The 57,392-nt window shown below is 70.1% G+C and carries 54 protein-coding genes (1 of these 54 only partly in view); 15 read left to right on the top strand and 39 right to left on the bottom strand.

Features of this window, described 5'->3' with window-relative positions; genetic code table 11:
• The 10 genes from HJ588_RS18485 to HJ588_RS18530 form a co-directional block, all read right to left on the bottom strand.
• Positions 1–29: the start of an iron-sulfur cluster-binding protein gene (locus HJ588_RS18485; protein ID WP_171158394.1), read on the bottom strand. It extends 808 nt beyond the left edge of the window; the window shows 29 of its 837 coding nt (coding positions 1–29); it begins with the start codon at positions 27–29; its stop codon lies beyond the left edge, outside the window.
• Positions 30–36: 7 nt separating this feature from the next.
• Positions 37–3,342 carry a carbamoyl-phosphate synthase large subunit gene (gene carB / locus HJ588_RS18490; RefSeq protein ID WP_171158396.1) on the bottom strand — a complete coding sequence of 1,102 codons (3,306 nt, stop codon included), beginning with the start codon at positions 3,340–3,342 and terminating at the stop codon, positions 37–39.
• Position 3,343: 1 nt separating this feature from the next.
• Positions 3,344–4,513, bottom strand: a complete 1,170-nt coding sequence (carA, locus tag HJ588_RS18495) for a glutamine-hydrolyzing carbamoyl-phosphate synthase small subunit (RefSeq protein ID WP_171158399.1) — start codon at positions 4,511–4,513, stop codon at positions 3,344–3,346.
• Positions 4,510–5,811: a dihydroorotase gene (locus tag HJ588_RS18500; RefSeq protein ID WP_246242758.1), complete on the bottom strand. Its 1,302-nt coding sequence runs from the start codon at positions 5,809–5,811 to the stop codon at positions 4,510–4,512. Before HJ588_RS18500 ends, carA begins: the two co-directional genes overlap by 4 nt.
• Positions 5,812–5,825: 14 nt before the next feature.
• On the bottom strand, positions 5,826–6,752 hold the full coding sequence (locus tag HJ588_RS18505; protein ID WP_171158403.1) for an aspartate carbamoyltransferase catalytic subunit: 927 nt from the start codon (positions 6,750–6,752) through the stop codon (positions 5,826–5,828).
• Positions 6,749–7,345, bottom strand: coding sequence for a bifunctional pyr operon transcriptional regulator/uracil phosphoribosyltransferase PyrR (gene pyrR / locus HJ588_RS18510; protein ID WP_171158405.1), 597 nt, complete (start codon positions 7,343–7,345; stop codon positions 6,749–6,751). Before pyrR ends, HJ588_RS18505 begins: the two co-directional genes overlap by 4 nt.
• A gap of 67 nt (positions 7,346–7,412) precedes the next feature.
• Positions 7,413–8,180 (bottom strand): heparan-alpha-glucosaminide N-acetyltransferase domain-containing protein, encoded by a 768-nt coding sequence (locus tag HJ588_RS18515; RefSeq protein WP_171158407.1) that lies wholly within the window; start codon positions 8,178–8,180, stop codon positions 7,413–7,415.
• A gap of 4 nt (positions 8,181–8,184) precedes the next feature.
• Positions 8,185–8,667, bottom strand: a complete 483-nt coding sequence (gene nusB / locus HJ588_RS18520) for a transcription antitermination factor NusB (protein ID WP_343036796.1) — start codon at positions 8,665–8,667, stop codon at positions 8,185–8,187.
• 2 nt (positions 8,668–8,669) lie between these two features.
• Positions 8,670–9,230, bottom strand: a complete 561-nt coding sequence (efp, locus tag HJ588_RS18525) for an elongation factor P (protein ID WP_171158409.1) — start codon at positions 9,228–9,230, stop codon at positions 8,670–8,672.
• A 109-nt stretch (positions 9,231–9,339) separates the two neighbouring features.
• Positions 9,340–9,870, bottom strand: coding sequence for an O-acetyl-ADP-ribose deacetylase (locus HJ588_RS18530; protein WP_171158412.1), 531 nt, complete (start codon positions 9,868–9,870; stop codon positions 9,340–9,342).
• A 38-nt stretch (positions 9,871–9,908) separates the two neighbouring features.
• Here HJ588_RS18530 and HJ588_RS18535 point away from each other — a divergent pair, with 38 nt between their 5' ends.
• Entirely contained in the window at positions 9,909–10,976 is a 1,068-nt protein-coding gene (locus HJ588_RS18535; RefSeq protein ID WP_171158414.1) for a heparan-alpha-glucosaminide N-acetyltransferase domain-containing protein, read from the top strand.
• Positions 10,977–10,991: 15 nt separating this feature from the next.
• The gene (locus HJ588_RS18540; protein WP_343036797.1) at positions 10,992–12,548 is read left to right on the top strand and encodes an FMN-binding glutamate synthase family protein; all 1,557 of its coding nucleotides are present in this window, start codon (positions 10,992–10,994) and stop codon (positions 12,546–12,548) included.
• Here HJ588_RS18540 and HJ588_RS18545 read toward each other — a convergent pair.
• From HJ588_RS18545 to HJ588_RS18625, 17 genes are all read right to left on the bottom strand, one after another.
• Positions 12,443–13,450, bottom strand: coding sequence for a class I SAM-dependent methyltransferase (locus HJ588_RS18545; protein ID WP_171158416.1), 1,008 nt, complete (start codon positions 13,448–13,450; stop codon positions 12,443–12,445). The genes HJ588_RS18540 and HJ588_RS18545 overlap by 106 nt on opposite strands.
• 297 nt (positions 13,451–13,747) lie before the next feature.
• A complete protein-coding gene (gene aroB, locus HJ588_RS18550; RefSeq protein ID WP_171158418.1) occupies positions 13,748–14,848 on the bottom strand; it encodes a 3-dehydroquinate synthase in 1,101 nt (366 codons plus the stop codon).
• Positions 14,841–15,371: a shikimate kinase gene (locus HJ588_RS18555; RefSeq protein WP_171158420.1), complete on the bottom strand. Its 531-nt coding sequence runs from the start codon at positions 15,369–15,371 to the stop codon at positions 14,841–14,843. The genes aroB and HJ588_RS18555 overlap by 8 nt, the downstream gene beginning before the upstream one ends.
• Positions 15,368–16,639: a chorismate synthase gene (gene aroC / locus HJ588_RS18560; protein ID WP_171158422.1), complete on the bottom strand. Its 1,272-nt coding sequence runs from the start codon at positions 16,637–16,639 to the stop codon at positions 15,368–15,370. The genes HJ588_RS18555 and aroC overlap by 4 nt, the downstream gene beginning before the upstream one ends.
• 21 nt (positions 16,640–16,660) lie before the next feature.
• Entirely contained in the window at positions 16,661–17,515 is an 855-nt protein-coding gene (locus HJ588_RS18565) for a shikimate dehydrogenase (protein ID WP_343036798.1), read from the bottom strand.
• Positions 17,509–18,780, bottom strand: coding sequence for an endolytic transglycosylase MltG (gene mltG, locus HJ588_RS18570; protein WP_171158424.1), 1,272 nt, complete (start codon positions 18,778–18,780; stop codon positions 17,509–17,511). Before mltG ends, HJ588_RS18565 begins: the two co-directional genes overlap by 7 nt.
• A gap of 95 nt (positions 18,781–18,875) precedes the next feature.
• On the bottom strand, positions 18,876–19,394 hold the full coding sequence (ruvX, locus tag HJ588_RS18575) for a Holliday junction resolvase RuvX (protein ID WP_343036799.1): 519 nt from the start codon (positions 19,392–19,394) through the stop codon (positions 18,876–18,878).
• Between the two features lie 4 nt (positions 19,395–19,398).
• A complete protein-coding gene (alaS, locus tag HJ588_RS18580) occupies positions 19,399–22,101 on the bottom strand; it encodes an alanine--tRNA ligase (RefSeq protein WP_171158426.1) in 2,703 nt (900 codons plus the stop codon).
• Between the two features lie 139 nt (positions 22,102–22,240).
• On the bottom strand, positions 22,241–22,474 hold the full coding sequence (locus HJ588_RS18585; protein WP_171158428.1) for a hypothetical protein: 234 nt from the start codon (positions 22,472–22,474) through the stop codon (positions 22,241–22,243).
• A complete protein-coding gene (locus HJ588_RS18590) occupies positions 22,471–22,860 on the bottom strand; it encodes a DUF948 domain-containing protein (RefSeq protein ID WP_171158431.1) in 390 nt (129 codons plus the stop codon). The genes HJ588_RS18585 and HJ588_RS18590 overlap by 4 nt, the downstream gene beginning before the upstream one ends.
• 37 nt (positions 22,861–22,897) lie before the next feature.
• Positions 22,898–24,055: an ABC transporter ATP-binding protein gene (locus HJ588_RS19660; RefSeq protein ID WP_171158433.1), complete on the bottom strand. Its 1,158-nt coding sequence runs from the start codon at positions 24,053–24,055 to the stop codon at positions 22,898–22,900.
• A gap of 3 nt (positions 24,056–24,058) precedes the next feature.
• A complete protein-coding gene (locus tag HJ588_RS19665; RefSeq protein ID WP_171158434.1) occupies positions 24,059–25,156 on the bottom strand; it encodes an ABC transporter ATP-binding protein in 1,098 nt (365 codons plus the stop codon).
• Positions 25,153–26,151, bottom strand: a complete 999-nt coding sequence (locus HJ588_RS18605; protein ID WP_171158437.1) for an ABC transporter permease — start codon at positions 26,149–26,151, stop codon at positions 25,153–25,155. The genes HJ588_RS19665 and HJ588_RS18605 overlap by 4 nt, the downstream gene beginning before the upstream one ends.
• 107 nt (positions 26,152–26,258) lie before the next feature.
• On the bottom strand, positions 26,259–28,037 hold the full coding sequence (locus HJ588_RS18610; protein ID WP_171158440.1) for an ABC transporter substrate-binding protein: 1,779 nt from the start codon (positions 28,035–28,037) through the stop codon (positions 26,259–26,261).
• Positions 28,038–28,090: 53 nt separating this feature from the next.
• Positions 28,091–29,128 carry an ABC transporter permease gene (locus HJ588_RS18615; RefSeq protein WP_212756139.1) on the bottom strand — a complete coding sequence of 346 codons (1,038 nt, stop codon included), beginning with the start codon at positions 29,126–29,128 and terminating at the stop codon, positions 28,091–28,093.
• 223 nt (positions 29,129–29,351) lie between these two features.
• Positions 29,352–31,088 carry an ABC transporter substrate-binding protein gene (locus tag HJ588_RS18620; protein ID WP_171158442.1) on the bottom strand — a complete coding sequence of 579 codons (1,737 nt, stop codon included), beginning with the start codon at positions 31,086–31,088 and terminating at the stop codon, positions 29,352–29,354.
• A gap of 145 nt (positions 31,089–31,233) precedes the next feature.
• A complete protein-coding gene (locus tag HJ588_RS18625) occupies positions 31,234–32,610 on the bottom strand; it encodes a replication-associated recombination protein A (protein WP_343036800.1) in 1,377 nt (458 codons plus the stop codon).
• A 19-nt stretch (positions 32,611–32,629) separates the two neighbouring features.
• Between HJ588_RS18625 and HJ588_RS20090 the strand changes: the two genes are divergently transcribed.
• From HJ588_RS20090 to HJ588_RS18640, 3 genes are all read left to right on the top strand, one after another.
• Positions 32,630–33,388, top strand: coding sequence for a GNAT family N-acetyltransferase (locus HJ588_RS20090; protein ID WP_171158444.1), 759 nt, complete (start codon positions 32,630–32,632; stop codon positions 33,386–33,388).
• Positions 33,389–33,497: 109 nt separating this feature from the next.
• Positions 33,498–34,172: a hypothetical protein gene (locus tag HJ588_RS18635; RefSeq protein ID WP_171158446.1), complete on the top strand. Its 675-nt coding sequence runs from the start codon at positions 33,498–33,500 to the stop codon at positions 34,170–34,172.
• The gene (locus tag HJ588_RS18640) at positions 34,148–34,867 is read left to right on the top strand and encodes a DUF222 domain-containing protein (RefSeq protein ID WP_171158448.1); all 720 of its coding nucleotides are present in this window, start codon (positions 34,148–34,150) and stop codon (positions 34,865–34,867) included. The genes HJ588_RS18635 and HJ588_RS18640 overlap by 25 nt, the downstream gene beginning before the upstream one ends.
• A gap of 189 nt (positions 34,868–35,056) precedes the next feature.
• On the opposite strand, the gene HJ588_RS18645 is transcribed toward HJ588_RS18640, so the two are convergent.
• Genes HJ588_RS18645 through HJ588_RS18655 form a run of 3 tightly spaced genes read right to left on the bottom strand, consistent with a single transcriptional unit; the run spans position 35,057 to position 38,792 of the window.
• On the bottom strand, positions 35,057–36,109 hold the full coding sequence (locus HJ588_RS18645) for an ABC transporter ATP-binding protein (RefSeq protein ID WP_343036801.1): 1,053 nt from the start codon (positions 36,107–36,109) through the stop codon (positions 35,057–35,059).
• A complete protein-coding gene (locus HJ588_RS18650) occupies positions 36,106–37,605 on the bottom strand; it encodes an ABC transporter permease (protein WP_343036802.1) in 1,500 nt (499 codons plus the stop codon). Before HJ588_RS18650 ends, HJ588_RS18645 begins: the two co-directional genes overlap by 4 nt.
• A 56-nt stretch (positions 37,606–37,661) precedes the next feature.
• Positions 37,662–38,792, bottom strand: a complete 1,131-nt coding sequence (locus HJ588_RS18655; RefSeq protein ID WP_171158450.1) for an iron ABC transporter substrate-binding protein — start codon at positions 38,790–38,792, stop codon at positions 37,662–37,664.
• A 90-nt stretch (positions 38,793–38,882) separates the two neighbouring features.
• Here HJ588_RS18655 and HJ588_RS18660 point away from each other — a divergent pair, with 90 nt between their 5' ends.
• Positions 38,883–39,707 carry a thioesterase family protein gene (locus HJ588_RS18660; RefSeq protein WP_171158452.1) on the top strand — a complete coding sequence of 275 codons (825 nt, stop codon included), beginning with the start codon at positions 38,883–38,885 and terminating at the stop codon, positions 39,705–39,707.
• Positions 39,708–39,812: 105 nt separating this feature from the next.
• On the opposite strand, the gene aspS is transcribed toward HJ588_RS18660, so the two are convergent.
• Positions 39,813–41,681, bottom strand: coding sequence for an aspartate--tRNA ligase (aspS, locus tag HJ588_RS18665; RefSeq protein ID WP_171158454.1), 1,869 nt, complete (start codon positions 41,679–41,681; stop codon positions 39,813–39,815).
• Between the two features lie 207 nt (positions 41,682–41,888).
• On the opposite strand from aspS, the gene HJ588_RS18670 reads away from it, so the two are divergent.
• The 4 genes from HJ588_RS18670 to HJ588_RS18685 are packed head-to-tail and all read left to right on the top strand — an operon-like array spanning position 41,889 to position 44,816.
• Entirely contained in the window at positions 41,889–42,665 is a 777-nt protein-coding gene (locus HJ588_RS18670; protein ID WP_171158456.1) for a GNAT family N-acetyltransferase, read from the top strand.
• Between the two features lie 24 nt (positions 42,666–42,689).
• Positions 42,690–43,481, top strand: a complete 792-nt coding sequence (locus HJ588_RS18675) for a GNAT family N-acetyltransferase (RefSeq protein WP_171158458.1) — start codon at positions 42,690–42,692, stop codon at positions 43,479–43,481.
• A complete protein-coding gene (locus HJ588_RS18680; protein WP_171158460.1) occupies positions 43,478–44,089 on the top strand; it encodes a hypothetical protein in 612 nt (203 codons plus the stop codon). Before HJ588_RS18675 ends, HJ588_RS18680 begins: the two co-directional genes overlap by 4 nt.
• 37 nt (positions 44,090–44,126) lie before the next feature.
• Positions 44,127–44,816: a phosphotransferase gene (locus tag HJ588_RS18685; protein WP_171158462.1), complete on the top strand. Its 690-nt coding sequence runs from the start codon at positions 44,127–44,129 to the stop codon at positions 44,814–44,816.
• On the opposite strand, the gene HJ588_RS18690 is transcribed toward HJ588_RS18685, so the two are convergent.
• Complete coding sequence (locus tag HJ588_RS18690) at positions 44,801–45,238, bottom strand: YchJ family protein (RefSeq protein ID WP_171158464.1); 438 nt, start codon at positions 45,236–45,238, stop codon at positions 44,801–44,803. The genes HJ588_RS18685 and HJ588_RS18690 overlap by 16 nt on opposite strands.
• Before the next feature lie 24 nt (positions 45,239–45,262).
• Between HJ588_RS18690 and argG the strand changes: the two genes are divergently transcribed.
• The 4 genes from argG to HJ588_RS18710 all read left to right on the top strand — a co-directional run bounded on the left by argG (position 45,263) and on the right by HJ588_RS18710 (position 49,455).
• Positions 45,263–46,681, top strand: coding sequence for an argininosuccinate synthase (gene argG, locus HJ588_RS18695; RefSeq protein WP_171158466.1), 1,419 nt, complete (start codon positions 45,263–45,265; stop codon positions 46,679–46,681).
• Positions 46,671–47,555 carry a patatin-like phospholipase family protein gene (locus HJ588_RS18700; RefSeq protein ID WP_343036803.1) on the top strand — a complete coding sequence of 295 codons (885 nt, stop codon included), beginning with the start codon at positions 46,671–46,673 and terminating at the stop codon, positions 47,553–47,555. Before argG ends, HJ588_RS18700 begins: the two co-directional genes overlap by 11 nt.
• 105 nt (positions 47,556–47,660) lie before the next feature.
• Positions 47,661–48,608, top strand: a complete 948-nt coding sequence (locus HJ588_RS18705) for an aldo/keto reductase (RefSeq protein WP_343036804.1) — start codon at positions 47,661–47,663, stop codon at positions 48,606–48,608.
• The gene (locus tag HJ588_RS18710) at positions 48,595–49,455 is read left to right on the top strand and encodes an aminoglycoside phosphotransferase family protein (RefSeq protein ID WP_171158469.1); all 861 of its coding nucleotides are present in this window, start codon (positions 48,595–48,597) and stop codon (positions 49,453–49,455) included. The genes HJ588_RS18705 and HJ588_RS18710 overlap by 14 nt, the downstream gene beginning before the upstream one ends.
• Positions 49,456–49,470: 15 nt before the next feature.
• Here the strand turns inward: HJ588_RS18710 and HJ588_RS18715 are convergent, their stop codons facing one another.
• The 7 genes from HJ588_RS18715 to HJ588_RS18745 all read right to left on the bottom strand — a co-directional run bounded on the left by HJ588_RS18715 (position 49,471) and on the right by HJ588_RS18745 (position 56,883).
• Positions 49,471–50,634, bottom strand: a complete 1,164-nt coding sequence (locus tag HJ588_RS18715) for an aminotransferase class I/II-fold pyridoxal phosphate-dependent enzyme (RefSeq protein WP_171158472.1) — start codon at positions 50,632–50,634, stop codon at positions 49,471–49,473.
• The gene (locus HJ588_RS18720) at positions 50,631–51,299 is read right to left on the bottom strand and encodes an NUDIX domain-containing protein (protein WP_171158474.1); all 669 of its coding nucleotides are present in this window, start codon (positions 51,297–51,299) and stop codon (positions 50,631–50,633) included. The genes HJ588_RS18715 and HJ588_RS18720 overlap by 4 nt, the downstream gene beginning before the upstream one ends.
• On the bottom strand, positions 51,296–52,981 hold the full coding sequence (gene pyrG / locus HJ588_RS18725; protein WP_171158476.1) for a CTP synthase: 1,686 nt from the start codon (positions 52,979–52,981) through the stop codon (positions 51,296–51,298). The genes HJ588_RS18720 and pyrG overlap by 4 nt, the downstream gene beginning before the upstream one ends.
• 149 nt (positions 52,982–53,130) lie before the next feature.
• Positions 53,131–54,828 (bottom strand): DNA repair protein RecN, encoded by a 1,698-nt coding sequence (recN, locus tag HJ588_RS18730; RefSeq protein ID WP_171158478.1) that lies wholly within the window; start codon positions 54,826–54,828, stop codon positions 53,131–53,133.
• Between the two features lie 38 nt (positions 54,829–54,866).
• Positions 54,867–55,778 (bottom strand): NAD kinase, encoded by a 912-nt coding sequence (locus HJ588_RS18735; RefSeq protein WP_171158480.1) that lies wholly within the window; start codon positions 55,776–55,778, stop codon positions 54,867–54,869.
• The gene (locus HJ588_RS18740; protein ID WP_343036805.1) at positions 55,775–56,578 is read right to left on the bottom strand and encodes a TlyA family RNA methyltransferase; all 804 of its coding nucleotides are present in this window, start codon (positions 56,576–56,578) and stop codon (positions 55,775–55,777) included. The genes HJ588_RS18735 and HJ588_RS18740 overlap by 4 nt, the downstream gene beginning before the upstream one ends.
• A 2-nt stretch (positions 56,579–56,580) precedes the next feature.
• On the bottom strand, positions 56,581–56,883 hold the full coding sequence (locus tag HJ588_RS18745; protein ID WP_171158482.1) for a hypothetical protein: 303 nt from the start codon (positions 56,881–56,883) through the stop codon (positions 56,581–56,583).
• A 236-nt stretch (positions 56,884–57,119) separates the two neighbouring features.
• Here HJ588_RS18745 and HJ588_RS18750 point away from each other — a divergent pair, with 236 nt between their 5' ends.
• Positions 57,120–57,329, top strand: coding sequence for a hypothetical protein (locus HJ588_RS18750; RefSeq protein ID WP_171158484.1), 210 nt, complete (start codon positions 57,120–57,122; stop codon positions 57,327–57,329).
• Positions 57,330–57,392 lie beyond the last annotated feature (63 nt).

Here is a 57,392-nt window from a genome sequence, read left to right on the forward strand (position 1 = left end):
AGCTCACCGCGCGCCTCGACCACCGTCATCGCCGGCTCAGACGCGGTCGAACAGGCCGAGGTCGCGCGCGTGGTGCTGCAACGGCTTGACCCGCACCGGACCGGCCAGCTGCGCCTCGATGCCCTGCACCGCGGCGGCCAGCTGCTGCACGGTGGTGATGATCGGCCGGTCCATGCTGGTGGTCGCCGCGCGGATCGCGTAGCCGTCGGCGCGCGCGCCCTGCCCGGACGGGGTGTTGACCACCATAGCGACCTCACCGGCGAGGATGCGGTCGACGATCGTCGGCTCACCCTCCGGGCCCCTGCCGTCGCTGTGCTTGCGCACGACTTCGGCATGAATCCCGTTGCGGCGCAGCACATCCGCGGTGCCAGAGGTCGCGAGGATGTCGAACCCGAGGTCGGCCAGTCGCTTCATCGGGAAGATCATCGCGCGCTTGTCGCGATTGGCGACCGACACGAAGATCGCGCCCTTGCGAGGCAGGCCGGTCACGGACCCGAGCTGGCTCTTGGCGAACGCCGCGCCGAAGTCGTCGTCGATGCCCATGACCTCACCGGTCGAGCGCATCTCCGGGCCGAGCAGGCTGTCGACGACCTGACCCTGCTTGGTGAGGAACCGCTTGAACGGCAGCACCGCCTCCTTGACCGCAATCGCCGCGTCGGGCGGCAGCATCCCGCCGTCGACGTGAGCCGGCAGCATGCCCTCGTCGCGCAGCTGCTGGATCGAGTCGCCGAGCATCACCCGCGCGGCAGCCTTGGCGAGCGGCACCCCGGTCGCCTTCGCGACGAACGGAATCGTCCGGCTGGCACGGGGATTGGCCTCGAGCACGTAGAGAGTGTCGTGCGCCAGCGCGAACTGCACGTTGATCAGACCGCGCACACCGACGCCCTCGGCGAGCGCGCGAGTGGAGCTGCGCACGCGCTCGATCTCCTCCGCTCCGAGAGTGACCGGGGGTAGCGTGCACGCCGAGTCGCCGGAGTGGATGCCGGCCTCCTCGATGTGCTCCATGATGCCGCCGAGATACATGTCCGTGCCGTCGAAGAGAGCGTCGACATCGATCTCGATCGCGTCGTCGAGGAACCGGTCGACCAGCACCGGGTGCTCGCTCGATGCCTGCGTCGCGCGAGTCACGTAGTCGCTGAGCGTCGCGTCGTCATACACGATCTCCATGCCGCGGCCGCCGAGCACGTATGACGGGCGCACCAGCACCGGGTAGCCGATCTCGCGCGCCACCTCCAGCGCCTCCTCGACGCTGTATGCCGTGCCGTGCTTCGGGGCCGGCAGGCCCGCCTCGGCGAGCACCCGCCCGAATGCGCCGCGGTCCTCGGCCAGGTCGATCGCCTCCGGCGTGGTGCCGACGATCGGGACGCCCTCGTCCTTGAGCGCCTGCGCCAGACCGAGCGGCGTCTGACCGCCGAGCTGCACGATGACGCCCGCGATCGGACCGGCCTCCTGCTCGGCGTGCACCACCTCGAGCACGTCCTCCAGGGTGAGCGGCTCGAAGTAGAGCCGGCTGGAGGTGTCGTAGTCGGTGGACACGGTCTCCGGGTTGCAGTTGACCATGATCGTGTCGAATCCCTTGTCCTGCAGGGCAAACGACGCGTGCACGCAGGAGTAGTCGAACTCGACACCCTGGCCGATGCGGTTGGGGCCCGAGCCGAGGATGATCACCGCGGGACGCTCGCGCGGCTCGACCTCCGACTCCTGGTCGTAGCTGGAGTAGTAGTAGGGCGTCTTGGCCGCGAACTCCGCGGCGCAGGTGTCGACGGTCTTGTAGACCGGGCGCACGCCGAGCGCGTGCCGCACGCCGCGGACGACCGCCTCCGGCATGCCGGTCAGCTGCGCGATCTGCGCGTCGGAGAAGCCGTGGTGCTTGGCGAGCTTGAGCAGCTCCGGGGTCAGCTGGTCAGCCTCCCCGATGAGCTCGGCCACCTTGTTGATCAGCTCGATCTGGTCGAGGAACCACGGGTCGATCTTGGTCGCCTCGTGCACCTCCTCGACGCTCAGGCCGGAGCGAAGCGCCTGCTGCACCAGCACGATACGGCCGTCGGTCGGGGTGGTCGCCTGCTGCAGGAGAGCCCGACCCATCTCGGGCGTCGGCTTGTCATCGGGCCGCCAGTGGAAGCTCGCGCCGGACCGCTCCATCGACCGCAACGCCTTCTGCAGCGCCTCGGTGAAGTTGCGGCCAATCGACATCGCCTCACCGACCGACTTCATGGTCGTGGTGAGGGTGGGGTCGGCGGCCGGGAACTTCTCGAAGGCGAAACGCGGCACCTTGACCACGACGTAGTCCAGGGTCGGCTCGAAGCTCGCCGGAGTCTCCCGGGTGATGTCGTTGGGCACCTCGTCGAGGGTGTAGCCGATCGCCATCTTCGCGGCGATCTTGGCGATCGGGAATCCCGTTGCCTTGGAGGCCAATGCCGACGAACGCGACACCCGCGGGTTCATCTCGATCACGATGATCCGGCCGTTCTCGGGGTTGACCGCAAACTGGATGTTGCAGCCGCCGGTCTCGACACCGACCTCGCGGATCACCTTGATGCCGATGTCACGCAGCCGCTGGTATTCGCGGTCGGTCAGGGTCAGCGCCGGCGCGACCGTGATCGAGTCTCCGGTGTGCACCCCCATCGGGTCGAGGTTCTCGATGGAGCAGACCACGACCACATTGTCGGCGTGGTCGCGCATGACCTCGAGTTCGTATTCCTTCCAGCCGAGGATCGACTCCTCCAGGAGCACCTCGGTGGTCGGGCTCGCCTGCAGGCCGGCGCCGGCGATGCGGCGCAGGTCTTCCTCGTCATACGCGAATCCGGAGCCGAGGCCGCCCATGGTGAACGACGGGCGGACGACCATCGGGTAGCCGAGTTCCTCTGCGGCAGCGAGACATTCGTCCATCGTGTGACAGATGATCGACTTCGCCGACTCTGCACCGCAGCGCTCGACCACGCCCTTGAACCGTTCGCGGTCCTCGCCGAGCTCGATCGCCTCGACGTTGGCGCCGATCAACGGGCAGTCGTACTTCTCCAGCACCCCCGCGTCGTGCAGCGCGATGGCAGTGTTGAGCGCCGTCTGGCCGCCCAGGGTCGCCAGCACCGCGTCCGGGCGTTCCTTGGCGATGATCGCCTCGACCACCTCGGGGGTGATGGGCTCCACGTAGGTCGCGTCGGCGAACTCCGGGTCGGTCATGATCGTCGCCGGGTTGGAGTTGACCAGCACCACGCGGATGCCCTCGGCACGCAGCACCCGGCACGCCTGGGTGCCGGAATAGTCGAATTCGCAGGCCTGCCCGATGACGATCGGCCCGGAGCCGATGACGAGCACGCTCTTGATGTCGTCCCGTTTGGGCATGTCAGTTCTTCTCCATCAGTTCCACGAAACGATCGAACAGGTATGCCGCGTCGTGCGGACCGGCCGCGGCCTCCGGGTGGTACTGCACCGAGAACGCCGGCAGGTCAAGGCATTCCAGCCCCTCCACGACGTCGTCGTTGAGGCCGATGTGCGACACGCGCACGCGTCCGAAGGAGGCATCCGCCGGCGCCGTGACCGGCTCGCCGTCGCGCGGCGCGTCGACTGCGAAGCCATGGTTGTGCGCGGTGATCTCGACCTTGCCGGTCTTGCGGTCCAGCACCGGCTGGTTGATGCCGCGGTGGCCGTACTTCAGCTTGTAGGTGCCGAAACCCAGTGCGCGGCCCAGCAATTGGTTGCCGAAGCAGATGCCGAAGAACGGCACCTTCGCCGCGAGCACCTCCCGCAACACCTCCACCTGGGGCGCGGTCGCCGGGTCGCCGGGACCGTTGGAGAAGAAGACGCCGTCCGGCTGCACCGCGCGGATCGTCTCGAAGCTGCTGTCGGCGGGCAGCACGTGCACCTCGATGCCGTGCTGCGCCATCAGGTGCGGGGTCATGCCCTTGATCCCGAGGTCGAGCGCAGCCACGGTGAAGCGCTTCTCCCCTTGCGCCGGTATGACGTAGGCCTCGCTCGTGCTCACCTGCGAGGCGAGCTCAGAGCCGGCCATCACCGGCTGGTCCTGCACCCGCTGCACGAGATCGGTTGCGGCGGCTGCGGATCCGGAGAAGATGCCGACGCGCATCGCCCCGCGTTCGCGCAGGTGCCGGGTGAGCGCCCGGGTGTCGATGCCACTGATCCCGACGACGCCCTGCTCGACCAGGTCGTCCTCGAGGGTGCGGGTGGCGCGCCAGTTGGACGGGCGCAGCGCAGGGTCGCGCACGACATACCCACTGACCCAGATCTTGCGGGACTCCCGGTCCTCGTCGTTGACGCCGGTGTTGCCGACGTGCGGCGCGGTCATCACCACGACCTGGCGGTGGTAGCTGGGGTCGGTGAGGGTCTCCTGATAGCCGGTCATCCCGGTGGAGAACACCGCCTCGCCGAAGGTCTCGCCGGTCGCGCCGTAGGACTGGCCTCGGAAGGTCGTGCCGTCCTCCAGCACCAGCGTCGCGGGCTCACGCCCCGTGAGCGGGTCGGTGGCCAGAGTGGCGTCGCGAGTGGGGGTTGTCATGCGGTGATTACCTCCTGGTCGAGCAGGGTGGCGCGTCCGCGCAGGAAGGTCGCCTGCACCTGGCCGATGAGCTTCTCGCCGTGCCACGGGTTGTTACGGGACAGCGAATGTGACTGTGCTGCATCGACTTCCACCGTCGCACTGGGGTCGATGAGCGTGAGGTTTGCCGGTTCGCCGACGGCGAGCGGCCGGCCGTGCCCGGCGAGGCCGGCGATCTCCGCCGGGCGGACGGACATCGCATCGGCCACCTGCTGCCAGGTCATCAGACCGGGCTGCACCATGACGGTATTGACGACCTGCAGCGCCTGCTCCAGCCCGAGCATCCCGAACGCCGCCTCGGCGAAGGCGTGCTCCTTGTCGTGCCGGGCGTGCGGTGCGTGATCGGTGGCGACCGCGTCGATCGTGCCGTCCGCCAACGCCGTGCGCAGCTGTTCAATGTCCTCGTCGGGACGCAGCGGCGGGTTGACCTTGTAGGTCGGGTCGTAGTCCTCGAGGCGGGACGTCGAGAGCATCAGGTGGTGCGGGGTGACCTCGGCGGTGACCGCGGTGCCCTGCGCCTTCGCCCAGCGGATCACCTCGACCGAGCCTGCGGTGGAGACGTGCGCGATGTGCACGCGCGATCCGGTGTGCCGGGCGAGCATGATGTCGCGGGCGACGATCACGTCCTCCGCGACGCCCGGCCACCCGGGCAGTCCGAGCCGTCCGGACAACTCGCCCTCGTGGCAGCAGGCCGCGCCGTCGGCCAGCCGCGGCTCCTGCGCGTGCTGCGAGACGACCCCGCCGAACGCCTTGACGTATTCCAGCGCCCGGCGCATCAGCCGCGCGTCGTGCACGCACTTGCCGTCGTCGGAGAAGACCCGCACCCCGGCACGGCTCCGCGCCATCAGGCCGAGCTCGGCCAGCGACTCACCGGCCAGGCCCTTGGACACCGCGCCGACCGGCTGCACGTCGACCAGCCCGCAGGCGCGCCCCAGATCGAAGACCCGCTCGGCGGCCTCGGCGGTGTCGGTGACCGGACTGGTGTTGGCCATCGCCAGCACCGCGGTGAAACCGCCCGCCGCTGCGGCGGCCGAGCCGGTCGACACCGTCTCGGCGTCCTCCCGTCCCGGCTCGCGCAGATGGGTGTGCAGGTCCACCAGGCCCGGCAGCGCGACCAGCCCGTCGGCGTCGACGACCGTCGCACCCTTCGGGGCGGCCTTGCCGACCGCGGCGAGCACGCCGTCCTTGATCAGCAGGTCCTGCCGTCCGCCGCCGACCAGATCGGCGCCCTTGATCAGGAATGTGTTGTGGTTGCTCATGCTCATGCTCATGCTCATGCTTCGGCCCCTCCCAGCAGGTGATACAGCACGCTCATCCGCACCGCGACCCCGGCAGACACCTGGTCGAGGATGAGCGACCGGGCCTCGTCGGCCGCGTCGGCGGTGATCTCCAGGCCGCGGTTCATCGGGCCGGGGTGGCAGATCACCGCGTGGTCGGGCAGCGCGCGCAGGCGGTCCCGGGTGAGTCCGTAACCCACGGTGTACTCACGCGGCGTCGGGAAGTAGCCCCCCGACATACGCTCCTTCTGCACCCGCAGCATCATCACCGCGTCGAGATCGGGCAGCACCTCGTCGAAGTCGTAGCCGTAGGAAAACCCTTCTGCCGCAGACCAGTTCGCGATGCCGCTCGGCATCAGCGTCGGCGGCGCGACAAGGGTCACGTCGGCGCCGAGCGTGCGCAGCAGGATCAGGTTGCTGCGCACCACCCGCGAGTGGGTCAGGTCGCCGACGATCGCGACGCGCTTGCCGGCAAGATCGCCGAGTCGCTGCTGCATCGTGTAGGCGTCGAGCAGCGCCTGCGTCGGGTGCTCGTGGGTGCCGTCGCCGGCGTTGACCACCATGGCGTCGACCCACTGGGTCACCTGGAGCGGCGCACCACTCGCGTGATGCCGTATGACGAGACCGTCGACCCCCATGGCCGCGACGGTCATCGCGGTGTCCCGCAGCGACTCCCCCTTGCTCACCGACGAGCCCTTCGCGGACACGTTGATCACGTCGGCGGACAGCCACTTACCGGCGATCTCGAAGGACGACCGGGTGCGGGTGGAGTCCTCGAAGAAAAGGTTGACGATCGTGCGGCCGCGCAGCACCGGCAGCTTCTTGACCTCACGCCGCTGCACGTCGTGCATCTGCGCGGCGGTGTCGAGGATCTGCAGAGCGTCGTCGCGGCTCAGGTTGGCCGCGGACAGCAGGTGTTTCATGACTCCCCTCCGACGATGCGCACTTCGTCGACACCGTCGTTCTCGTCGAGCCGCACCCGCACCCGTTCCGAGCGCGCGGTGGGCAGGTTCTTGCCGACGTGGTCGGCCCGGATCGGCAGCTCGCGGTGACCGCGGTCGACCAGGACCGCGAGGCGCACCGCGCGCGGCCGGCCGAGGTCGCCGAGGGCGTCGAGCGCAGCGCGCACGGTGCGGCCGGAGAAGAGCACGTCGTCGACCAGCACCACGACCTTGTCGTCGATGCCGGTGTCCGGGATCGACGTCGTGCCGACCGCGCGGGTGGGCTGGCTGCGCAGGTCGTCGCGGTACATCGTCACGTCGAGCGACCCCACCGGCACCTGCGCTTCCTCGATCTCGGCGAGCAGCCGGACCAGTCGTTGCGCGAGCGCCTCGCCGCGGGTCGGGATGCCGAGCAGCACCAGGTCGTCGGCGCCCTTGTTGTGCTCGACGATCTCGTGGGCGATGCGGCGCAGCGCGCGGGAGATGTCGCCGGCGGAGAGGACCGTGCGGCCCGGAGCGGCCTGCGCGGAGGCAGGGTCCGCAGAACCTGCATCTGAAAAGTCGGGACGCTGCATGTGCGTCACTGACCTCCTTCGCCGCCTCACGGGACGGATCGTTAAAGGATGTCGAACGCGAGCAAGGCTACCCCAGCGAGAGCAGTCCGTAGAGCACGGGCTGGTGCAGCAGATAGATCGACAGCGTGTGCCGCCCGGTCACCGCGAGCGCCCGCGTGACCGGGTCACCCGGATGCCAGATGCGCAGCCGGTGCGCCCACCCCTCCGGCTCGTATGACGCAGCAACCACCTGCCGCGTTAGCCCGATTGCCAGCAGTGTCAACGCAATCCACGGCAGCAACGGCTGCCAGTCCAATGACGGGCGGCTCCCCTCGGCGAGGCCGGTCCACGACACCCACGGTGACCGGCCGGGCAGGTGCACCACCCACGGGAGAGCGAGCGCGACGAGTGCTGCGGCATACGCGAAGACCGGCCGGAGCGTGACGAACCCGACAGTGAGCACCGACACCACGGCGATCGCGTGCAGGATGCCGAAGGTGACCAGTTCGTCGCGCTGGTAGAACCAGCTGAACGCGGTAACTGCGAGCGCGAGCACGACCAATTGCGCCTCGCGCCGCCAGAACCGGCGCCACCGGATGCCGCGGCCGTGAGCGAGCACCAAGGAGACACCGACGAGGGCGAGGAAGCTGCCGGCGATGACCCGGCCGGCGACCTTGCCCGACCGGTGGGCGTTGATCTGCCAGTCGAGGTAGCCGAGATCGCCGAGGTCCCAGATCAGGTGGAACGCCACGACCGCGAGGATCGCCACGCCGCGCGCGACGTCGACGACGGCCCAGCGGGTCGCGACGGCGGGCGGCGCGACGGCACCGGTCGGCACGGCGGCTGCCCCGGTCACCCGGTCAGACGAGGGTCTGCTTGACCGCCGCGAGCTTGTTGAGCAGTCCGCCGACGAACTTCGGCGACTGCTCGGTCGACAGCGCACCGGCCAGGCGCACCGCCTCGCTGATCACCACGGGATCGTCGATCTCGTCGTTGTAGATCAGCTCCCAGGCGGCGCCGCGCAGCAACGCGCGGTCGACCGACGGCATCCGGTCCAGCGGCCAGTCGCGGCTGTAGGTGGTGAGCGCCTCGTTGATCGCCACCCAGTTGCCGACCACGCCGCGCACGATCTGCACGGTGTAGTCGGGCAGCGGGGTCTGCGTCGTCGGCGCGGCGATGCGCTGCTCGAGCAGCGCGACGGCGTTGTCGCCGCGCTGCTCGGCCTCGAAGAGGATGTCGAGCGCCTTCTTGCGCGCCTTGCCGCGCGCCGACAGCTTCGACAGGTCGGCGCTGGTGCTGCTGACCAGCTCGTGCTGCTCGCCGCCGTCAGGGGCTGCGGGCATGGTCAGCTGACCCGCCCGAGGTAGGAGCCGTCACGGGTGTCGACCTTGACCTTGGTGCCCTGCTCCAGGAAGAGCGGCACCTGGATCTCGGCGCCGGTCTCGAGGGTCGCGGGCTTCGTGCCGCCCGAGGAGCGGTCGCCCTGCAGGCCCGGCTCGGTGTGGCTGATCTCGAGGACGACCGAGGCCGGCAGCTCGACATAGAGGACCGTGCCGTCGTGCTGGGCGACGATCGCCTCCTGGTTCTCCAGCAGGAAGTTGGCGGCCTTGCCGACCGTGTCGGCCGGGATCGGCAGCTGGTCGTAGGTCTTGGTGTCCATGAAGACGAAGTCGTTGCCGTCCTTGTAGAGGTACTGCATGTCCGACCGGTCCACGTTGGCCGTCTCGACCTTGACGCCGGCGTTGAAGGTCTTGTCGACGACCTTGCCGGACAGCACGTTCTTCAGCTTGGTGCGCACGAACGCCGGGCCCTTGCCGGGCTTGACGTGCTGGAACTCCACCACGGACCACAACTGGCCGTCGATGTTGAGCACCATGCCGTTCTTCAGGTCGTTCGTGCTTGCCACGTTCGCTCTTCTCTTTCGTGTCGTTGCCGGTGGTGCGCGGGCACAGGCGACCCGCGGAAATCAAAGGGGTATGACGGCACAGTCTAGCGGCCCGGCGCGCCGGCCCTGATCACGCCGCCGCGAGCGCAGCCTCGAAGGCCTGCAGCGCGTCGCGGGAGAACAGCGCGAACGTCACCTCGGACACCTCCGACCCCGCCGGCGAGCCGGCCGCGGTGGCCCGGACGGTCCGGGCGGCGATGCGCGCCGCGTCGTCCATCGGCCAGCCGTAGATGCCGGCGGAGATCGCCGGGAAGGCGACGCTGCGAGCGCCCAGCTCATCGGCGACCGCCAGTGAGTTGCGGTAGCAGTCGGCGAGCAGCGCCGACCGGTCCTGCCGCTTGGACCACACCGGCCCGACCGTGTGAATCACCCAGCGCGCGGGCAGCTTTCCGGCCGTGGTCGCGACCGCCTGCCCGGTCGGCAGTCCGTCGGGGAAGCGGTCGGCCCGCACCTGCTTGCACGCGGCGAGGATCTCCGGGCCACCCGCGCGGTGGATCGCGCCATCCACTCCCCCGCCGCCCATCAGCGACGAATTCGCAGCATTGACAATCGCATCCACATCGAGGGTGGTGATGTCGGCCTGAATCGCGGTCAGTCGCATCTGCTCCACGCTACGCCGCTCCGGCACAATTGCCGCTTGTGAGCGCCGCCAGCCGATCCGACGCACCGTCGCCGACGCGCGACCTCGGGCTCGACGCGGCGCGCGGCATCGCGATCGTCGCGATGGTCGTCGCGCACGCGGTGCCGTGGTTCGTCGCGCCGCAGCCGCTCCGGGCGATCATCGGTCAGGTCAACGACCTGGCCTCGCCGCTGTTCGCGCTGGTGATGGGCGTCTCGGCGGGCCTGGTGGCGCGCAGGGTCGTCGCCGCGCGGGCGCCGAGATGGCCGACCGTGGCGCAGTTCGCGGTGCGCGCGGTGCTCCTGGTCGTCATCGGTGAACTGCTCGGCAAGATCAACATCTGGATCGCGGTCGTGCTGCAGCCGCTCGGCCTGACCGCGCTGATCGGTGCGTTCGTGATGTTCCTGCGGGTGCGCTACGTCGCGGTCCTCGCGGTCGTCCTCTGGCTGCTGCAGCTGCTCAACACCTACCCGGGCAACGAGCCGAACGACGCGAGCTGGCGGCATCCGGCGCACTGGCTGCACGTCTACGTCCTCAGTGACTCCCACTACCGGGTGACCGGTCTGCTCCCGGTTTTCCTGCTCGGGCTGATCCTCGGCCGCGTCGGGCACTGCCGTCCACGCGTCCTGCGTGCGACCCTCGCGCTGGGGGTGGCCGCCGCGGCGGCCTGGGTGATCGGTCGCGCCCTGGGCTGGTCGACCTATCCCGGCCGCTTCGTCGACAACACCCACGACCTCGCGCTCAGTGCGATCGTCTTCGCGCTGGTCGGTATGGCGACAGCCGCCGCGCCACGCGCGGGCACCGTCATACGGGCTCTCATACGGACTCTGCTGCGGCCGGTCGCCACCATCGGCACCGTCGCGCTGTCGCTCTATGCCCTGCAGTTCGTGCTGATCAAGCTGCTGGTCCAGCACCCGGTCGGCTGGCTGCCCTACGGCTGGAAACCGGCCGTCGTCTTCATCGTGACGTGCCTGCTGATCGCATGGCTCTGGGCGCGGCTGATCGGCACCGGCCCGGTCGAGTGGGTGGTCAATCTGCTGAGCGGCCGGCGGCTCGTGCGTCGGCTCGGACAACGGGCCGCCGGGTAGGGCATGCTGCGAGACGTGAAGTCCTCGCGCATGGTGTCCCTGCTGCCGGTCCTCGCCGCCGGTGGTGTCGCAGCCCACGACCTGCTGCAGAAGAAGCACTCGCTGCTGCGCAACTTCCCGGTGCTCGGGCACGCGCGCTACGCGATCGAACGCCTCGGCCCGGAGCTGCGGCAGTACATCGTCGCGGGCAACGACGAGGAGCGGCCGTTCAGCCGCGACCAGCGCACCTGGATCTACGCCTCCTGCAAGGGCGAGAACAACTACGTCGGGTTCGGCACCGACAACGACGTGGAGAACTGCGAGGGCTACCCGATCATCAAGCACCGCACGTTCAGCGCGTCACCGCCGACGACCGCCCCGCACGGCGGCGAGGACGTGCGGCTGCCCAGCCCGAAGGTGCTCGGCGGCCCGCGCGGGCGGCGGCACGCGTTCCGGCCGTCGTCGGTGGTGAACGTCTCGGCGATGAGCTTCGGCTCGTTGTCGTCGCAGGCGATCGTGTCGATCAACAAGGGCGTCGCGCTCGCCGGTGCGTTGCACAACACCGGCGAAGGGGGACTCTCGCCATACCACTGCAGCGGGGGTGACCTCATCTGGCAGATCGGCACCGGCTACTTCGGCTGCCGCGACGAGCACGGGCGCTTCGACCTGGCCCGGCTGAAGGCGACGATCGAGCGAGCACCCGTGCGGGCGTTGGAGATCAAGCTGTCGCAGGGCGCCAAACCCGGGCTCGGCGGGGTGCTCCCGGAGGCGAAGGTGACCGAGGAGATCGCGCAGATCCGCGGCGTGCCGCCCGGGCAGGACGTCATCTCGCCGTCGCGGCACTCGGCGTTCCACGACGTCGACAGCATGCTCGACTTCGTCGAGCTGCTCGCCGACGAGACCGGCCTGCCGGTCGGCATCAAGTCGGCGGTCGGCGACCTCGGCTTCTGGGAGGAGCTCGCCGACGCGATGGTGTCCGGTGACCGGGCCCCCGACTTCATCACGATCGACGGCGGCGAGGGCGGCACCGGCGCAGCTCCGCTCGTGTTCAGCGACGCGGTCGCGCTGCCGTTCTACGTCGGATTCACCCGCGTCTACTCGGTCTTCGCCCGCCGCGGACTCACCGACCGGGTCACCTTTATCGGCTCGGGCAAGCTCGGCCTGCCGCGGTCGGCGACGACCGCGTTTGCGCTCGGCGCCGACATGGTCAATGTCGCGCGCGAGGCGATGCTCGCGATCGGCTGCCTGCAGACCCAGAAGTGCCACACCGACCGCTGCCCCACCGGTGTCGCGACCCAGAACCGTTGGCTGACAAGGGGTTTGGACCCATCGCTGAAGTCAGTGCGACTCGCGCAATACCTCCAGGCGCTGCGCCGTGACCTTCTCAAAGTCAGCGAGGCCGTCGGCGTGCAGCACCCCGCGCTGATCGACCCCGACGACCTCGAACTCCTCTACGGACAACGCGTCGGTCGCCCGCTGCGCGAGGTCTACGGGTATGACGCCGAATGGGGCCGCCTCGGCGAGCCACTGCGCCGCGAGGTCGCCGCACTCATGAGCGACGCACCCACCGGCGGCTCCACGCCGGTCGAGTAGAGCGAGTCCGCAGGCATGCTGGTCGAGTAGGGCGAGCCCGTCCCATGCTGGTCGAGTAGGGCGAGCCCGTCCCATGCTGGTCGAGTAGGGCGAGCCCGTCCCATGCCGGTCGAGTAGGGCGAGCCCCCTAGGGCGAGCCGCCCCACGCCGGTCGAGTAGGGCGAGCCTGTATCGAGACCCGCGCGCCTCGCCACAAACACCAGCTCCTTGCCCGGCCGGTCCGGCGCATCCCGCACCTGCTCCACCTCGAAACCATGCCGGGCCAGGTCGGCCTCGACCTCATCGCGGGTCCGGAAGCGCAGCGTCGACTCCGAGCGCAGGTGCTCGCCGTCGATCACCGTGCACCCCTCGAAGGTCACCAGCGGCAATTCGACGGCGGTCACTCGCATGCACGAGCTGTATGCCGAACCGTTCGGCAGGGTGCCCGCACTCGACTGCCCGTCCCACTCCTCCCAGGCCCGCGCTTCGGGGCGCCGGGTCTCCAGGACCAGCCAGCCGCCCGGCGCCAGGGCATCGTGCACCGCGTCGAGGGTCAGCGCCCAGTCCGCGTCGTCGACGAACACCTGGGCAACGTTGCCGGTCATCACCGCGAGGTCGGCAGCAACGTCGCGACCATGCAGCACGGTGGCGTCCCCGTGCAGCCAGATCACCCGGTCGGCGTGAGGCTTCGCCCGAGCCAGGTCGAGGGACGCGCCCGCCGGGTCCACCCCGACCACCTCGACACCGGCCGCGGCGAGCCGCACCGCGAAAGTCCCTGTGCCGCAACCGATGTCGACAACTCGTCGCGCGCCGAGTTCGGCCACGATCGCGGCGTAGACGTCGAGGTCGCTGCGATCGGGGTCCCAGAAGTCGTACCAGCGGGCCAGCCGCGGATCGGCGAAGCCGGCATCGGGTGGGCGCATGGGCGCGACGCTAGCCCGGCGCCGCCGGCGACCCCAACCGATTTATCCCAGCGCACCCGAGGACTTATCCCGCCGCATCCGACCGGGCGACGCGGACCGCACGCGGCATCGGCCGGCGGAACGGCATGCTCCCCGCCGCGATCCGCAACCTGGTTGCGCCCGCCGCAACCAGGTTGCGGATCGCGGCGAGCGAAGTCTCACTCCGACGACCCGGCGGCAGTCCGAGCGAGCGGCCATCCGAGTGGGCGGACATCCGAGCGAGCGGCCATCCGCTCGAGCCGCTATCGCAGCGAGCTCCTACCCCACGACCGCGTCGTAGGACGCGCGCAACAACTCCTCCGATGGCCCCTCGAGACGCGTCGGCTCCCCCACCTCGGTCAGCACGACGAAGCGCAGCGTGGCACCGCGGGTCTTCTTGTCGCGGCCCATCGCCGTGCGCAACGCTTCCCAACGCGCCTGCGCCGCGGCAGCGTCGCCGGCGGAGTCATCGTCATACGCGGTCGGAAGACCCAATGTTTGCAACGCTTTTCGGTGCTCCTCAACCACCGACGGCTCGAGCATGCCGGCCCGCGACGCCAGCTCGGCCGCATAGACCATGCCGACCGCAACCGCGTCGCCGTGCCGCCAGGCGAAGCCGGAGACCTGCTCGATCGCGTGCGCGAGGGTGTGCCCGTAGTTGAGGATCTCGCGCAGCGACGACTCCTTGAGGTCGGCGGCGACGACGTCGGCCTTGACCTGCACGGCCCGCGCGATCAGTTCGGGCAGCATGTCGCCGTCGACATCGGTCGCGGCGTCCGGATCGGCGGCGAGGCGCAGGATCTCCGGGTCACCGATGAAGCCGCACTTGACCACTTCGGCCAGCCCGGCGATCAGGTCGGCGCGCGGCAGGGTGCGCAGCAGGTCGAGATCGCAGACGACGGCGGCGGGCGGGTGGAACGCGCCGACCAGGTTCTTGCCCTCGGGGATGTTGATCCCCGTCTTGCCACCCACTGCTGCATCGACCATGCCGAGCACCGTGGTCGGCACCTGCACCACCGGCACCCCACGCAGCCAGGATGCCGCGACGAAGCCGCCGAGGTCGGTGGTCGCTCCGCCGCCGAGCGCGATCACCGCGTCGCTGCGGGTGAAGCCCTGCTCTCCCAGCAGCGACCAGAGCTCCGCTGCGACCGCGGAGGTCTTGGCGGCCTCGGCGTCCGGCAGCGCGGCGAGCGTCGGCTGCAAACCGCGCGCGGTGAGTTGCTCGGCAAGTGACTCGGCGACCGCGGTCATCACCGGCGCGTGTGCGATGAGCACTCGCAACGCCCCGTCGGGCACGAGCGAGGGCACCTGCTCGAGCACGCCGTGCCCGATGACCACGTCATAGTCGTCGCCAACCCGAATCACCTTGGCATCAGCCATGATTGACCAACCCGACAACCTCGGCGGAGATGTCCTCGGGCACGCGTCCGGCCGTGTCGACGACCCAGGTCGCGAGCCGCTCGTAGGTCGGCCGCCGCTGGTCCATCAGCTTGGTCCAGGTCGCGCGCGGGTTGACCGCGAGCAGCGGCCGCGCACCGGAGAAACCGATCCGGCCTGCCGCGTCGGCGATCGCGACAGAGAGGAAGATCACGGGCGCATCCTCCAGCAGCCGCGCGGTCGAGTCGGTCATCGGTGCTCCCCCGCCGACCGCTACCACGCCGGGAGCGGCGAGCGCCCGCGCGACCGCGTCGGCCTCCAGCCTGCGGAACTCCGCCTCGCCCCGCTCGACGAACAGGTCCGAGATCGTGGTCTGCTGCTCGTCCTCGACCATCCGGTCGGTATCGGTGAACGGCACCCCGAGCGCCGCGGCCACCAGCTCCCCGACGGTGGTCTTGCCCGCACCCGGCGGACCGATCAGCACAACCGTGGGCCCGGCGCTCGCCCCGGGAACACCGGCGCTCACCGGGGCCCCCGCGAAGTATCGGAGCGAGGCACGAGCGGAGAACTTCGCGGGGTGGATCGCATGAGCTCCGGGATAGCGGCCAGGTAGGCCTGCAGGTTGCGCGCGCTCTCCGGCACGCTGTCTCCGCCGAACTTCTCCAGCGCCTCCTCCGCCAGCACCAGTGCGACCATCGCCTCGGCGACCACACCGGCCGCCGGCACGGCACACACGTCCGACCGCTGATGTATGGCGGTGGCCTCGTCCCCGGTGGCCACGTCGACCGTCCGCAGCGCTCGCGGCACGGTCGAGATCGGCTTCATCGCCGCCCGCACCCGCAGCACCTCACCGGTGGACATCCCGCCCTCGGTGCCGCCGGCCCGGTTGGTCTCGCGCCGCAGCCGGCCGTCCTCGCGGACGATCTCGTCGTGCGCGGCCGAGCCGCGACGGGCCGCGGTGCGGAAACCGTCGCCGACCTCGACGCCCTTGATCGCCTGGATGCCCATCAGCGCGCCGGCGAGCCGGCCGTCGAGGCGCCGGTCGCCCTGCACATGCGATCCCAGGCCGGGCGGCACGTCATACGCCAGCACCTCGACGACCCCGCCGAGCGTGTCGCCGTCCTTCTTGGCGGCGTCGATCTCGGCGACCATCGCCGCCGAGGAGGCCGCGTCGAAGGTGCGCACCGGGTCCGCGTCGAGCGCCGCGACGTCGTCCGGTCCGGGCAGCGGCGCGTCGTGCGGCACCCCGGCGGTGCCGATCGCGACTGTGTGCGAGACCAGCCGGATGCCGAAGGCCTGCTCCAGGAAGGCGGCGGCGACCGCGCCCAGCGCCACACGCGCGGCGGTCTCGCGGGCCGAGGCACGTTCCAGGATCGGCCGCGCCTCGTCGAAGCCGTACTTCTGCATCCCGACCAGGTCGGCGTGACCGGGCCGCGGCCGGGTCAGTGGGCGGTTGCGCGCCACCTCGCCCTGGGCGCCGACGTCGTTCGCGGCGCGCAGCTGCGAGTCGTCGACCGGCTCGGGACTCATCACCGCCTGCCACTTGGGCCATTCGGTGTTCTCGATGGTGATCGCGATCGGCGACCCGAGGCTGCGGCCGTGGCGCACTCCGCCGACGAACGAGACCTTGTCCTGTTCGAACTTCATCCGCGCACCGCGCCCGTAACCCAGGCGCCGGCGGGCGAGCGCTGCGGCGAGTTCGGGAGCGGTGATGGCCACCCCGGCCGGCAGCCCGTCGATCACCGCGGTGAGTTCGGGGCCGTGGGATTCACCTGCGGTCAGCCAACGAAGCATGGGCGAAATCTTCCCATGTCGCTAAACCTGGGCCGCAGCCCGTCCAGCGTCGCGCATCGCCTGCAGCGGCGCGGGTTTGCCGGTCATCAGGGTGAACTGCGCGGCGGCCTGGTGGATCAGCATCTCCACGCCGGGTATGACGTGGGCCCCGTAGGTCGCGGCGACGGCCGCGAGCGGGGTCGGCCACCCGGCATACACGACGTCGAGCAGCAGCCACGGTGCCGGCAGGCTGCCCGCCGTGGCTGCCACCTGCGCCATCGCGCCGGCGAGCCCGTCGGCGGCGCCGCCCGGGGTCGTGTTGATGACGAGCGGCGTGCGCGGTGCGGCGGCCGCACCCGCGGTGAGGTCGATCACCTCGACGTCCATCCCGTGGTCGCGCGCCTGCGCGAGCGTCGACTCGCGGGCGTCCCCGCGCACCGCGAACGTCACTCGCGTGACACCGAGTTCGGCGACGGCGGCGAGCGCCGAGCGCGCGGTCGCCCCCGACCCGATCACCAGCACCGACTCCACCGGGCCGCGGTCGGCGACGCCGCCCTCGCAGAGCGCGTCGCGGATGCCGACCACATCGGTGTTGTCACCGACCCAGTCCGACCCCTCACGCACGAGCGTGTTGACCGCGCCGGTCTGGCGGGCGACGGGCGTCGAGGAGGACGCCAGCAGCAGCGCCTCCTCCTTCAACGGCATGGTGAGCGACAGCCCGCGCCAGGTCGGGCCGAGCCCGGCGATCAGGTCGGGCAGCTGCGAGGCGTCGCACTCCCGCGCGTCGTAGGACCAGTCGTCCAAGCCGGCTGCGGCGTAGGCGGCACGGTGCAGCACCGGGGAGAGCGAGTGGGCGATCGGCTTGCCGAGCACCCCGGCACGGTGCCGGATCAGCACTTGCCCGGATTCTGCGCGCACCACTGCCGGAACTTCGCCTCGTTGGCCTGCTGCTCGGCGTAGGTGTCGGCGAAGAGCGTCTCGCCGGTCTCCTGGTTGACCGTGACGAAGTAGAGCCAGCTGCCGGACGCCGGGTGCAGGGCCGCCTTGATCGCGTCGGCTCCCGGGCTGTCGACCGGCCCCGGCGGCAGGCCCTTCACCTTGTAGGTGTTGTAGGGGCTGTCGCTGCGGCGTTCCTCGTCGGTGGTGGTCACCGTGCCGCGCTTCTGCTCGATGAAGTGCACCGTGGAGTCGAACTGCAGCGGCATACCGTCCTTGAGGCGGTTCTCGATGACGCGCGCGACCTTCGGGCCGTCCTTGCCCAGCTTGGACTCCGCCTGCACCAGCGAGGCGACCGTCATCACCCGGTGCAGCTGGTCGGCCGGCACCCCGAGCGAGGCGATCTGCCGTTTGCCCTGGTCGACCATCAGCTTCAACTGCTGCTGCGCGGTGGCGCCCTTGGGGAAGTTGTAGGTCGACGGGAAGAGGTAACCCTCGAGCTTGCCGTTCGCCGCGGCGGGCAGACCGAGGCTTGCCGGGTCCACCTTCTTGTAGTCGGCGAGGGGGACCCCGGTGGCCTTGGACAACCGGGAGAAGATCTCGTCCACCCAGAGGCCCTCGCGGATCGTGGTGCCGGTGCTGATGAACGCCTTGGGGTCGAGCATCAGCTGTATGGCGGAGGACGCGCTCATCTGTTTGCGCAGCCGGTAGGTGCCCGGCTGGATCTGGTTGAACTGCTGGGCGCCGTTGGCCACCGCAAGGAACGCACCGGCCGACTTCACGACTCCCGCGTCGACCAGGGTGCGGGCGATCGATCCGCCGCTGTCGCCCTGCTTGACGGTGATGTCCACGGTGCCGGAGCCGGAGCCGGAGTAGTCCCCGCCGGCGCTGCTGCTGCCGCCGCCGAAGTGCGGCAGCGGGATCTTGGTGGCCGCGAAACCGAGCGCGCCGATGAACAGCACCAGCGCCACCACCATCACCAGGCAGGAGCGCCCGGCGCGCTTGCGGGAGAGCGGCCGGTGGCCGTCGTCACCGTGGTAGTCCGCTTGACGCCCGACCAGGTCGGCGATACCTCCGACGTACTCCTCGTCGTCGGACCGGCCGCGGCGTCCGGTGTCCTCCGGACGCCGGCTGTTCTCGGCGTGCGCACGCAGCGCCTCACGGCTCGGTATGGCGGTCGTCGGGTCCTCGCCGATGTCGGGCGCGGGTCGTTTGGTAGCGGTCACGGCGTTCTGGTCGAAGGGTGCGGCAGCGGGCCGAGCCGCCGATCGAGACGCCCGTTCCCGGGCCTCGCGGCGACTGCGCGGACTGTCGTCGGGACTCACAATCTGCCTTCCCTGTCCGACCCGGGCTTGCGCCGCGGCTTGCGACCCCCCACAGCTTCTCCGGCAAGCTTGCCGGAAACGCGCTCGGAGTCAAGCGCGACTTGCAGGATAAGCACAGCTGCCTGCTGATCGATGATCGCCCTCCGGTCGCGGTGCGACACCCCGGTGGCGTCCAGGGCGCGGTGCGCGTCGACGGTCGTCATACGCTCGTCGACCAGCCGCACCGGCAACGCCGGGGTATGCCGCCGCAGCGCCTTCGCCCACGCGCGCGCCCCCTCGGCCGCCGCACGCTCGGCACCGTCCAGCGAGCGCGGCAGCCCGACGATCACCTCGATGGCGTGGTGTTCGGCCGCGAGCTCGGCGACCCGCGAAACGTCCGACCCGTCCTTGACACGTGGCACGGTTTCGAGGGGGGTCGCGATCAGCCCGTCGGGGTCGCACGACGCGACGCCGACGCGGACACTGCCCACGTCGACGCCGAGCCGCACGCCCCGTCGCATTCGTTCTTCGCCCACCCGGTCAGTCCGCCAGGGTGCGCTCGACGGCGTCGAGTGCGGCCCCGACCGCCGACGGGTCGGTGCCACCGCCCTGGGCGAGGTCGGGCTTGCCGCCGCCACCCCCGCCGAGCACGCCGGCCGCGACCTTGACCAGATCGCCGGCGCGCACGCCGCGGTCCCGGGCGGGACCGTTGGTCGCGATCACGATCACCGGGCGGCCCTTGGCCGCGCCGGTCACGGCGACCACGCTGGGCGCACCGTCGCCGAGCCGGCTGCGCAGGTCGGTGACCAGCGAGCGCACCTCGTCGGCGCCGAGGTCGCCGGCGTCGTGGGCGAGCAGCCGCACCCCGGCGACGTCGGTCGCCTTGCCCAGCAGTTCGCCGGCCTGCGCGGTCAGCTGCTGCTGCTTGAGCCGGCCGATCTCCCGCTCGGCGTCCTTCACCCGGGCGAGCAGTTCGTTGATCCGGTCCGGCAACTCGTCCGGCTGCACCTTGACCAGGCCGGACAGCTCGGCGACGAGCGCGCGCTCCTTGGCCAGGTAGCGCAGCGCGTCCATCCCGACGAACGCCTCGAGGCGGCGCACGCCGGAGCCGACCGACGACTCGCCGGTGAGGGTGAGCGCGCCGATCTGCGAGGAGTGCGCGACGTGGGTGCCACCGCACAGCTCGCGCGACCACGGTCCGCCGATCTCGATGACGCGGACCTGCTCGTCATACGTCTCGCCGAAGAGTGCGAGCGCGCCCCATTCGCGCGCCTCGGGCAGCGTCATGTACTGCGACGACACCGCCAGGTCCTGCCGCACGGCGAGGTTGGCGACCTCCTCGATCTCCGAACGGGTCGCCTTGCTGAGGCCCTCGTTCCAGGCGAAGTCCAGCCGCAGATAGCCCGGCTTGTTGTAGGAGCCGCTCTGCAGCGCCGACGGGCCCAGCACCTGCCGCAGCGCGGCGTGCACGACGTGCGTGCCGGAGTGCGCCTGACACGCTGCCACCCGCCAGTCGGGGTCGACCTGCGCCTGCACGCCGTCGCCGACCGTGATCTCACCGGACAGCACGTCGACGGTGTGCACGACCAGGCCCTTGACCGGCCGCTGCACGTCGCGCACCCGCAGTTGCCCGGTCGGTGTGGTGATGATGCCCTCGTCGGCGATCTGGCCACCGGACTCGGCGTAGAACGTGGTGCGGTCGAGCACCACCTGACCGGTGCTGCCCTCCCCCAGGCCCTCGACGCGAGCGCCGTCGGAGACCAGGCCGGTGACCTTCGCCTCGGTCGAAAGCGCCTGGTACGCCTGCCAATCCGTGGCTCCGAGCGCGCGCAGCTCCTTCCACACCTCGGTGTCGGCGTGACCGGACTTCTTCGCCTTCGCGTCGGCCTTGGCCCGCTGCCGCTGCTCCGTCATCAGCCGGCGGAAGCCGTCCTGGTCGACCTGCACGCCCTGCTCGGCCGCCATCTCCAGGGTGAGGTCGATCGGGAAGCCGTAGGTGTCGTGCAGGGCGAACGCCTGCGACCCGGGCAGCGTCGGCGCGCTCGTGCCGCCGAGCGACGCCGCCGACTGCTTGGCCTTGGTGACCGCGGTGTCGAGGATCGTGGTGCCCTGGTCGAGAGTGCGCCGGAAGGCGTCCTCTTCGGCATACGCGATCTGGCTGATGCGCGGGAAGTCCGCGGCGAGTTCGGGGTATGACGCCTGCATGCGCTCCAGGCTGACCGGCAGCAGCTCGGGCAGCGCCTTGTCGCCGTAGCCGAGCAGCCGCATCGCGCGGACCGCGCGGCGCAGCATGCGGCGCAGCACGTAACCGCGGCCCTCGTTGCCGGGGGTGACACCGTCGCCGATCAGCATCAGCGAGGAGCGCACGTGGTCGGCGACCACGCGCAGGTGCACGTCGTTGGGATGGCTGGAGGTCGCGGCGTGGCCGGAGTGCTCGCCATACTTGGTGCCGGTCATCTCCGCCGCCTTGGCCAGCACCGGGTAGACCTCGTCGATCTCGTAGAGGTTGTCCACCCCCTGCAGCACGCTCGCGATGCGCTCCAGGCCCATGCCGGTGTCGATGTTGCGGGTCGGCAGCGGGCCCGAGATGTCGAAGTCGGGCTTGCTGCGCACCGCCGACAGCTCGTCCTGCATGAAGACCAGGTTCCAGATCTCCATGTAGCGGTCCTCGTCGACGCTCGGGCCGCCCTCGGCGCCGTAGTCGGGTCCGCGGTCGATGAAGATCTCCGAGCTCGGGCCGCCGGGGCCGGGCACCCCCATGTGCCAGTAGTTGTCGTTCTCGTCGCGGCGGGTGATCCGCGACTCGGGGATGCCGATGTGGTCGCGCCAGAGTGCGAAGGCCTCGTCGTCATCCTTGAAGACCGTCGGCCAGAGGATGTCGCCGTCGATGCCATAGCCGCCCTCGGACTGCGGGGTGGTGAGCAGGCCCCAGGCCAGGTCGATGGCGCCCTTCTTGAAGTAGTCGCCGAAGCTGAAGTTGCCGTTCATCTGGAAGAACGTGCCGTGCCGGGAGGTCTTGCCGACCTCCTCGATGTCGCCGGTGCGCACACACTTCTGCACGCTGGTGGCGCGCTGCCACGGCGGCGTCTGCTGGCCCAGCATGTAGGGCTTCATCGGCACCATGCCGGCGTTGACGAACAGCAGGTTGGGGTCGTCGTAGATGAGCGGCGCGGACGGCACGACGACGTGCCCGTTCTTCTCGAAGTACTCGAGCCAGCGGCGCCGGATCTCGGCGGTTTCCATGATCGATCGATTCCTTACGTGTGCAAGCGGGCTCGGCGCAGAACGGTGGTCGAGTAGGGCGAGCCCCCAGGGGCGAGCCCGTATCGAGACCACGTTACCGAGCGGGGATAACGGACAGGGATACGGACGGATGCGGGGCTCAGCGGCCCTCGATAGCTCGTGCAGCTCGCGCGCCGGCCTGCGCGCCGCCGTCGGCGCGCTCACCGCGCAGCGTGAGCCCGGTGTCGAGCGCGAGCGACTCGCGCAGTTGCGCCTCGCGCTGATCCATCCCGAGCCGTATATCGCGGGCGAACCGGGTCGCCTCGTCCCGCGCCGGGCGGCTTGCGAGCAGCGCGCCGACCGCGCCCGCGCCGGCGATCGCGAGCCACTTCATCGGCGATCACCGGCCTTGTCGAGCGGCGTCTTGCCGCGCCGCAGGTCCAGCGCCGAGCGCACGCCGTAGGAGAAGGCCGCGACCTTGATGAGCGGCCGGCCCACGGTCGCGGTGGCCACGGAGGTGAGCGCGCTGACGTTGGTCGACATGGTCGCCACGTTGGAGGAGATCGTGTCGAGCCGGCCGATCTGCGCGTTGGTCGCGGCGACGGTGTCGGTGACCTCGCGCAGCAACGGCACGGTCTCGTCGGTGATCTCGCGAACGCCGGCGCGGGTCTCGTCGAGCACCTTGCCGGCCTTGCCGATGACCGCACCGGTGCGCAGCACGAGCAGGACGAACGCCAACGCGGCGATCATCCCGGCGACGTCCCCGAGGGAGACACTCATGGCTGCACTCGTTTCATGGTGCGCCAAGCCTAGCCGCTCAGGACGCGTCGACCTCCACGACCAGGTCGCTCTTCACCTCGGGGAAGTGGCAGGCGATGGTGTGCTCGGGCTTGCCTTCCTCGGGGGTCAGCAGCGGTTCCTCGGCCGCGCAGATCTCCTGCGCCTTCCAGCACCGGGTGCGAAAGCGGCAACCGCTCGGCGGGTTGATCGGGCTCGGCAAGTCGCCGACCAGCCGGATCCGCTCGCCGGGTTCGGCACCGCGCACCACGTTGAGGTCCGGCGCGGCGGACAACAGCGCCTGCGTGTAGGGGTGCTGCGGCCGCTCGTAGATGTCCTCGCGGTCGCCCATCTCGACGATCTTGCCGAGGTACATCACCGCGATCCGGTCACAGAAGTGCCGGACGATGCCGAGGTCGTGGGCGATGAAGACGAACGAGATGCCGAGTTCGCGGCGCAGCTTGCCCATCAGGTTCATCACCTGCGCCTGGATCGACACGTCGAGCGCGGACACCGGCTCGTCGGCGACGATCAGCTTCGGCTCGACCGCGAGCGCCCGGGCGATGCCGATGCGCTGACGCTGACCACCGGAGAACTCGTTCGGGTAGCGGTTGACGTGCTCGGGGTTCAGACCGACCAGCTCGAGCAGCTCCTGCACCCGGTCCTTGATCTTGTTCTTCGGGACCAGGCCGTGAATCTCCAGCGGGGCGCCGATGATCTTCAGCACGGTGAAGCGCGGGTTCAGCGACCCGTAGGGGTCCTGGAAGATCAGCTGCATGTCGCGGCGCATCGGCCGCAGGTCCTTCTCCTTCAGCCGGGCGATGTCGCGCCCCTCGAATTCGATGGAGCCCGAGGTCGGGTCGAGCAGCCGGGTGATCAGGCGACCGGTCGTGGTCTTGCCACAACCGGACTCCCCTACCAGGCCGAGGGTCTCGCCCTTGGCCAGGTCGAAGCTGACGCCGTCGACGGCGTGGGTCAGCAGCGTCTTGGGGAACAGGCCGCTGTACTCCTTGACCGGGAAGTGCTTGACCAGGTCGGTGACCTGCAGCAGCGGCTCCCGCTCGCGCTTCGACTCGTGCACGATCGTCTCGGTGTGCTCGGTCGGCGCGACCGTCCGGTCGGTCTCCTCGGGCGCCCGATGCTTGCCGAGCGGGACTCCGTCGGCGGCGGCTGCCGCGTCAGTGGTGTTGTCGGTCATCGATCACTCCAGCGTCGGGGCGACTTCGTCGGCGAAGATCGCGGCAGGGTCTTGCAGGAAGCAGCGGGACAGCCGGCCCGGCTCTCCCGGCACGTCGGCGAAGGCGGGCAGCTCGGCCGCGCAACGGTCGCCGGGGACCCGGTCGGAGTACTTGCAGCGCGGCCGGAACGAGCAGCCGCTCGGCAGGTTGAGCAGGCTCGGCGGGTTGCCCGCGATCGGGTTGAGCTCGCTGCCGACGTCGGCGGTGAGGGACGGCACCGAGCTCAGCAGACCCCAGGTGTAGGGGTGGCGCGGCTGGGCCAGCACCTGCGGCGCGGTGCCGAACTCGACGCTGCGCCCGGCATACATCACCATCACGTAGTCGGCGATCTCGGCGACCACGGCGAGGTCGTGGGTGATCATGATGATCGCCGACCCGAACTCCGCCTGCAGGTCGTTCATCAGGTCGAGGATCTGCGCCTGCACCGTGACGTCGAGCGCGGTGGTCGGCTCGTCGGCGATCAGCAACTTGGGGTCGTTGACCAGACCGAGCGCGATCATCGCGCGCTGCCGCATGCCGCCGGAGAACTCCCCGGGCAGCTGCTTGGCGCGCTTGTCCGGGTTGGGCACACCCACCCGGTCGAGCATCTCGACCGCACGCTTGGCGGCGACCGCCTTGGACACCTTGTGGTGGGCCCGATAGGCCTCGGCGATCTGCGCACCGACCTTCTTCAGCGGGTGCAGGGAGGACTGCGGGTCCTGGAAGATCATCGCCGCGGTCTCGCTGCGGATCGACCGGAACTTCTCCTGCGAGGCGCCGACCAGCTCCTGGCCGTCCAGCAGGATCGAGCCGCTGATCCGGGTGCGCCTCATGTCGTGCAGGCCCATGATCGCCATCGACGAGACGCTCTTGCCGGAACCGGACTCGCCGACGATCGCCAGGGTCTGCCCGGCGCGCACTTCGTAGGAGACGCCGTTGACGGCGCTGATCATGCCGTCCTCGGTCGGGAACTGCACCTGGAGGTCCTTGACCTCCAGGAGGAGTTCCGCGTTGGGGTCCAGCGGCGGGCGCCGCGTGGAGCCGGGCAGCGGTGCCGCGGCACCGGCCAGAGTGTCTGTCATGTGAGTTTCACCGTGGGGTCGACGACGACGTAGAGCAGGTCAACGATCAGGTTAGCCAGGATGATGAACACCGCACCGACCAGCACCGTGCCGGCGATCACCGGCAGGTCGCTCTGGCCGAGCGAGCGGATCGCCAGCTGGCCGAGACCCTGCACGTTGAAGATCTGCTCGGTGAAGATCGCACCGGCCAGGCTGAGTCCGATGTCGAGGCCCAGCAGGGTCAGGTATGGCGCGAGAGTCGCGCGCAGCGCGTGGCCCCAGACCACCTTGCGCTCGGAGATGCCCTTCGAGCGGGCGGTGCGCACGTAGTCCTGGGACAGCGTGTTGATCATGAAGGTCCGCACGAAACGCACGTAGAGCATGGCGTTGAACAGACCGAAGATGATCCAGATGCCGAGGAAGCCCTTGAACCAGCCGCCGAAGTCCTGCGAGATCGGGACGTACTGCGTGCCGGGCAGTAGGTGCCACTGGAAGATGAGGTACAGGTTGAGGATCAGCGCGACCGCGTAGTAGGGCACGTTGCTGATCACCTGGGAGGTGCCGACCAGCACCCGGTCGAGAGGTGAGCCGCGGTTGCGGCCGGAGACCACGCCGAGCAGCAGGCCGAGCGGCACGAAGATGAGCATGCTGCCGAACACGATCGAGAGCGTCACCGGCAAGGCGTTCTTGACCATGGTGGTCACCGACTGGCTCTGGATGTAGGACCAGCCGAGGCAGGGGGCGTCACACTTCCCGATCACCTGGCCGTTGCTCTTGATCTCCCGGCCGGCGACCAGTCCCTTGAGGTAGGTGCCGAACTGGTTGATGACCGGCTCGTCCAGACCGAGCCGATGGTTGGTGGCCTTGACCACGTCGGTCGTGCAGTGGGTGCCGCACAGCTGGTATGCGACGGCATCCTTGGCCGGCCCGGTGAAGAACAGGCCGAAGGTGAGCACGATCGTGGCGACCAGCACCGACGCTGCGAGCAGCAGCCGTCGGGCGAGGTAGACGATCATCGAGTGAGGCGCCTTTCGAGAAACAGCGGATTCCGGACACGACCCGTGGGTGCGACGGCGGCCTACGCCGCCACACCCACGGGATCGTTACTGATGTCGGATCAGCGTCAGCCGACGTACATCTCCGACATCTTCGGCATCGAGTTGTTCGGGTTCAGCACGACGTTCTTCACCTGCGTGCCGAAGACGGCGGTCGACAGGTTGTAGTAGTCGGGCAGAGCCGGCAGGAATTCGCTCATCAGCTGCTTGTCGAGCGCGGCCCACTGAGCGCCGGCCTGCTTCGGGTCCATCTGCTGGATCTGGTTGATCTTCGCGGTGATGGCCGGGTTCTTGAACTGACCCACTGACAGGCCTTGCGAGATGCCCGCGCCGTTGAACAGCGGCGGGTAGACCGAGTCACCGGTCGGCCAGTCGTAGCACCAGCCGGGCGTACCCTGGCCCATGTTCACCGGCGCGTTCGGGTCGGCGATCTTGGTGGTGTACTCCTCGCCACTGATGCCGATGTCCTTGACCTTGAAGCCGGCTGCTTCCAGGCCCGCCTTCTTGGCGTTGTTGGCCTGGACGCGCTGCGGCTTGTCGTTGCGGAAGTAGTAGCTCAGCTCGAAGCCGCTCTTGCCGGCTGCCTGCAGCATCTGCTTGGCCTTGGCCGGGTCGCCGTTGCCCTCACCGGTCGCGTTGTTGACCGGCGGGTACTTCTGGAAGCCCTGCAGGCTCGGCGCCGCGTAGGTGGTGGCCGGCTCGAAGTTGACCGAGGCCAGCTGCTGCGCCTTGCGGATCTGGTTGTACGGGTAGGCGACCGCGATCGCCTTGCGCACCTCGAGCGGGATCTTGCGGGTGTCCATCTCGACGTAGTACTCACACGCCGACGGGCCCTGCACGAACTGGCTCTTCTTCTGACCGGTCACCTGAGCCGCGAGCGAGGAGTCGATCGGGTTGACGTCCACCGAGGTGGAGCCGGTGCCGCTGTTGTTCAGGATCTGCTGCTGGCTCTGCAGCGCGGTGGCGTTGAAGTTGACCTGGATCTTGTCCGGGTACTGGTGCCGCGACGGGTCGGTCTTGGGGTCCCAGTTGGAGTTCTTGGAGACGATCAGCTTCTGGCCCTTGGTGTAGGAGTCGACCTTGTAGGGGCCAGTCGTGAGCGGCTTCAGCTGGTAGTTGGCCTGGGTGTCCTTGGCCTGCGGGATCGGGCTGAACTGCGGGAAGGTGGCGAAGAAGTTGAACGTCGGCATCTTCTTGCTCAGGTGGAAGACCAGCGTGTCGCTGCCCTCGGTGGTGACGCCGGGGAACGCACCCTTGTCCTTGAACGGGCCCTTGTACTTGTCGCCGCCCTTCAGGAACTCCATCTGGTACTGCGTGCCGTTGGCCGCGACGGTGTCGGTCGCGAAGGAGCGCTTGATCGCGTAGACGTAGTCCTCCAGCTTGACCGGGCTGCCGTCGGAGTACTTGATGCCGCTCTTGACCTTGAACTTCCAGGTCATGCCGTCGGCGGACGGCTGGCCGAGGTCGGTCGCGAGGTCCGGCACCAGGACGGCCTTGCCGTTGATGATCTTGTACTGCGTCAGCGTGCGGTAGAGCAGGTCACCGGCGATCGAACCGGAGTCGGTGTAGTAGATGCCCGACGGGTCCATCGTCGGCGGCGCACTCGCGTCGTTGATGTAGATGGTGCCGCCGGTCTTGGCGCCGGCGACCGCCGGGGCGGGACCGGTTGCCTTGGCGTCCTGGCCGAGTTCGGCGGCCTTGCTGTTCTCGGCATTCAGCGACGAGTTGGCGGCGCCGCCGTCACCTGACTTGTTGCTGCTTCCTCCCGGGCCGCTGCTGCTGCATGCGGCCAGCGTGAGAGCCAGCACACCGGACGTCGACAGCGCGACAAGCTTGGTCCTGCGCATCGTGAGTTCTCCTTGTTTTGTGCGTCCGGCGGTTGCCGGGGTCCTTGGGGTTGTTATCGGCGGGTGTTCGGGTTGAAGGCGTCGGAGACGGCGTCGCCGAGCAGGCTGAGGCAGAGCACGAGGATCAGGAGGCCGAGCAGCGGCACCAGCAGCGGCAGCGCGAAGTTCTGCATCTGCTGCTGCGCGAGCGAGATGTCCAGGCCCCAGTCGGCGGTCGGCGCGGTGAGCCCGACGCCGAGGTAGGACAGCCCCGCCTCGATGCCGATGTAGGCCGGGATCGCGGTGGTGATCGAGACCAGGATGATGCTCGTGAGATTGGGCAGGATCTCCTTGAAGAGCAGCCGCGGCGTCGGGGAGCCGAGCGCCCGCGCGGCCTGCACGAACTCGCGCTGACGCATCGCGAGGACCTCGCCGCGCACCAGGCGGCAGGTGCTGGCCCAGCCGAAGCCGACCAGCACGATCATCATCACCACGACGCGCACGACCTGGGTCTGCGACTGCGTCGGCTCGTTGCCGATGAACCACTGCGAGAGCACCGGCACGAGCGCGATCGCGAAGAGCAGCACCGGCAGCGACAGCACGAAGTCGACCAGCCAGCCGATGACGGTGTCCCAGAGGCCGCCGAAGAAGCCGGAGAGCAGACCCAGCACGACGCCGATGATGGTGGTCAGGATCGCGGCCGAGATGGCGATCAGGAACGACGGCCGGATGCCGTAGACGAAACGGGCGAACACGTCGTACCCGGTGCCCGCCGTGACACCGAGCCAGTGGTCGGCGTTGGTGTAGAACGTCGGCAGGTTGTCGCCGCCGATGAGGTCGTAGTGCGGCGTCGTCGGCGACTGACCCTCGATGCCGGCCAGCACCGGGGCGAAGATCGCGATGAGCACGAAGAGCAGGACCACACCGAGGCAGACCATCGCGACCTTGTCCCGCCGCAGCCGGGTGAGCGCGATCTGCATCGGCGAGCGGCCTTGGAGGCCACCCTTGCCGCCGCCCTTGCCCTCGGTCAGCGAACCCTTGCTGCCGGCGGCCGACTCGGTCGCGGCCACCTCCTGCAGCGTCTCGTTGACGCCACCGGGTCCAGCGGTCATCGATCCTCCAGGTCAATCGACGTAACTACAACACGTACACAAATCCGGGCATCCGCGATCGACGGACACCGATGTCGAATGGTGGTCACACCCTTGTGCGCCCCCGCCCGATGTGACCTGACTAACTTGCCACACGCCGGGCGAACGTCCACCTGTGTCCGGCCTAAGGTCACCTAATCGTTACCTTGTGCACTTCCACCGGCTTATCTTGGGCAATCCGTCGTCAGCCGACCCAGATCTGCGCGAAGTCGGGCATGCCGTGGTTGGCGTCGTTGATCACGTTGTGCACCTTGCTACCGAATACGTAGCTGCTCTTGCTGTAGGAAATCGGCATACCGACGAGCTGGGCCGTCATCTTCTTGTCCAGCGCCAGCCACTTCGGTGCCGCGGCCGCCGGATCCATCGCGCTGATCTGCTCGATCTCCTTGTCGATCGCGGCGTCCTTGAGGTTGCCGACCGAGCGCTGCTTCTCGGCGTTGGAGGTGCTGCTGAACAGCTGCGGGTAGATCGAGTCGCCGGACGGCCAGTCGTAGCACCAGGAGCTGATGCCCTGGCCGGCGTTCATCCCACTGTTCGGCGCGACGCGCTTGGCGCTGTACTCCTCCTTGCTCACGCCGACGTCCTTGACCTTGAAGCCGGCCTTGGAGAGGGCGTCCTTCAGCGCGACGTTCGACTGCACCAGCTGCGGGTCGTCGTTGCGGAAGTAGTAGGACAGCTGGAAACCGTCCTTGCCGGCGTCCTTCAGCATCTGCTTGGCCTTGGCCGGGTCGCCCGGTCCCTTGCCGGTCAGCCCGTTGTTGGGCGGGTACGGCGTCATACCCGGCACCTGCGGCGGGGCGTACATCGTCGCTGGGTCGTAGGTCAGGTTGCTCACGCCGCCGGCCTTGCGGATCTGGTCGTAGGGGTAGGCGACCGCGATCGCCTTGCGCACCTCGAACGGGATCTTCTGGGTGTCGAGCGGCCAGTAGGACTCGCACGGCGACGGACCGAAGACGAACTGGTCCTTCTGCGACTTCACCTTGCTGGCGAGCGACGCGTCGACGCCGGTGACGTCGACGGTGGTCGAGCCGGTGCCGCTGTTGGCCAGGATCTGCTGCTGGGTGGTGAGCGCGGTGACGCCGAGCTTGACGTTGATCTCGTTGGGGAATTGGTGCCGGATCGGGTCGGACTTGGCGTCCCAGTTGGGGTTCTTCTCCAGGGTGAACTGCTGGCCCTTGGTGAACGACTTGACCTGGTAGGGCCCGGTCGCGAGCGGCTTGGCCTGGTAGTTGGCCTTGGTGTCGGCGGCCTGCGGGATCGGCGAGGCAGCCGGGAACGCCAGGTAGTAGGGCAGCGTCGGCCATTTGCGGGTCAGGTGGAAGACCACCGTGTCGTCGCCCTGCGCGGTCACACCCTTGAAGTCGGTCTTGGGGTCGGCGATGACGCCCTTGTAGTCCTTGCCACCGACCAGGTATGACGCGAGGTAGCTCGGCGCCGGGCCGTCGCCGCCGAGGTCGGGGTCGAAGGACCGCTTGATCGCGTAGACGTAGTCCTCGGCCTTGACCGGCTGACCGTTGCTGTACTTCATGCCCGGCTTGAGCTTGAAGGTCCAGGTGAGCCCGTCCGCCGACGGCGTGCCGAGGTCGGCGGCCATGTCCGGCACGAGCGTCGGCGTGCCGTCCTTGATCTGGTAGCCGGTCAGGCTGCGGGTCACCAGCTCCGAGAGCGTGGCGATCGACAGCACGTAGTAGGCGCCGGCCGGGTCGAAGGTCGGCGGCGCCGAATCGCCGGTCGTGATCGTGAGGGTGCCGCCGGTCTTGGCGCCCTTGATCTCCGGCGCCGGGCCCTTGACCGACGCGTCCATCGCGGAGTTCTTGGCGGTGCCCCGCGCGGTGCCGCTCGACGCCGCGTCCGACTGGTTGCTACCGGGACCGCTGCTGCTGCACGCTGCCAACGGCATCGCGACTGCAACTGCCGCCACTGCAAGTTTGCTCGACCAACGCATCTTGACGTTCCTCCCGATTCCACCGCGCACCATGCGCCGTGGGCACGGTGTCACGATCGGGACGCCTTGACCGGGCTTTACCCCACTTGAAACGTGATTGTTACTTGTTTACGCCGTGCGCTCACTGTGAGCCGGTGCCGCCGCCCTTGATCACGCCCCGCAGCGAGGCCCAGCGCGGGCCCAGCGACTGCTCCCAGCCGCGATCGGTCGGGTGGTAGTAGTCGGCGTCGACCAGGTCGTCCGGCAGGAACTGCTGTGGTCCGACGCCGCCCGGCTCGTCATGGCTGTAGCGATAGCCGTCGCCGTGGCCGAGCGCGGCTGCCCCGGCATACCCACTGCCACGCAGGTGCGGCGGCACCGCTCCCCCGCGTCCGGCGCGCACGTCCTCGATCGCGGCGTTGATGCCCTTGTAGGACGCGTTGGACTTCGGCGCGAGCGCGTTGTGCACGACCGCCTGTGCCAGGATGATCCGCGCCTCCGGCATGCCGATCTGCGCCACGGCGTGCATCGCCGCGGTCGCGGTCTGCAGGGCGGTCGGGTCGGCCATGCCGACGTCCTCGCTCGCGCTGATGACGATGCGCCGGGCGATGAACCGCGGGTCCTCCCCCGCCTCGAGCATGCGAGCGAGGTAGTGCAGGGAGGCGTCGACGTCACTGCCACGCATCGACTTGATCAGCGCGCTCGCGACGTCGTAGTGCTGATCGCCCGCGCGGTCGTAGCGCACCGCGGCGGTCGCCATCGCCTGCTCGGTGTGGGCGACCTCGATCGACACCGGGCGTTCGGCACCGGCGCCCGCGGCGTCGAGCGCGACTCCGGCGGCGGCTTCGAGCGCGGTGAGCGAGCGCCGCGCATCGCCTCCCGCCATTCGCACGAGATGGTCGCGGGCTTGCTCGGAGAGCGCGAATTCGCCTGCAAGACCACGATTTTCGGCGACCGCGTCGTCGAGCAGGTGCGCGATGTCGTCGTCGGTCAGCGACTCGAGACGCACCAGGATCGACCGGGACAACAGCGGGGCGATCACGCTGAAGCTCGGGTTCTCGGTCGTCGCCGCGACGAGTACGACCAGGCGGTTTTCGACACCGGGCAACAACGCATCCTGCTGTGCCTTGCTGAAGCGGTGGATCTCGTCGAGGAAGAGCACGGTCTGCCGGCCGTAGAGGTCACGGTCGCGGGTGGCCTGCTCCATGACCGCGCGGACGTCCTTGACGCCGGCGTTGATCGCGGACAGCTCCACGAAGCGGCGTTCGGCGGCGGTCGCGACGAGGTGAGCGAGGGTGGTCTTGCCGGTGCCCGGCGGCCCCCAGAGGATCGCCGACATCGGACCGGCCGCGCCGCGCGCGCCCTCGATCAGCCGCCGCAGCGGACTTCCTGGCTTCAGGGCGTCACTCTGCCCCCGCACCTCCTCGATCGCGCGCGGCCGCATCCGCACGGCGAGCGGCGGCGTGGTGGCATCGCCGCCAGCGGTCTCACCGGCGGCGGCGAAGAGATCGTCCGACACGCGTGCCACGCTAACGTCCGTGTCAGACACCCCGATCCGCCGCCTGCCCGCAGCCGCACTGCACGAGCGGTGGGGTGACGACCCGTTCGTGCGATGGGACCTGCCGAGGCCGCATGTCGGGGACATCTGGTCGGTCGGCGACGCTGTCGCCTTCGAGCGGCTGTCGCACTCGCGCAGGATCCGTAGCCTGACCGCGATCGGGCCGGACGATCAGGTGCGGGCCCTGCTGGAGTTTGCGGCGGCGGAGTTGCCGGCGTCGGTCGATGCGGTGTCGGTCGAGCGGTCGCAGGTCGGGATGCTCGCCGAGGTGTTCGGCGACCGCCTGCGTCCCGGCGGCGACTGGGACTGGATGTGGACCACCAGCATGCCGCCGGTCGTCGACGCCGAACGTCAACTGGTCCCCCTGGACGATGTCGCCGATGCGCGAGACATCCTGGCGCTCAACGAGATCGGGAACCCGACCGCCGAGTCGGAGCCGGGCAGCGGCATCACCACCACATGGCTCGGCGCCCGCGCGGAGGGCCGGCTGATCGCGGCCGGCGCCATACATCTGACGCAGGGTGGTGCGCCGCACCTGACCGGCATCGTGGTGCATCCGGACATGCGGGGCCGGCAGCTCGGCCTGGCGCTCATCGCGGCCCTGACCCGCTGGTCGCTCGAACGGTATGGCGTGTGCACCCTCGGCATGTATGCCGACAACGACCGCGCGCGTGCGGTGTACGACGGCCTGGGTTACGCCGTCGCGCACGCGTGGGGCAGCCGGCGACTGGCGGAGTGAATCTTACTCGATTTGTTGCGATATATGTTCGATTGACCCTCGGCTGTCAGTGGTCAGCTGTATGATGATCACACGACGAAAACCACTGCGGCGGAAGGAGTTTCGGGCCATGTCTCTCGATTCTGCTGTGCCGCTGCCGGAGTGTCCGGAGCTGCCTGCCGAGGCGGTTCGGGTGCCGGTTGAGCCGGGTCGTGGGCCGGCGGTGCTGGACCGAGTGCGAGAGCTTGCCGCGTTGCTGGATGAGGTGCCGGAGGTGGTGCACCAGCTCGGCGACGGGCAAGTGGAGTCACTGACGCAGGTGTTGTTGCGGTTGCATGGGCGGTCGGCGCAGGTTGCTGCGGTGGTCACCGCTGACGCGGTGGACCGTGGGACGGTCGCGAGCTCGACAGCGGCGAACACCACGCAATGGGTATGCCGTCACGCCGAAGCTTCCGGGGTGCCGATCGAACCGGCGGAGGCGAAGTCGATCGCGGTGGTCACCGAGGCGTGCCGGGAGCGGAAGAACGCGGTCATCGCGGCAGCGGTCGCACGAGGGCCGTGCACGGTGTCGACCGCGCGGGCGGCGTTGACCAATGCGGACAAGGTGACGCCGGTGATCCCGACCGCCGGCCGGAGTGAAGTGTTGGCGTGGTTCCTGCAACTGGACCCGGCGTTGGGTGCACGTGGTGTGCAGGCGTTGACCCGGAAGATCCTCGCCACCTACGCCACCGAAGCGCTCTCCGTGCAGGACGCGAAACTTGAACAGGTCGAAACGTTGACGTGGGCACGACTGCCACCGGGATGACCCGGTTGGTGGCCGAGTTGGCACCCGCGAATGCCGCGGTGTTGAAGGCGGCGATCACGGCCGGGTCCGCGCCACTGCCCGCCACCGTCGGCACCGACGGTTCCGGTCTCGCCGGATCGGGCACCACCCAGACCGTGCGGGACGAACGGACTCCGGGCAAACGCCGGGCGGACGCATTGATGGAGCTGATCGCTGCGGGCGCGAAGGTTGCTGCCGGTGAGGCGGCACCCGTCGGGTCGGCTGCCACGATCCTGCTGACCATGGACCTGACGGCGTTGACCGAAGGGCTCGGCGGGGCGACCACCCCGAGCGGTGACGTGCTCGATGCGGGAGCCGCCCGAAGGGCAGCGTGTGATGCGGAGCTGATCCCGGCGGTGTTGGGTGGGCCGAGTCAGCCGTTGGATGTGGGCCGGCGAGAACGCCTGGTGACCAAGGGTTTACGCGCGGCCGTCGTCATACGCGATGGCGGGTGCACCTTCCCCGGGTGCGATCGACCGCCAGGTTTCTGCGAAGTCCATCACGTCAGACCCTGGTGGGCCGGCGGCGAAACCAGCCTCACCAACTCCGCCATGCTCTGCTGCCGGCACCACCACGAAGTCCACCGCCACGGGTTCATGGCACACGTCCGCCCCGACGGCGTCACCTGGGACCTCACCCCCGGCCGCATGCCCGGCCACGCACACGTCGCCGCGTAGCCGGTTGCAGGACGTCCCCTGTCCGGAATGGGTGTCAGAGTCGAGCTACGACTACTCATTCCGCGACTACGCGCTTCGTGCGTCGGGCTTCGCTGGGTCCGACGCGTCAGACGCCGGCCGACCGAACTCGCCGACCTCATCGCTGCCGCCGCCCGTGACCTCGACCGGCCACGGGACTGAGCGTCGCGGTCAGTCACGGTCCGGAAACACGTTGGCCTCACCCGAGATTCGCAGCCGCACCCGGTCACCCACCCGCAGACCGGCGACCGTGGCGGCACGCAGCACCAGCGGCTCCGTCTCCCCCGGCAGACCCACTCGCACCCGCACGTGATCGCCGCGGAAGTCGACCTGCTCGACGACCGCCGCGTCGGCGTTGTCGGGCGCATCATCAGCGGCCCGCACCTCGACCTGCTCCGGTCGCAGCACCATGCGCACCGGGCCGGTCAGGTCGGTGTCGACAGCCGCCGCGCCGAACGGTGTCTCGACCCGGCCGTCCGCCGCGGTCGCCCGCAATTCGACCGTCTCGCCGGTGAATCGGGCGGTCTCCAGGTCCGCGGGGTGCAGGTAGACGTCGGTCGGTGACCCCACCTGACGGAAACCGCCGCGCGCCATCACCGCGACCTGGTCGGCGAACGACAGCGCCTCCTCCTGGTCGTGGGTGACCAGCACCGTGGTGATGCCTGCTCCGCGCAGCACGTCGCCGACGATCTCGCGGGTGCGAGCGCGCAGCCCGGTGTCGAGCGCCGAGAACGGCTCGTCGAGAAGCATCACCCGAGGACGCAGAGCGAGGGCCCTCGCCAGCGAAACCCGTTGCTGTTGGCCACCACTCAGCTGATCGGGACGCCGGCGAGCCATGTCGGCATCGAGCGCGACCCCTTCGAGCAGCTCACCGATCCGGGCGGCCGACCGCTCCCGCCGCGGCAGGCCGAAGCCGACGTTCTGACCGACGGTCAGATGCGGGAAGAGCGCGCCGTCCTGGGCGACGTAGCCGACCCGGCGCCGATGCGCCGGCACCCATGCGGACCCGGCCACGTCCCGGCCGTCGATGCGCACCTGGCCCGCCTCCGGCGTCTCGAAACCGGCGATGCACCGCAGCAGCGTCGTCTTGCCGCAACCCGACGGACCCACTACTGCCGCAACGGAACCCGCTGCCACATCGAGGTCGACGTCCTGCAGGACGGGCGCCCCGGCATACGACTTGGTGAGGCGACGCGCCTCGAGCCCGATCTCGCCAGCGGTCACAGGCCGGCCACCTTCCTGGACTGACGGAACAACAGATATGTCATCGGCAGCGACAGCACCACCAGCAACAACGCGTATGGCGCAGCTCCCGCATAGTCGATCTCCCCCGACAACGCCCAGAACTCGGTCGCGAGCGTGCGGGTCCCGGTCGGCGCGAGGAGCAGCGTCGCGGTGAGTTCGCCGGCGATCCCGAGGAAACTCAACGCGATCGACGCTCCGACGGTCGGTGCGATGAGGCGCAGGGCGACGCGCACGAATGCCGCCGGCGCGCTCGCCCCGAGTGAGCGCGCGGCCTCCTCCAGCGACGGCGGCGCCTGCGCGATGCCAGCCCGCAAGGTCACCACCGCGCGGGGCAGGAACAGCACGGCATAGGCCGCGACCAGCAGCGGCGCGGTCTGATAGAGCGGCTGCGCGTAGCGGATCGCGTAGGACACGAAGGCCAGGCCGACGACGATGCCGGGGATGGACGCCGCCACGAACGTCGACCCTTCCAGGGCCCGCACCCAGCGGCCGGGATGCCGCACGGCGAGCCAGGCGATCGGCAGCGCAGCTGCCACGGTGACCACCCCGGCGATCACGCCGTAGACCGTGGTCGTGAGCAGCGTCGACACCAGATCGCTTGTCCAGACTGCATTTCCGCCGCTGATCAGCCAGCGGGTGATGCTCCAGCCGGGCACGCCGAGGGTGGTGGCGAGCACGACGAGCACCCCGACCCATACCGGCAGGCTCCACCACCCGAGGCGCGCCGGGCGACCGCGGCGGGCCACGCCAGGACCGAGCCGCGCGTAGCGCTGCCGGCCGCGCACGCCGGCCTCGCCGATCAGGAGCAGCAGGCAGCAGAGCACCAGCACGCCGGCCATCATCGAGGCTGCCGCGCTGGCGAAGGTCGACTGGAACTGGTCGTAGATCGCGGTGGTGAAGGTGTCGAACCGGATGGAGGCGAACGCGCCGTACTCGGCGAGCAGGTGCATCGCGACCAGCAGCGCGCCGCCGAGGATCGGCAGGCGCAGCTGCGGCAACACGACGCGCCAGAGCACCGCCGCCGGTCCGAGGCCGAGCGCGCGGGCCGACTCCTCGACGGCCGGGTCAAGGCGCCGCAGGGTCGCCATCACCGGGATGTAGACGAACGGAAAGTAGGCCGCGACCGAGATGAGCACGGCACCCGACAGGCCCCCGATCGAGGGCCACACGGTGGCCCACGCGTAGCTGGCGACGAACGCCGGCACGGCCAGCGGGGCGGCGAAGAGCAGGGCGAGCAGCGACCGCCCGGGCAGGTCGGTGCGTTCGACGACGAGCGCCGCTCCGACCCCCAGCAGCACGCTGAGCGGGACCGCGAGGCCGATGAGTTTGGCTGTGTTTGCGAAGAGTTCGCCGATGCGGGGGCGGAAGATCAACTGCTCGGCGGTGGACCAGCCTGCGTCATACGCCGACTGGAGGACGTAGGCGAGCGGGATCAGCGCGGCAAGAGCGACGACGACCGCGAGCAGCGTCGTCACAACGGGTGGGCGCGACCGCACGGCCGCGCCCACCCGCTGCGAGAGGGGCTGACTGGTCAGAGCAGACCAGCGTCCTGCATGAGGGTGACGACCTCGGGGCTGTTGAGCTTGGCCGGGTCGACGGCCGGCGCGCCGAGCTGCGAGAGCGGCTTGAGCTTGCTGTTCGCGGGCACCTGCGAGCCGACCGGGTATTCGAACGACGTGCCGTTCTGCAGCACCTCCTGGCCCTGCTTGCTCACCACGTAGTTGAGGAACGCCTGCGCGGCGGTGGGGTTCTTGCTCGACTTCAGCACGCCACCGCCGGAGACCGACACGAAGGCGCCCGGGTCCTGCTTGCCGAAGTAGTGCAGACCGACGTTCTTGCTGTTCTCGCCGGTCTTGGCCTGGTCGCCGAAGTAGTAGTAGTGGTAGATCACGCCGCCGTCGATCTGACCTGAGTTGACCGCCTTCATCACGGTCGAATTGCCCTTGAACGGCTTGGCATTGGTCTTCATCGCCCTGAGCCAGGCGAGCGTGGCGTCCTTGCCCTTCAACTGCAGCATGGCGCTGACGATCGCCTGGAAGTCGGCACCGGACGGCGACGCGCCCCAGCGGCCCTTCCACTCCGGCTTGGCGAGATCCATGATCGACGCCGGCAGCTGATTGGGCTTCAACTTGCTCTTGTCGTAGGCGAAAACCGTTGAGCGGGCTGCGATCCCGGTCCACATGCCGGTGGAGGGGCGGTATTGCTGCGGCACGTCGGCGAGCGTGTTGGCGTCGACCTTGGCGAAGAGGCCCTTGTTCTCGACGATCGTCATCGACGGGGAGTTCTCGGTGAGGAAGACGTCGGCCGGCGACGCCTTGCCCTCGGCGACGATCTGGTTGGCCATCTCGGTGTCACTGCCGTTGCGGACATTGACCTTGACGCCCGTCGCCTTGGTGAACCCGTCGATCCACTCCTTGCCCAGCGACTCGTGCTGCGCGTTGTAGACGGTGATCGCGCCGGTCGGCTTGGCCGCCGCCGACGACGAGGTCGCCCCGCCGGCCGCGGCAGCGGAGGTCGAGCTCGACGAACCGCCGGCCGACCCGTTCGACGACGACGAGGAGCCACCGCTTCCGCTGCTGCCGCAGGCGGCGAGCGGGAGGGCGAGGGACAGGGGCAGTGCGAGGGCGACAGTGCGTCGCAGGCGCTGACGAGAAGCGATCATGAAAGGGAAGGCTAACCTATGTCGCGGCGCTCGTCGTACCGGCTCCATCCCTGCGGCACTGATTGCCTACCGATGAGTAGGGTTGCCGCCATGAGCGAGTACAGCCGGGCCCTGCACCTGCGCGCTTCGGACGACGGCTGGACCGGGGAACTCCACGACGACTGGGCCATCGGGGAAGCGATGAACGGCGGCCTGCTCATGTCGCTGGCCGCGAGGGCGACCGCCCGGACGAGCACGGCGGCCGGCGGGCACGGCGACCCGCTGAGCTTCTCGGCGGTGTTCCTCTCCCCCAGCGGGCCCGGCGAGGTGCGGCTGGAGCCGACGATCCTGCGCAGCGGCCGCTCCATGACAACCGCAGAGGTTCGCGTGAGTCAGCCGGTCGACGGGGCTGACGTCGAGCGCTTCCGTGCGCTGGTCACCCTCGGCGACCTCGGGCGCTACGCCGATCCGGTGCTGAAAACGACTGCGGCACCTGCGATTCCGCCGCCCGAGGAGTGTGTGCCGAGCTCGGATGCGCCGCCGTCCATGATGATGAACTCCGGCTTCCTCAAACGCTGGGACGTGCGGATGGACCCGGCGACGATCGGGTGGGCGCTCGGCCGGCCGAGCGGCACCGGCGAGATGCGCGGCTGGATCCGGCTGATCGACGAGGCCGACATCGACCCCGCCGGGTTGCTGCTCGTGCTCGACGCCTTCCCGCCGGTGTCGTTCGACCTCGGCTCGGTCGGCTGGGTGCCGACGGTGGAGTTCACCGGCTACGTGCGCGCGGTGCCCGCCCCCGGCTGGTTGCAGCTGCGCCTCACCACCGAGCACGTCGCCGGTGGCCTGCTCAACGAGGACGCCCAGGTCTGGGACTCCACCGGTGCCCTCGTCGCGCACTCGCGCCAGCTCGCCTCCGCGCGCTTCGCAAGCTGAGCGACCGAGCGGACCACACACGCATCGAGCGGACCATAAAATCCGTCGGATTTCGTGGTCCGCTCGATGCGGTGTTGTGCCTCTCGGTGAGAGCGGCTGCGGTCGCTATTCGGCTGCGCCGCCGCCCTTCTGCTCTGCCTTCTCCGAGACCTCCGTCTTCTCCGAGACGTCTGCCTTCTCGGCGGCGTCCTTCTCAGCCTTGTCGACCTTCTCAGCCTTGGCGTCCACGCCGGCTTCCTTGCGCTGCTGCGGCGTGATCGGCGTCGGGGCGGACGTCAGCGGGTCGAAGCCGCCGCCGGACTTCGGGAACGCGATGACCTCGCGGATCGAGTCGGTGCCGGCAAGCAACGCGCAGATGCGGTCCCAGCCGAAGGCGATGCCGCCGTGCGGCGGCGCGCCGAACTGGAACGCCTCGAGCAGGAATCCGAACTTCTCCTGCGCCTCCTCCTCCGACAGCCCCATGACCTCGAAGACCCGCTCCTGGATGTCCTTGCGGTGGATACGGATCGAGCCGCCGCCGATCTCGTTGCCGTTGCAGACCATGTCGTAGGCGTAGGCGAGCGCCTCGCCGGGGTCTGCGTCGAAGGTCTCCTGGAACTCCTTCTTGGGCATCGTGAAGGCGTGGTGCACCGCGGTCCACGCGCCGGCACCGACGGCGACGTCACCGGACGCGACAGCGTCGGCGGCCGGCTCGAACAGTGGCGCGTCGAGCACCCAGAGGAACGACCACTTCGACTCGTCGATCAGGTCACAGCGCCGGCCGATCTCCAGCCGCGCGGCACCGAGCAGGGCGCGCGAGGGCTTGGGCTCGCCCGCGGCGAAGAAGATGCAGTCGCCCGGCTTGGCGCCCACGTGGCCCGGCAGCGCGGCCACCTCGGCCTCGGTGAGGTTCTTGGCGACCGGCCCGGTCAGCGTGCCGTCCTCCTGCACGAGGACGTAGGCCAGCCCGCGCGCGCCGCGCTGCTTGGCCCACTCCTGCCAGCCGTCGAGCTGGCGGCGCGGCTGAGAGGCGCCGCCGGGCATGACGACGGCACCGACATACGGCGCCTGGAAGACGCGGAACGTGGTGTCCTTGAAAAGGTCTGTGCACTCGACGATTTCGAGGTCGAAGCGCAGGTCGGGCTTGTCGGTGCCGAAGCGGCGCATCGCGTCGGCATAGGTCATGCGCTGGAACGGCGTCTCCAGCTCGACGCCGATGACCCGCCACAGCGCCTTGGCGATCGCCTCGCCGAGCTCGAGGACGTCGTCCTCCTCGACGAAGCTCATCTCGATGTCGAGCTGGGTGAACTCCGGCTGCCGGTCGGCGCGGAAGTCCTCGTCGCGGTAGCAGCGGGCGATCTGGAAGTAGCGCTCCATGCCGCCGACCATCAGCAGCTGCTTGAACAGCTGCGGGCTCTGCGGCAGCGCATACCAGCTGCCCGGCTGCAGGCGGGCCGGCACCAGGAAGTCGCGGGCGCCTTCCGGGGTCGAGCGGGTCAGCGTCGGCGTCTCGATCTCGACGAAGTCGCGCTCGGCCAGCACGCTGCGGGCCGCGGCGTTGACCTTCGAGCGCAGCCGCAGCGCGTCGCCCTGCGCGGGCCGACGCAGGTCGAGGTAGCGGTACTTCAGCCGCGTCTCCTCGCCGACGTTGATTCGCTCGTCGATCTGGAACGGCAGCGGCGCGGCCTCGCTGAGCACCTCGATCGTGTCGGCCACGACGTCGACCTCACCGGTCGGCAGGTCGGGGTTGACGTCCTTGGCGTCGCGCGGACGAACCACGCCGGTGACCTGGATGACGTATTCGTTGCGCAGCGCGTGGGCCGCACCGGTCAGCACCTCGTCGCGGGCGACCACCTGCACGACGCCGCTGGCGTCGCGCAGATCGAGGAAGGCCACCCCGCCGTGATCGCGCCGCCGGGCCACCCACCCGGCGAGCGTGACGGTCTGGTCGGCGTTGTCGGCACGCAGCGTGCCGGCGTCGTGGGTGCGGAGCACAGGTCTTCCTTTACGAATGAAGGCGGTGTATGGCGGGAGCCGCGGACCATCGTACGGAAACCGGCGGCCGCACCACGACTCGCCGGGTGCCCGGCCGGCGCTCGACGGCTGCGGCGACGCTACCGACACGTAAAGATTGCGTTCAGATTGCGTCCACACTGCGTGCAGATCCGCGGGCAGCGCGAGATTTTTCGTACCGTCGAGGGCATGCCTCCGACGCTCTCGATGCCCCTGGCGATGACGAGCTGCGTGGTTCCGCCCTCGGCGCCCCGGCTCGTCACCGACGACTTCACGATGGTCCGCTTCGACACCGGATACCGCTACGACGCAGGGGTTTTCGACATACGGGGCGAGCGTGAGCCGCGGGAGCTGATCCGTGACGTGGTGGCGCAGGCGCGGGCCTGGGGCCGCACCGCGGTGTGGTGGCACGGCCTGACCGACACCAGTGCGCCGCGCGGCCTGGAGGACGCGCTGCTCGCCGCCGGGGCGCAGGTCGCCGACCAGCACGCGGTCTTCGCCGTCGAGCTCGACCGCGCCACGACACCGGATGGGCTCGACCCGGCGATCGAGGTGCACGAGCCGGGCGACGACGCCGAGGTGCGGATGCTGCGCACGGTCGACCAGGACTCGTGGGAGGTGCACCGCTCGCAGCCGGACGACCTGGACATCGCCCGGCGCCACGCCCAGGGCACCGACCGCTTCGAAACCCACCTGCTCGCGATGGTCGACGGCCGGCCGGCCGGATCGGCAACCCTCACCACCCGCGACGACCTGGCCGTGCTCTGGGGTGGTGCGACGGCGGGCTGGGCGCGGGGCCGCGGCGTCTACCGCGCGCTGACCCGCGATCGGCTCGGCCGCGCGCAGGGCGCCGGCTGCCGCATCGCGATCGCCAAGGCGCAGCCGCAACTCGCCGACGTGCTCGGCGATTTCGGCTTCGTCTCGTGCGGCAACGAGCGCACGCTGCGGATGACGATCGGCGCCTGACCCGGGCGGTCTATCGTCGGCGGGGTGAACGTCGACCAACTGATTCGCGCAGCGTCCGCGAGCTTCTGGGTGCCGCCGGAGAGCGAGCACCTCCGGGCCGACGGTTTCGACATCGTGCGCTACGACAACGGATTCGTCTACGACACCGGCGTCTACAACGTCGACTCGGAGCGTCCGGCGACCGCGCTCATCGCCGACGCGGAGGCCATCGCGCGGGAGTGGCAGCGTCCGGCGCTCTACTGGCACGGGCTCAGTGCCCGCACCCGGCCGGCGGCCCTGGTCGACGCGCTGCTCTCCCGCGGCGCCGAGGAGAAGGAGCGCCTCGCGGTGCTCGTGCTCGACCTGACCGCTGCGCGCCCCGACCTCGAGGCGCCGGTCGACATCACGACCGAGCCCGCGGTGGAGCGCCGGCAGGTCGAGGACTTCCGGGCGGTGGAGTCGGCGGCGTTCGAGACGCCGCTCCAGCCGGTCACCGACGAACAGCTCGCCGAGCGCCGTCGCGCCGCCACGGACGGCTCGGGCGAATACCTGGTGGGCTATCTCGACGGGCGGCCGGTCTCGACCGGCGGCACGTCGTATGTCGCGGGCGGCGCGGTCGCCAAGCTCTGGGGCGGCGCCACCGACCCGTCGGCGCGGGGCCGCGGTGCCTACCGCGCCGTCCTCGACGCCCGCCTGCGCGCGGCCGCGGAGCGCGGCTGCCGGCTGGCGTTCGTGGAGGGACGGGTCAGCACCTCGGCGCCGATCCTGCGACGCGCCGGCTTCACCGTGTATGACGAGGTGTTCATGCTGCGACAGCCGGTCACGGCCGACGCATGAGCGCGTCGGGCCGGGAGCGTTTTGCGGGGTGGATCACCGGCATCGGGACCACCAGCGGCGTCCGCGTCGTGATCGGGCAGTGGCCGGACTCGCCCTTCGGGGCGTTCAGCGACGTCATGCTGCAGGACGACGGAGGGGTGCGGACCTTGCTGGCCCCGACGGCCGAGATCGCCGAATTCATCAGCCAGACCTACGTTTTCGACGAGGTCAAGGTAGTGACCGTCACGGTCGGGGCCGTCGGCCGGACCTGCGTGCTCACCGCCGGCGAACTGCATCTGGTGTGGACGATCGGTGCCCGCACCCTGCTCGGACGACTGCTGTCACTGCCGCCGCGCCGGGTCACGACCGCACCCGCCTGGTGCCGCACGGCCGACCCGGCCGCCCGGCTGCTGATGCGCGGGGTGCGCACCGCCGGTTCGGCGCGCGACGGTCGCCGCGAGTTCTACGGCGCCTTCGATCAGCACGCGGTGACCTCGGCGGCCGGCACCTGGGCCGGCCGGTCGCTCGGCGCCCTGCGTCCGGTCGACCGGCCGGTGACCTTCGGCTTCGGCTCGACCCCGCGGCGTCCGAGCCGCACCGCCGTGGTGACCACCGTGATGCCGGGATGACGGCCGGCGTGCGCGTGCCCCGTCATACGCTGCGCCGATGACCTCGCCCGACCCGCTCGAGATCGGTGAGCTGCTCGCGTCGGGCGCGACCGCCGACGTCTACGCGCTGGGCCGGGGGCGGGTGCTGCGCCGCTACCGCGACCCCGCCTGGCCGGCCGACCGGGTCGCACGGGCGGCTCGGCTCGCCCGCAATGCCGGCGTCCCCACTCCCCTGGTGCTGCTCGCGGCCGGCCCCGACCTGGTCGTCGAGCGCGTCGACGGACCGACGATGCTGCACCAGCTGGCCGCCGGGCGGATGGCGACCGACGAGGCGATGACCGTGCTCGCCGACCTGCACCGGAGCACCCACAGGGTACGACGTGCCCCGCACGTCGATCTCCCGGAGACCGGTGGTGACCAGCTCATCCACCTGGACCTGCATCCGAACAACGTGCTCATCGGGCCGGACGGCCCGGTGCTGATCGACTGGGAGAACGCCGCCTGGGGCGCGCCGGGGCTGGACGTGGCCGTCACCGCGGTGATCCTGGCCTGCTACGCCCTGGCCTATCTCGCCGATCGGCACCCCAACGCGACCGACCTGCTGGATGCGTTCCTCACCGTCGCCGAACCGCTCGACCGTCTCGACGACGCGGTGGAGTTCCGCCGGTCGCGCACCGCCTTCATGCCGGCGGCGGAGGCCGCCCAGCTCGATCGCGCCGCCGGCCTGATCCGCTATCTGTCGGGCTGACCGTCCTTGCCGGCGTGCTCGTCGCCGGGTTCTTCCCGGGCTTCTTCGCCAGCTTGTTCTTCACCGAGGTAGAACCAGCGGCCGGCGCGCCGGGCGAAGCGGCTGCGCTCGTGCAGGCGACCCCCGTCATACGACGCGGTGAAGTCGACGATGCCCGTGTCGTCGTCCGGCCCACCTTCGCGAATCTCGTTGATCTGCAAGCCGGTCCAGCGCACGCCGTCGTTGACCTCGACCTCGGCGGGCCGGGTCTTGGGATGCCAGGTGCGCCACAGGTGCTCGCGGTTGCCGTAGTAGTAGGCGGTGTAGCGCGACCGCATCAACTCCTCGGCCGTCCGCGCGAGGCGCTCGGTCGACAGCAGCGGACCGCAGCACTGGTCGAAGGGCAGGCCCGATCCGCACGGGCACGGGTCGTCGGTGGTCATGTCGGACAAAGATAGGCTGCACCCGTGTCGAAAGTGTTGAACTCCATCCCCGTCGGCGAGCGCGTCGGCATCGCCTTCTCCGGTGGCCTGGACACCTCGGTGGCCGTTGCCTGGATGCGCGAGAAGGGTGCCGTGCCGTGCACCTACACCGCCGATCTCGGGCAGTACGACGAGCCGGACATCGAGTCGGTGCCCGGGCGTGCCGGGCAGTACGGCGCGGAGCTGTCCCGCCTGGTCGACTGCAAGCGTCAGCTGGTCGAGGAGGGCCTGGCGGCGATCGCCTGCGGCGCCTTCCACATCCGGTCCGGCGGCCGCATCTACTTCAACACCACTCCCCTCGGCCGCGCCGTCACCGGCACGCTGCTGGTGCGCGCCATGCAGGAGGACGGCGTGTCGATCTGGGGTGACGGCTCGACCTACAAGGGCAACGACATCGAGCGGTTCTACCGCTACGGTCTGCTCGCCAACCCCTCGCTGCGCATCTACAAGCCGTGGCTGGACGCCGACTTCGTCGACGAGCTCGGCGGACGCCACGAGATGTCGGAGTGGCTGACCGCGCGCGACCTGCCCTACCGCGACTCGCAGGAGAAGGCCTACTCCACCGACGCCAACATCCTCGGCGCGACGCACGAGGCCAAGCGCCTGGAGCACCTCGACACCTCGATGGAGATCGTCGAGCCGATCATGGGTGTCCGCTTCTGGGATCCCGAGGTGACAATCGAAACCGAAGACGTCACAGTGCGTTTCGAGGGCGGCCGCCCGGTCGCGATCAACGGCCGCACCTTCGACGACGTCGTGGAGCTTTTCCAGCTCGCCAACGAGATCGGCGGCCGGCACGGCATGGGCGTGTCGGACCAGATCGAGAACCGCATCATCGAGGCGAAGTCCAGGGGCATCTACGAGGCGCCCGGCATGGCGCTGCTCTTTGCGGCATACGAGCGCCTGGTGAATGCCGTGCACAACGAGGACACCCTCGCGCAATATCACGTGGAGGGCCGGCGGCTGGGTCGCCTTCTCTACGAAGGCCGTTGGTTCGACCCGCAGTCGCTGATGATCCGCGAGGGCCTGTTGCGCTGGGTCGCGTCGGCGGTCACCGGTGAGGTCACCCTGCGGCTGCGCCGCGGCGACGACTACACGATCGTCGACACCCAGGGAGAGGCGTTCAGCTACCACCCGGACAAGCTGTCGATGGAGCGCACCGAGGACGCCGCGTTCGGTCCGACCGACCGCATCGGGCAGCTGACCATGCGCAATCTCGACATCGCCGACACCCGCTCCAAGCTGGAGCTGTATGCCGGGCTCGGCGCCCTGCCCGAGCGCGAAACCGACCTGGTCGGAGAGCTCAAACCCGGTGGTGCTGCTGCGATTTCGGCAAACCCGGCCGTCGACACCGACGAGGACGACGCGCTCGACCGTGCGGCGATCGACTCCGGTGTCGACTGAGCACCTGATCACCGACACCGCCCTCGTGCTGGAGGGCGGTGCGATGCGCGGCAGCTTCTCGGCCGGGCTGGTGGTCACCCTGATCGAGGAGCAGATCCGGCTCGACTGGGTCGGTGGCATCTCGTCGGGGTCGACCAACGCGTCCAACTACGTCACCCGTGATGCGTGGCGGGCCAAGGCATCGTTCACGACCTTCGCACAGGACCCGCAGTTCGGCGGGTGGGGCAGCTTCGTGCGGGGCAAGGGGTTCTTCAACTCCCGCTACATCTACCAGGAGTCGGGCCTGCCCGGCGCCGCGCTGCCGTTCGACTGGGACACCTTCGCCGCGTCGGACGACGAGTGGCGCATCGGCGCCTTCGAGGCGACCACCGGCGAGACCGTCTACTGGGGTCGCAAGGACATGCCGACCCTGCTCGACGTGGTGACCCGCGTGCAGGCCTCCTCGTCGATGCCGGTGCTGATGCCGCCGGTCAAGCTCGACGGCCACCTGTATGTCGACGGCGCACTCGGCGAGTCCGGCGGCATACCCCTGGACATCGCGGAGCGCGACGGCTACGAGAAGTTCCTGGTGGTGCTGACCCAGCCCCGCGACTACGTCAAGTCCGAGCAGGGACACGACCGGTTCTTCCGGGCCTACTACCGCAAATACCCGGCCGTCGCGGACGCGATGGCTCTGCGGGCCAAGCGCTACAACGCCACCCGTGAGCGACTGTTTGAGCTCGAAAAGCAAGGCAAGGCATACGTTTTCGTGCCAACTCGCGATCCCGTGAGCAACGGCGAGCGGCGGCTCGACGTCCTCGAGGCGAGCTACCGCGACGGTTACGAGCAGGCGCAGCGGGAGCTGCCCGCGATCCGGGAGTTCCTCGGTCTCTGATCGACCGGACCACATCCGCGCCTCGACAGGACCAACCATCCGGGTGCTGCGTGTGGTCCCCTCGGTGCGGTTCTGGTCCACTCGATCAGGCCTTAGTCTCGGTGCGTGACGATCTCGACAGCAGACCTCGTGCTCGGCGCCATGTACTTTGGCACCCGCTCCGACGAGAAGGACTCGTTCGCCCTTCTCGACCGGTTCGTCGAGCGCGGAGGGCGAACCATCGATACGGCCAACTGCTACGCCTTCTGGGCGTCCGACACCGGTGCCGGCGGCCAGTCCGAAGCGGTCATCGGCCGGTGGCTGGCGGCCAACCCCGGCCTGCGCGATGAGCTGACGATCGCCACCAAGGTGGGTCAGGAGCCGGTCACCCCAGGCGTATTCGACGTCGTCGAGGGCCTGTCCGCGCCGGTCATCGCCCGCGAGGTCGAGCGCAGCCGGGAGCGGCTCGGCGTCGAGACGATCGACATCTACTGGGCGCACGGCGAGGACCGTGCGACTCCGCTGGAGGAGACCGTCGAAGCCTTCGGGCGGACGGTACAGTCGGGAGCCGTACACCGACTCGGCATCTCCAATCACCCCACCTGGCGGGTGGAACGGGCTCGCGCACTCGCCGCCGCGCAGGGTCTGGAGCCCTTCAGCCTGCTGCAACTGACCACGTCATACCTCCGGCCCCGACCGGACGTCGCCGTGCCCGGCAAGGACCACCGCTTCGGCTTCGCGACCGACGAGACGATGGATTACGTCGCCTCCAACGGCCTTGAACTGTGGGCGTACTCGCCGCTCATCCAGGGCAGCTATGACCGATCGGACCGGCCGTTCCCGGATGCCTATCGGCACCCGGGCAGCGACGCACGCCTCGCCACGCTCCACGAAGTCGCCGACGCACTCGACGCGACCGCCGGGCAGACCGTGCTCGCCTGGCTGCTGCACAGCGACCCGCCGGTGCGCCCGATCGTCGGCGTGAGTTCGCTGGAGCAACTCGACCAGGCGCTGGCCGCCGCAGAACTACCGATCACCACCGAGCAACTCGACGCGCTCGATGCCGCCGGCTGAGCGGCCGACGCCGTCGCTGACCGCGCGCCAGCGGGAGCTGCTCGACACCTGGCTGCCGGGGTATGCCGTCGTCGCCGACCACACCTGGGGCCTCGATGACCGCACCGTCCTCGAAATCGTCCATGCCCGAGGGCGATTCATTGTCAAGGCCGGCGGTGAGGCGGAGAAGCACATCGCCCGCGAGATCCACGCACACCGCGAGTGGGTGCCGGTCTGGGCCGTGACGGGGCACGCGCCGAAGCTCGTCCACGCCGACGCGGCGGCCAAGCTGCTGGTCACCGCTCACCTGCCCGGCCGGCTGGTGCTGGGCAGCCCCGCACAGGACGACCCGGAGTGCTACCGCCAGGCGGGCCGGCTGCTCGCGGACTTTCACGCCCAGCACCAGGGCGTGGACGACGACTACCTGGCGCAGGCTCACGACCGGATCGTCCGGTGGCTCGCCTCCGATCACCGGATCGCGCCGGACACCGTCGGGCGCCTACGCGATGCCATCCGCGACTGGCCGGCCGAGCCGGTCGCGGTGGTGCCGACCCACGGCGACTGGCAGCCGCGCAACTGGCTCATCGACGGTGACGACGTGCGCATCATCGACTTTGGCCGAGCCGAAATGCGGCCAGCAGCAACTGATTTCGCCCGACTCGCGCGGCAGGACTTCGAACGGTCGCCGCTGCTCGAGCCGGCGTTCTTCGACGGCTACGGCCGGGACCCTCGGGAGCCGGCGAGTTGGCGGCGCATGCTGCTGCACGAAGCCGTCGGCTCCGCGGTGTGGGCCTACCAGGTCGGTGACGAGGACTTCGAGGCGCAGGGCCACCGGATGATCGGCCAGGCGCTCGACATGGCCGGCTGAGGGTCGGGCTGAACCTCAAGCCCGCAGCATCGCCGCCAGCCGGTCGAGCGCCTCGTCCAGCTGCGCGGGCTCGACGCAGAAGCTGAACCGCACGAAGCGGTGGCCGTGCTCGGTGTCGAAATCGACGCCGGGCGCAATCGCCACACCGGTGCGGTCGAGCACCTCCTGGCACCAGGAGATCGAGTCGTCGGTGAGGTGCGAGACGTCGCAATAGGCGTAGAACGCACCATCCGGCGGCGCGAAGGCGTCGATGCCGAGCTCCGGCAGACGTCGCAGCAGTAGCTCCCGGCAGCTGGCGTAGCGCTCGACGTGGCGCTCCAGCTCGGCGGAGGACTCGGGCGAAAACGCAGCAACCGCACCGTATTGCGACACCGCGGGCGCGCAGATCGCCAGGTTGCTCTGCAGCACGTCCACCGGCCGGCGCAGCCATTGCGGCAGCAGGTTCCAGCCGAGCCGCCAACCGGTCATCGACCAGAACTTGCTGACCGAGCCGAGCACCACCGACTCGCGGCCGAACTCCCACGCGGTGTGCGTGGGACGACCGTAGGAGATGCCGTGGTAGATCTCATCGGACAGCAACAGCACGTCATGCGCCGCGCACCACTGCGCGATCGCGGCGAGCTGCTCCGGATCGATGATCGTGCCGGTCGGGTTGGCCGGGCTGGCGACGATCAGCCCCTGCAGCGGCTGCGCCGCATGGAGCGCGTCGAGCTGACCGACCGTCGGCTGATAGCGCGTCTGCGGGCCGCAGTCGATCTCGACCGGCTGTAAACCGAGCGCCCGCAGGGTGTTTCGGTATGCCGGGTAACCCGGCCTCGCCATCGCGACGCGATCGCCGGCGTCGAACGCGGCCAACAGCACGGTGCTGAAGCCGCCCGACGAGCCTGTGCTGATCAGCACGTCCTCCGGCGCGACGGTGACGTCATACGTCCGCGCGTAGTGGGTGGCGACCGCTTCCCGGAGCGCCGGGATGCCGTCACCCTGGGTGTAACCCAGCTGCTCACTCTCGATCGCGGTGTGCACCGCGTCGAGGACGGGCCGGGGTGCCGGCGTCGACGGCTGGCCGACGCACAGCAGGATCATGTCGCCGTGCGTGCGCTGGCGCTCCTGCGCCGCCCGCAGCACCTCCATCACGTGGAACGGCGGCACCTCGCTGCGCGCCGACGGCGTGCCGGTCATCGGTATGCCGGGTGCTCCGGCCAGGGCGCGTCCGCTGGGCGCAAGGTGGTCCAATTCTTCTCTCGCGCAACGGATCCCGCCAGCACCGAAGCGATCGCGATGCCGTTGTGCATGCGCCCGGTCAATGCGGCCTCGACGACCGCATCGAGCGCGACCCAGGCGGTCGGCATGCCGGCCTCCTCGCCCTCGCGCACGAAGCCCTCGGCAACCGCCGGGTGCACGTCGCGGGCGAGGAACACCCGCAGGTTCTCCGACACGGCACCGGGCGAGGTGAACAGGTCCAGCAGCACGTCCCACCGGGTGGCGTCCAGGTCGGCCTCCTCCCGGAGTTCGCGCGCCGCGGCGTCCCGCGGGTCCTCCCCCGCGACGTCGAGCAGGCCGGCCGGGATCTCCCAGTCGAAGGTGCCGACCGGGTGGCGATACTGCTGGATCAGCAGCACCTCCTCCGCGCCGGGCTCGCCGCGCACGGCCAGCACCGCCACCGCACCGGTATGGCGCACGTAGTCGCGCGTGACGCGGCCGCCCTCGGGCCCGAGGTCGACCTCGTCGGTGACGACGTCCCACACCCGCCCGCGGTAGCCGACGGTGGACGAGACCACCGGCTGCGGGTCGAGCCGGTCGCGGAAGTCGTCCGGAAGCGTCGGGTGGTCGCCGTGCCCGGTCACTGGGTCAGCACCGAGTCGCCGGAACGCGGCTTCTCGACCTCGACGAGACGCGAGGCGCGCTGCTGGTCGATGGCCGCACCGACCAGCCCGGCGAAGAGCGGGTGCGCCCGTCCCGGCCGGGACAGGAACTCCGGATGTGCTTGTGTCGCAACGTAATAAGGGTGCACGCCGGCCGGGAGCTCGACGAACTCGACCAGCTGTCCGTCCGGCGAGAGACCGCTGAAGACCAGACCGGCCTCCTCGAGCTCACCGCGGTAGGCGTTGTTGACCTCGTAGCGGTGCCGGTGCCGCTCGGAGACGCTCGTGGCGCCATAGGCATCGGCGACGACGGAGTCGGCGGTCAGCTCGGCCGGGTAGGCGCCGAGCCGCATGGTGCCGCCCAGGTCACCGGCGCCCTCGACGAACGCCTTCTGCTGCTCCATGGTCGCCACCACCGGCGCGGGCGTCTCCGGGTCGAACTCGGTCGACGACGCACCCTCGATGCCCGCGACGTCGCGGGCATACTCGATCACCATGCATTGCAGGCCGAGGCAGATGCCGAGCGTCGGCACCTGACGCTCCCGCGCCCACCGCAGCGCACCGAGCTTGCCCTCGATGCCACGCACCCCGAACCCGCCGGGCACCAGCACCGCGTCGACCCCGCCGAGGGACTTCTGCGCCCCGGCCGGGGTGATGCAGTCGTCACTCTTCACCCAGCGGATCTTGACCTTGGCGTCGTGGTGGAAACCGCCCGCGCGCAGCGCCTCGGTCACCGACAGGTAGGCATCCGGCAGGTCGATGTACTTGCCGACGAGGGCCACCTCGACCTCGTGCTCGGGCTCGTGCACCCGCTGCAGCAGCTCGTCCCAGGCGTGCCAGTCGACGTCGCGGAACGGCAGCCCGAGCCGGCGTACGACGTAGGCGTCGAGGCCCTCGGCGTGCAGCACCTTCGGGATGTCGTAGATGCTCGGCGCGTCGACCGCGGCCGCGCAGGCCTCGGTGTCGACGTCGCACATCAGCGAGATCTTCCGCTTGATCGACTCCGGGATCTCCCGATCCGCGCGCAGCACAAGGGAATCGGGCTGAATGCCGACCTGGCGCAGCGCGGCGACGGAGTGCTGGGTCGGCTTGGTCTTGAGCTCACCACTCGGGGCGAGGTAGGGCACCAGGGAGACGTGCAGGAAGAAGACGTTGTCCCGGCCGACGTCCTGGCGCACCTGCCGGGCGGCCTCCAGGAACGGCAGCGACTCGATGTCGCCGACGGTGCCGCCGATCTCGGTGATGATGACGTCGACGTCGGGCGCCGCCTGCGCCCGCATCTGTTCCTTGATCTCGTTGGTGATGTGCGGGATCACCTGCACCGTGTCGCCGAGATATTCGCCGCGCCGCTCCTTGGCGATCACCTGGCTGTAGACCTTGCCGGTGGTGACGTTGGCGTCGCCGCGCAGGTTGACGTCGAGGAAGCGCTCGTAGTGCCCGATGTCGAGGTCGGTCTCGGCGCCGTCCTCGGTGACGAAGACCTCACCGTGCTGGAACGGGTTCATCGTGCCGGGATCGACATTGAGGTAGGGGTCGAGCTTCTGCATCGTCACGCGCACACCACGCGCGCGGAGCAATTGTCCGAGGCTGGAAGCCGTGAGGCCCTTGCCGAGCGAAGAGGCAACGCCTCCGGTCACGAAGATTTGTTTCGTCTGCTCCACCACGGGCTCTCAGTCTACGTCACCGGGCCGGCCGTCCGCGCCATCCGGTCGCACTCGGCGCCCCACGCGGCGCAGGTATGCCGAAACCTCCCGCGCGCGTGCGGTTTTCGCGGCGCTCGCCATACGTGATCGGCGTGTTGGCGGCGATCGGCTCAGGCGCGCGCGCCCGCCGCCTGATCGAGCAGCTCCTGGGCGTGCTCACGGGCGGCGGCGCTGTCACTGACGCCGCCGAGCATCCGCGCGAGTTCGGCGAGCCGCTCCTCCCCCTCGACGGCCGCCACCCCGCTCTCGGTGACGTGTCCGTCACTTGCTTTGTGCACCACCAGGTGCCGGTCGGCGTATGCCGCGACCTGCGCGAGATGGGTGACCACGATGACCTGGGCGCTGCGTGCGAGGGCAGCCAGCCGGGCGCCGATGTCGAGGGCGGCCGAGCCGCCGACGCCGGCGTCGACCTCGTCGAAGACGAAGGTGGGGACGCTGCCGCTGGAGCTGACCACCTCCAGCGCCAGCATGACCCGGGAGAGCTCACCGCCCGATGCCGCCTTGGCGACCGTGCGCGGCGCGGCTCCGGCGTTGGCGGCGAGCAGGATCTCGACGTCGTCGATGCCGGTCGGCGACCGCCGTTCGGCGTCGGTGCTCACCTGCACGACGAGCTTGGCCGAACCCATTGCCAAATGGGCGAGTTCGTCGGCGACCGCCTTCTCCAGCCTCTTAGCGGCGGTGCTGCGCGCCTTGCTCAGCTTGCCGGCGGCGGCCTTCAGCTTCGGCTCCAGCTCGGCGACCTGCCCCTCCAGGGCGGCGATGCGGTCGTCGGAGCCGGCGAGCTCCGCCGCCTCGGCGGCAGCCTGCTTGCTCCACTGCAGCACGTCGTCGATGCTGTCGCCGTACTTGCGCAGCAGACCGGTCAGCTCGGCGCGCCGCTGCTGCACCTGCTCGAGCCGGCCGGGGTCGACGTCCAGGTCGGCGAGGTATGACGAGAGATCCGCACCGATGTCGGCCGCGAGGATGCCGAGCTCGCGCAGCCGCGCGTCGATGTCGGCGAGCGCGCTGTCGTGGTCGGTGAGGCCGGCGAGCGCCTGGCGGGCTCGGGCGACCAGGTCGGCGGCGTAGGGAGCGTCGTCGGCGTCCTCGTCGCCGGCGAGCGCCGCGTGCGCGACCTGGGCGCCGTCGCGCAGACCGTCGGCGTGCGCGAGACGTTCGGACTCGTCGGCGAGTTCGGCGTCCTCGCCCGGCTTGGGGTCGATGCGTTCGATGTCCTCGAGCGCCGCGGTGAGCAGGTCGAGCCGCTGCGCCCGGTCGCGGGCGCGGCCGGTCAGCATCGCCAGCTCCGAGCGGGCGGCGGTCCACTCGTCATACAGCCCTCGGTAGGCGGCGAGCGCGGTGGCGACCGGTTTGCCGCCGAAGTCGTCGAGCATTACCCGGTGTTGCTCGGGTCGTTGCAGCCGCCACTGGTCGGCTTGTCCGTGCACCGCGACGAGCAACTCGCCGAGCTCGCCGAGCACACCGACCGGTGCGCTGCGGCCGCCCACGTGCGCGCGGGACCGGCCGGCGCCACTGACCACGCGCGCCAGGATGAGGTCGTCGTCCTCGGCGTCGGCCCCGGCCTCGGCCGCCCGGTCGCGGGCCGGATGCGCGCCGGGCAGGTCCAGCACACCCTCGACGGCGGCGCGTGCGCTGCCGGTGCGCACGAGTCCGGCGTCGGCGCGGCCGCCGAAGAGCAGGCCGAGACCCTGCACCACCATCGTCTTGCCCGCACCGGTCTCGCCGGTCACCACGTTGAGGCCGGGCGACAGCTCGAGCAGGGCGTCGTCGATGACGCCCAGGCCCTGGATGCGAAGTTCGCGCAGCACGTGCGGCAGCCTAACCGCGGCCGCGGACAACGATCCCGTCAGTGCCGGTGCCGCGCGGCGGCCGCGCCGCGCCACCCGGCGACCGACAGGTCGAACTTGGCGACCAGCCGGTCGGTGAAGGGGGCCTTGCCGAGCCGGGCGAGCCGCACCGGCCGGTCGCTGCGTCGTACCTCGATGCGCGAGCCGCGCGGCAGGTCGAACGACCGACGGCCGTCGCACCAGAGCACCGCCTGCGCGTCGGTGGTGCTGTGCTGCAGGTCGATCGCGATGTGCACGTCGTGGCTCAGCACCAGCGGGCGGGCGAAGAGGGCGTGCGCGGAGATCGGCACGACCTCGATGGCGCCCACGCCCGGCCAGATGATCGGTCCGCCGGCCGAGAACGCGTATGCCGTGGAACCGGTCGGGGTGGCCATCACGACACCGTCGCAGCCCCAGGTGGACAGCGGGCGTCCGTCGATCTCGAGGGTGACCTCGAGCATGCGTTCGCGGGCGGCCTTCTCGACCGATGCCTCGTTGAGTGCCCAGTTGGTCCAGAGGGATTCGCCGTCGAGCGACGCCTCGACCTCGAGGGTCTCGCGCTCCTCGACGGTCCAGTCGCGGTGCACGATGTGCTCGACGGTGTGCTCGATGTCGTCGCGTTCGGCCTCGGCGAGGAAGCCGACGTGGCCGAGGTTGATGCCGAGCAGCGGGACGCCGCTCTCGCGCACGGTCTCGGCGCCGCGCAGGATCGTGCCGTCGCCACCGAGCACGACCGCGAGCTCGCAGCCGTCCGGCCGCGGAGCGTCCTCGCCGGTCACGCCGGGTTCGCCGAGCACCCCGAAGGCGCGCAGCTCCTCGATGGAGCCGGTCACTTCGATGCCGTTCTTGGTCAGCCCGTGCACCAGCTCGGCCGCGACGTCGAGGGCCTCGGGCCGGCCGGGGTGCCCGACGAGCAGGACGCGCCGCGTCATACGCGCCGGCCTGCGGTCTCGTCGGTCAGCATCCGGTCCAGGGTGGTCTCGAGCTGCACGTCTGTCATCTTGCCTGGCGTCGTATGCCGTGCCCACAGCAGGTATTCGACATTGCCCGTGCCTCCCGCGATCGGGCTCGTCGCCAGGCCGTGCACGTGCAGCCCGACGCCGGGCAGTGCACCGACGACGTCGCGCAGCACTCGGGACCGCTCGTTCGGCGACTGCACCACGCCGGTGCGCGCCAGCCGCTCCCGGCCCACCTCGAACTGCGGCTTGACCAGCGTCACCAGGTCTCCTCCGGCGGCGGTCAGCTCGGCCAGAGTGGGCAGCACCAGCCGCAGCGAGATGAAGCTCAGGTCGGCGACCACGATGTCGGCCGGACCGCCGAGGTCGGCGGCGGTCACGTCACGCACGTTGGTGCCGGACAGCTCGGTGACCCGGTCGTCCTCCCGCACCGGGGCGGCGAGTTGCCCGTGGCCGACGTCCAGGGCGAGCACCTCGCGCGCGCCGTGCTGCAGCAACACCTGGGTGAAGCCGCCGGTCGATGCCCCGACGTCGATGCAGCGGGTGCCGCCGACCGCGATCGGGAAGGCGTCGAGCGCCGCGACGAGCTTGTATGCCGCGCGGCCCACCCACCGCTCGGGTTCGCCGGTGAGTTCGAGGGTCTGCGGGTCGACGGAGGTCGACGGCTTGGCGACGGGGCGGCCGGCGGCGCTGACCCGACCGGCGTCGATCAGCTCGCGAGCAACGGCCCGGGAGCGAGCGAGACCGCGGTCGACGAGGGCGGCGTCGGCGCGCACGATCAGCCGGACAGGTCGGACAGTCGCTGTTGCAGCCGACGGTGCACCGCGGTGACGTCGGCGATCTGGCCGTCGAGGTGCTCGGCGAGCTGCGCGGTCAGGTCCGGCCCGCGGGCGCCGGCACCTTCGGGGCCGTCCTCACCCACACCGTTCTCACCATCCTCACCATGCTGCCCGGTGCCGTGGTCGCCGTCACCCGGGGCCTGCGCGAGGTCATCCGGTGACGGGAGCGCATCCGGGTCGGGCAGGCCCGACAGCGCCTGGTCGACCTGCGGGTCGCCGGTCGCCGGGAACCTTCCGCTCACCGGCGCAGCACCCGTGGCCGCAACCGGTTCCGGCTCCGACGCCGCCGGGGCTGCACCGCCGGCCGGCGCCGCGGGGCGGGCGGGCGGCGGCCCGGGGACGGGCGGGGCTGCCGTCGTGTTCTCAGCCTGGTCGCTGTCGGTCACTCGAAACTCCTGGTGCGTGCCGTGCCTCACGGGGTGGTGCGTTCCCGCGAGCCTAATAGGCTGCGGGAGGTGACGGCGCGCGACGTACCTCAGTGTCTGGTCCCCCCGGATGGCAGCTCGCCCTGCCTCCGGCGCCCGGGGAGGTCGTCATACGCAAACGCGAGGACGACGGGTTCGCCGGCACCGGGCTGGACGCGCTGCTGCGCGCGGCCCGGGCGGCCGAGTGGTCGCCCGGCGACGAGATCGTCATTGCGCCGAGCGCGGCCGACGTCGTATTCCGGCCTCCGGGTGCACCGTGCTGACCGGCGCTGATCGCCGCTGGCCGGCCCTGACGACCGCTAGCCTGCGCTGACGACGGCTGGCCG

Source organism: Flexivirga aerilata (assembly GCF_013002715.1).
In the GTDB taxonomy this organism is placed as follows: Bacteria; Actinomycetota; Actinomycetes; order Actinomycetales; family Dermatophilaceae; genus Flexivirga; species Flexivirga aerilata.

Coding starts and splice junctions, on each gene's coding strand:
- carB (WP_171158396.1), bottom strand. CDS start 3,342: ATGCCCAAACGGGACGACATCAAGAGCGTGCTCGTCATCGGCTCCGGG.
- carA (WP_171158399.1), bottom strand. CDS start 4,513: ATGACAACCCCCACTCGCGACGCCACTCTGGCCACCGACCCGCTCACG.
- HJ588_RS18500 (WP_246242758.1), bottom strand. CDS start 5,811: ATGAGCAACCACAACACATTCCTGATCAAGGGCGCCGATCTGGTCGGC.
- HJ588_RS18505 (WP_171158403.1), bottom strand. CDS start 6,752: ATGAAACACCTGCTGTCCGCGGCCAACCTGAGCCGCGACGACGCTCTG.
- pyrR (WP_171158405.1), bottom strand. CDS start 7,345: ATGCAGCGTCCCGACTTTTCAGATGCAGGTTCTGCGGACCCTGCCTCC.
- nusB (WP_343036796.1), bottom strand. CDS start 8,667: ATGCCCGCAGCCCCTGACGGCGGCGAGCAGCACGAGCTGGTCAGCAGC.
- HJ588_RS18530 (WP_171158412.1), bottom strand. CDS start 9,870: ATGCGACTGACCGCGATTCAGGCCGACATCACCACCCTCGATGTGGAT.
- HJ588_RS18545 (WP_171158416.1), bottom strand. CDS start 13,450: ATGCGCCCACCCGATGCCGGCTTCGCCGATCCGCGGCTGGCCCGCTGG.
- aroB (WP_171158418.1), bottom strand. CDS start 14,848: ATGGCTGATGCCAAGGTGATTCGGGTTGGCGACGACTATGACGTGGTC.
- aroC (WP_171158422.1), bottom strand. CDS start 16,639: ATGCTTCGTTGGCTGACCGCAGGTGAATCCCACGGCCCCGAACTCACC.
- alaS (WP_171158426.1), bottom strand. CDS start 22,101: ATGGAAACCGCCGAGATCCGGCGCCGCTGGCTCGAGTACTTCGAGAAG.
- HJ588_RS18585 (WP_171158428.1), bottom strand. CDS start 22,474: ATGAAGTGGCTCGCGATCGCCGGCGCGGGCGCGGTCGGCGCGCTGCTC.
- HJ588_RS18590 (WP_171158431.1), bottom strand. CDS start 22,860: ATGAGTGTCTCCCTCGGGGACGTCGCCGGGATGATCGCCGCGTTGGCG.
- HJ588_RS19660 (WP_171158433.1), bottom strand. CDS start 24,055: ATGACCGACAACACCACTGACGCGGCAGCCGCCGCCGACGGAGTCCCG.
- HJ588_RS19665 (WP_171158434.1), bottom strand. CDS start 25,156: ATGACAGACACTCTGGCCGGTGCCGCGGCACCGCTGCCCGGCTCCACG.
- HJ588_RS18605 (WP_171158437.1), bottom strand. CDS start 26,151: ATGATCGTCTACCTCGCCCGACGGCTGCTGCTCGCAGCGTCGGTGCTG.
- HJ588_RS18610 (WP_171158440.1), bottom strand. CDS start 28,037: ATGCGCAGGACCAAGCTTGTCGCGCTGTCGACGTCCGGTGTGCTGGCT.
- HJ588_RS18615 (WP_212756139.1), bottom strand. CDS start 29,128: ATGACCGCTGGACCCGGTGGCGTCAACGAGACGCTGCAGGAGGTGGCC.
- HJ588_RS18635 (WP_171158446.1), top strand. CDS start 33,498: ATGTCTCTCGATTCTGCTGTGCCGCTGCCGGAGTGTCCGGAGCTGCCT.
- HJ588_RS18655 (WP_171158450.1), bottom strand. CDS start 38,792: ATGATCGCTTCTCGTCAGCGCCTGCGACGCACTGTCGCCCTCGCACTG.
- HJ588_RS18660 (WP_171158452.1), top strand. CDS start 38,883: ATGAGCGAGTACAGCCGGGCCCTGCACCTGCGCGCTTCGGACGACGGC.
- HJ588_RS18670 (WP_171158456.1), top strand. CDS start 41,889: ATGCCTCCGACGCTCTCGATGCCCCTGGCGATGACGAGCTGCGTGGTT.
- HJ588_RS18680 (WP_171158460.1), top strand. CDS start 43,478: ATGAGCGCGTCGGGCCGGGAGCGTTTTGCGGGGTGGATCACCGGCATC.
- HJ588_RS18685 (WP_171158462.1), top strand. CDS start 44,127: ATGACCTCGCCCGACCCGCTCGAGATCGGTGAGCTGCTCGCGTCGGGC.
- HJ588_RS18690 (WP_171158464.1), bottom strand. CDS start 45,238: ATGACCACCGACGACCCGTGCCCGTGCGGATCGGGCCTGCCCTTCGAC.
- HJ588_RS18710 (WP_171158469.1), top strand. CDS start 48,595: ATGCCGCCGGCTGAGCGGCCGACGCCGTCGCTGACCGCGCGCCAGCGG.
- HJ588_RS18715 (WP_171158472.1), bottom strand. CDS start 50,634: ATGACCGGCACGCCGTCGGCGCGCAGCGAGGTGCCGCCGTTCCACGTG.
- HJ588_RS18735 (WP_171158480.1), bottom strand. CDS start 55,778: ATGACGCGGCGCGTCCTGCTCGTCGGGCACCCCGGCCGGCCCGAGGCC.